General features: G+C 71.5%; 53 protein-coding genes, 1 other RNA gene, 2 pseudogenes and 1 riboswitch (1 of these 57 only partly in view). Of the genes and pseudogenes, 25 read left to right on the plus strand and 31 right to left on the minus strand.

Annotated elements, in window-relative coordinates; genetic code table 11:
* The 3 genes from AB0937_RS19430 to AB0937_RS19440 form a co-directional block, all read right to left on the minus strand.
* On the minus strand, positions 1-315 hold a 315-nt coding region (locus AB0937_RS19430), incomplete at its 3' end, for a hypothetical protein (protein WP_366713187.1).
* Positions 312-953 carry an SCO2322 family protein gene (locus tag AB0937_RS19435; protein ID WP_366713189.1) on the minus strand — a complete coding sequence of 214 codons (642 nt, stop codon included), beginning with the start codon at positions 951-953 and terminating at the stop codon, positions 312-314. The genes AB0937_RS19430 and AB0937_RS19435, both read right to left, overlap by 4 nt.
* On the minus strand, positions 950-2,170 hold the full coding sequence (locus AB0937_RS19440) for a prenyltransferase/squalene oxidase repeat-containing protein (protein ID WP_366713190.1): 1,221 nt from the start codon (positions 2,168-2,170) through the stop codon (positions 950-952). Before AB0937_RS19440 ends, AB0937_RS19435 begins: the two co-directional genes overlap by 4 nt.
* A 109-nt stretch (positions 2,171-2,279) precedes the next feature.
* Positions 2,280-2,418, minus strand: a riboswitch (cobalamin riboswitch).
* Between the two features lie 260 nt (positions 2,419-2,678).
* Between AB0937_RS19440 and AB0937_RS19445 the strand changes: the two genes are divergently transcribed.
* Positions 2,679-3,494, plus strand: coding sequence for an SAM-dependent methyltransferase (locus AB0937_RS19445; protein ID WP_366713192.1), 816 nt, complete (start codon positions 2,679-2,681; stop codon positions 3,492-3,494).
* A gap of 18 nt (positions 3,495-3,512) precedes the next feature.
* Here the strand turns inward: AB0937_RS19445 and AB0937_RS19450 are convergent, their stop codons facing one another.
* From AB0937_RS19450 to AB0937_RS19460, 3 genes are all read right to left on the minus strand, one after another.
* Positions 3,513-4,418: a helix-turn-helix transcriptional regulator gene (locus tag AB0937_RS19450; protein WP_366713193.1), complete on the minus strand. Its 906-nt coding sequence runs from the start codon at positions 4,416-4,418 to the stop codon at positions 3,513-3,515.
* Between the two features lie 175 nt (positions 4,419-4,593).
* On the minus strand, positions 4,594-5,286 hold the full coding sequence (locus tag AB0937_RS19455; RefSeq protein WP_366713195.1) for a hypothetical protein: 693 nt from the start codon (positions 5,284-5,286) through the stop codon (positions 4,594-4,596).
* A 328-nt stretch (positions 5,287-5,614) separates the two neighbouring features.
* A complete protein-coding gene (locus tag AB0937_RS19460) occupies positions 5,615-6,640 on the minus strand; it encodes an MBL fold metallo-hydrolase (RefSeq protein WP_366713196.1) in 1,026 nt (341 codons plus the stop codon).
* A 158-nt stretch (positions 6,641-6,798) separates the two neighbouring features.
* Here AB0937_RS19460 and AB0937_RS19465 point away from each other — a divergent pair, with 158 nt between their 5' ends.
* Both AB0937_RS19465 and AB0937_RS19470 read left to right on the plus strand, forming a co-directional pair.
* A complete protein-coding gene (locus AB0937_RS19465) occupies positions 6,799-8,250 on the plus strand; it encodes an aldehyde dehydrogenase (protein ID WP_366713197.1) in 1,452 nt (483 codons plus the stop codon).
* A gap of 2 nt (positions 8,251-8,252) precedes the next feature.
* Positions 8,253-8,486: a ferredoxin gene (locus AB0937_RS19470; RefSeq protein WP_366713198.1), complete on the plus strand. Its 234-nt coding sequence runs from the start codon at positions 8,253-8,255 to the stop codon at positions 8,484-8,486.
* A gap of 307 nt (positions 8,487-8,793) precedes the next feature.
* Here AB0937_RS19470 and AB0937_RS19475 read toward each other — a convergent pair whose 3' ends face one another.
* Positions 8,794-9,453, minus strand: a complete 660-nt coding sequence (locus tag AB0937_RS19475) for a TetR family transcriptional regulator (protein WP_366713200.1) — start codon at positions 9,451-9,453, stop codon at positions 8,794-8,796.
* A gap of 211 nt (positions 9,454-9,664) precedes the next feature.
* Here AB0937_RS19475 and AB0937_RS19480 point away from each other — a divergent pair, with 211 nt between their 5' ends.
* From AB0937_RS19480 to AB0937_RS19490, 3 genes are read left to right on the plus strand one after another with little or no spacing between them, the layout of a single operon-like run.
* Positions 9,665-11,170 carry a glycosyltransferase family 4 protein gene (locus AB0937_RS19480; protein WP_366713201.1) on the plus strand — a complete coding sequence of 502 codons (1,506 nt, stop codon included), beginning with the start codon at positions 9,665-9,667 and terminating at the stop codon, positions 11,168-11,170.
* Positions 11,164-11,913, plus strand: a complete 750-nt coding sequence (locus AB0937_RS19485) for a class I SAM-dependent methyltransferase (protein ID WP_366713202.1) — start codon at positions 11,164-11,166, stop codon at positions 11,911-11,913. Before AB0937_RS19480 ends, AB0937_RS19485 begins: the two co-directional genes overlap by 7 nt.
* Positions 11,910-12,980 carry a prenyltransferase gene (locus AB0937_RS19490; RefSeq protein ID WP_366713204.1) on the plus strand — a complete coding sequence of 357 codons (1,071 nt, stop codon included), beginning with the start codon at positions 11,910-11,912 and terminating at the stop codon, positions 12,978-12,980. The genes AB0937_RS19485 and AB0937_RS19490 overlap by 4 nt, the downstream gene beginning before the upstream one ends.
* 97 nt (positions 12,981-13,077) lie before the next feature.
* On the opposite strand, the gene AB0937_RS19495 is transcribed toward AB0937_RS19490, so the two are convergent.
* On the minus strand, positions 13,078-13,371 hold the full coding sequence (locus tag AB0937_RS19495; RefSeq protein ID WP_366713206.1) for a hypothetical protein: 294 nt from the start codon (positions 13,369-13,371) through the stop codon (positions 13,078-13,080).
* A gap of 191 nt (positions 13,372-13,562) precedes the next feature.
* Between AB0937_RS19495 and AB0937_RS19500 the strand changes: the two genes are divergently transcribed.
* From AB0937_RS19500 to AB0937_RS19510, 3 genes are read left to right on the plus strand one after another with little or no spacing between them, the layout of a single operon-like run.
* On the plus strand, positions 13,563-14,759 hold the full coding sequence (locus tag AB0937_RS19500) for a hypothetical protein (protein ID WP_366713208.1): 1,197 nt from the start codon (positions 13,563-13,565) through the stop codon (positions 14,757-14,759).
* A gap of 40 nt (positions 14,760-14,799) precedes the next feature.
* Complete coding sequence (locus tag AB0937_RS19505; protein ID WP_366713209.1) at positions 14,800-16,365, plus strand: substrate-binding domain-containing protein; 1,566 nt, start codon at positions 14,800-14,802, stop codon at positions 16,363-16,365.
* Positions 16,352-17,101, plus strand: coding sequence for a hypothetical protein (locus AB0937_RS19510; protein WP_366713211.1), 750 nt, complete (start codon positions 16,352-16,354; stop codon positions 17,099-17,101). Before AB0937_RS19505 ends, AB0937_RS19510 begins: the two co-directional genes overlap by 14 nt.
* Before the next feature lie 12 nt (positions 17,102-17,113).
* On the opposite strand, the gene AB0937_RS19515 is transcribed toward AB0937_RS19510, so the two are convergent.
* The 6 genes from AB0937_RS19515 to AB0937_RS19540 all read right to left on the minus strand — a co-directional run bounded on the left by AB0937_RS19515 (position 17,114) and on the right by AB0937_RS19540 (position 23,203).
* Positions 17,114-18,127, minus strand: a complete 1,014-nt coding sequence (locus AB0937_RS19515; RefSeq protein WP_366713212.1) for an LLM class F420-dependent oxidoreductase — start codon at positions 18,125-18,127, stop codon at positions 17,114-17,116.
* A 100-nt stretch (positions 18,128-18,227) separates the two neighbouring features.
* A complete protein-coding gene (locus tag AB0937_RS19520) occupies positions 18,228-19,058 on the minus strand; it encodes a hypothetical protein (RefSeq protein ID WP_366713214.1) in 831 nt (276 codons plus the stop codon).
* Positions 19,059-19,216: 158 nt separating this feature from the next.
* Positions 19,217-20,164 (minus strand): N-acetylmuramoyl-L-alanine amidase, encoded by a 948-nt coding sequence (locus AB0937_RS19525; protein WP_366713216.1) that lies wholly within the window; start codon positions 20,162-20,164, stop codon positions 19,217-19,219.
* A gap of 63 nt (positions 20,165-20,227) precedes the next feature.
* Positions 20,228-20,515, minus strand: coding sequence for a hypothetical protein (locus AB0937_RS19530; RefSeq protein WP_366713217.1), 288 nt, complete (start codon positions 20,513-20,515; stop codon positions 20,228-20,230).
* 195 nt (positions 20,516-20,710) lie between these two features.
* Entirely contained in the window at positions 20,711-21,361 is a 651-nt protein-coding gene (locus AB0937_RS19535; RefSeq protein WP_366713219.1) for a class I SAM-dependent methyltransferase, read from the minus strand.
* Positions 21,362-21,463: 102 nt separating this feature from the next.
* Complete coding sequence (locus tag AB0937_RS19540; protein WP_366713221.1) at positions 21,464-23,203, minus strand: MFS transporter; 1,740 nt, start codon at positions 23,201-23,203, stop codon at positions 21,464-21,466.
* A 228-nt stretch (positions 23,204-23,431) separates the two neighbouring features.
* On the opposite strand from AB0937_RS19540, the gene AB0937_RS19545 reads away from it, so the two are divergent.
* Together AB0937_RS19545 and AB0937_RS19550 are read left to right on the plus strand one after the other, a co-directional pair.
* Positions 23,432-24,895 carry an MFS transporter gene (locus AB0937_RS19545; protein ID WP_366713223.1) on the plus strand — a complete coding sequence of 488 codons (1,464 nt, stop codon included), beginning with the start codon at positions 23,432-23,434 and terminating at the stop codon, positions 24,893-24,895.
* Positions 24,896-25,114: 219 nt separating this feature from the next.
* Entirely contained in the window at positions 25,115-25,855 is a 741-nt protein-coding gene (locus AB0937_RS19550; RefSeq protein WP_366713225.1) for a class I SAM-dependent methyltransferase, read from the plus strand.
* A 3-nt stretch (positions 25,856-25,858) separates the two neighbouring features.
* Here AB0937_RS19550 and AB0937_RS19555 read toward each other — a convergent pair.
* Positions 25,859-25,999 (minus strand): annotated as a pseudogene (locus AB0937_RS19555) (DNA-binding response regulator); the annotation flags it as partial.
* A 191-nt stretch (positions 26,000-26,190) separates the two neighbouring features.
* On the opposite strand from AB0937_RS19555, the gene AB0937_RS19560 reads away from it, so the two are divergent.
* Genes AB0937_RS19560 through AB0937_RS19570 form a run of 3 tightly spaced genes read left to right on the plus strand, consistent with a single transcriptional unit; the run spans position 26,191 to position 29,109 of the window.
* Positions 26,191-27,048: a MaoC/PaaZ C-terminal domain-containing protein gene (locus tag AB0937_RS19560; RefSeq protein ID WP_366713226.1), complete on the plus strand. Its 858-nt coding sequence runs from the start codon at positions 26,191-26,193 to the stop codon at positions 27,046-27,048.
* A gap of 31 nt (positions 27,049-27,079) precedes the next feature.
* Positions 27,080-28,156 carry a Zn-dependent alcohol dehydrogenase gene (locus AB0937_RS19565; protein ID WP_366713228.1) on the plus strand — a complete coding sequence of 359 codons (1,077 nt, stop codon included), beginning with the start codon at positions 27,080-27,082 and terminating at the stop codon, positions 28,154-28,156.
* Between the two features lie 11 nt (positions 28,157-28,167).
* Positions 28,168-29,109 (plus strand): 3-oxoacyl-ACP reductase, encoded by a 942-nt coding sequence (locus tag AB0937_RS19570; protein WP_366713230.1) that lies wholly within the window; start codon positions 28,168-28,170, stop codon positions 29,107-29,109.
* A gap of 79 nt (positions 29,110-29,188) precedes the next feature.
* On the opposite strand, the gene AB0937_RS19575 is transcribed toward AB0937_RS19570, so the two are convergent.
* Both AB0937_RS19575 and AB0937_RS19580 read right to left on the minus strand, forming a co-directional pair.
* Positions 29,189-29,356, minus strand: a complete 168-nt coding sequence (locus AB0937_RS19575; RefSeq protein WP_366713232.1) for a hypothetical protein — start codon at positions 29,354-29,356, stop codon at positions 29,189-29,191.
* Positions 29,357-29,451: 95 nt separating this feature from the next.
* Positions 29,452-30,762, minus strand: coding sequence for a hypothetical protein (locus AB0937_RS19580; RefSeq protein ID WP_366713233.1), 1,311 nt, complete (start codon positions 30,760-30,762; stop codon positions 29,452-29,454).
* Between the two features lie 199 nt (positions 30,763-30,961).
* Between AB0937_RS19580 and AB0937_RS19585 the strand changes: the two genes are divergently transcribed.
* From AB0937_RS19585 to AB0937_RS19595, 3 genes are read left to right on the plus strand one after another with little or no spacing between them, the layout of a single operon-like run.
* On the plus strand, positions 30,962-31,816 hold the full coding sequence (locus AB0937_RS19585; RefSeq protein WP_366713234.1) for a Nif3-like dinuclear metal center hexameric protein: 855 nt from the start codon (positions 30,962-30,964) through the stop codon (positions 31,814-31,816).
* Positions 31,813-32,556 (plus strand): C4-type zinc ribbon domain-containing protein, encoded by a 744-nt coding sequence (locus AB0937_RS19590; protein ID WP_366713427.1) that lies wholly within the window; start codon positions 31,813-31,815, stop codon positions 32,554-32,556. Before AB0937_RS19585 ends, AB0937_RS19590 begins: the two co-directional genes overlap by 4 nt.
* A 20-nt stretch (positions 32,557-32,576) precedes the next feature.
* Complete coding sequence (locus AB0937_RS19595) at positions 32,577-33,908, plus strand: bifunctional RNase H/acid phosphatase (protein WP_366713235.1); 1,332 nt, start codon at positions 32,577-32,579, stop codon at positions 33,906-33,908.
* On the opposite strand, the gene eda is transcribed toward AB0937_RS19595, so the two are convergent.
* The 4 genes from eda to AB0937_RS19615 all read right to left on the minus strand — a co-directional run bounded on the left by eda (position 33,883) and on the right by AB0937_RS19615 (position 36,753).
* Positions 33,883-34,533 (minus strand): bifunctional 4-hydroxy-2-oxoglutarate aldolase/2-dehydro-3-deoxy-phosphogluconate aldolase, encoded by a 651-nt coding sequence (eda, locus tag AB0937_RS19600; RefSeq protein ID WP_366713237.1) that lies wholly within the window; start codon positions 34,531-34,533, stop codon positions 33,883-33,885. The two genes, AB0937_RS19595 and eda, sit on opposite strands and share 26 nt — an antisense overlap.
* A 62-nt stretch (positions 34,534-34,595) precedes the next feature.
* Complete coding sequence (yaaA, locus tag AB0937_RS19605) at positions 34,596-35,378, minus strand: peroxide stress protein YaaA (protein ID WP_366713239.1); 783 nt, start codon at positions 35,376-35,378, stop codon at positions 34,596-34,598.
* 44 nt (positions 35,379-35,422) lie between these two features.
* Complete coding sequence (locus AB0937_RS19610) at positions 35,423-36,001, minus strand: hypothetical protein (RefSeq protein WP_366713241.1); 579 nt, start codon at positions 35,999-36,001, stop codon at positions 35,423-35,425.
* Positions 35,998-36,753 (minus strand): MerR family transcriptional regulator, encoded by a 756-nt coding sequence (locus AB0937_RS19615; RefSeq protein ID WP_366713242.1) that lies wholly within the window; start codon positions 36,751-36,753, stop codon positions 35,998-36,000. The genes AB0937_RS19610 and AB0937_RS19615 overlap by 4 nt, the downstream gene beginning before the upstream one ends.
* Before the next feature lie 164 nt (positions 36,754-36,917).
* Between AB0937_RS19615 and AB0937_RS19620 the strand changes: the two genes are divergently transcribed.
* From AB0937_RS19620 to AB0937_RS19645, 6 genes and pseudogenes are all read left to right on the plus strand, one after another.
* Entirely contained in the window at positions 36,918-37,496 is a 579-nt protein-coding gene (locus tag AB0937_RS19620) for a Uma2 family endonuclease (protein ID WP_366713243.1), read from the plus strand.
* Between the two features lie 25 nt (positions 37,497-37,521).
* A complete protein-coding gene (locus AB0937_RS19625) occupies positions 37,522-38,352 on the plus strand; it encodes an AraC family transcriptional regulator (protein ID WP_366713244.1) in 831 nt (276 codons plus the stop codon).
* An 82-nt stretch (positions 38,353-38,434) separates the two neighbouring features.
* Positions 38,435-39,151 (plus strand): annotated as a pseudogene (locus AB0937_RS19630) (DMT family transporter); the annotation flags it as partial.
* A gap of 115 nt (positions 39,152-39,266) precedes the next feature.
* An RNA gene (rnpB, locus tag AB0937_RS19635) (RNase P RNA component class A) lies at positions 39,267-39,671 on the plus strand.
* Between the two features lie 262 nt (positions 39,672-39,933).
* Positions 39,934-41,121, plus strand: coding sequence for an amidase domain-containing protein (locus tag AB0937_RS19640; protein ID WP_366713245.1), 1,188 nt, complete (start codon positions 39,934-39,936; stop codon positions 41,119-41,121).
* Positions 41,122-41,187: 66 nt separating this feature from the next.
* Positions 41,188-41,664 carry a hypothetical protein gene (locus tag AB0937_RS19645; RefSeq protein WP_366713248.1) on the plus strand — a complete coding sequence of 159 codons (477 nt, stop codon included), beginning with the start codon at positions 41,188-41,190 and terminating at the stop codon, positions 41,662-41,664.
* Positions 41,665-41,903: 239 nt separating this feature from the next.
* Here the strand turns inward: AB0937_RS19645 and AB0937_RS19650 are convergent, their stop codons facing one another.
* The 10 genes from AB0937_RS19650 to AB0937_RS19695 all read right to left on the minus strand — a co-directional run bounded on the left by AB0937_RS19650 (position 41,904) and on the right by AB0937_RS19695 (position 54,384).
* Positions 41,904-43,301 (minus strand): DUF6177 family protein, encoded by a 1,398-nt coding sequence (locus AB0937_RS19650; protein ID WP_366713249.1) that lies wholly within the window; start codon positions 43,299-43,301, stop codon positions 41,904-41,906.
* Positions 43,298-47,266: a type VII secretion protein EccCa gene (eccCa, locus tag AB0937_RS19655; protein ID WP_366713251.1), complete on the minus strand. Its 3,969-nt coding sequence runs from the start codon at positions 47,264-47,266 to the stop codon at positions 43,298-43,300. The genes AB0937_RS19650 and eccCa overlap by 4 nt, the downstream gene beginning before the upstream one ends.
* On the minus strand, positions 47,263-48,354 hold the full coding sequence (locus AB0937_RS19660; RefSeq protein ID WP_366713253.1) for a hypothetical protein: 1,092 nt from the start codon (positions 48,352-48,354) through the stop codon (positions 47,263-47,265). The genes eccCa and AB0937_RS19660 overlap by 4 nt, the downstream gene beginning before the upstream one ends.
* A 15-nt stretch (positions 48,355-48,369) precedes the next feature.
* Complete coding sequence (gene eccD / locus AB0937_RS19665; protein WP_366713428.1) at positions 48,370-49,752, minus strand: type VII secretion integral membrane protein EccD; 1,383 nt, start codon at positions 49,750-49,752, stop codon at positions 48,370-48,372.
* A gap of 16 nt (positions 49,753-49,768) precedes the next feature.
* The gene (locus tag AB0937_RS19670) at positions 49,769-50,059 is read right to left on the minus strand and encodes a hypothetical protein (RefSeq protein ID WP_366713255.1); all 291 of its coding nucleotides are present in this window, start codon (positions 50,057-50,059) and stop codon (positions 49,769-49,771) included.
* 162 nt (positions 50,060-50,221) lie between these two features.
* Positions 50,222-50,866 carry a hypothetical protein gene (locus AB0937_RS19675; RefSeq protein WP_366713257.1) on the minus strand — a complete coding sequence of 215 codons (645 nt, stop codon included), beginning with the start codon at positions 50,864-50,866 and terminating at the stop codon, positions 50,222-50,224.
* Positions 50,867-50,875: 9 nt separating this feature from the next.
* Positions 50,876-53,224: a hypothetical protein gene (locus AB0937_RS19680; RefSeq protein WP_366713258.1), complete on the minus strand. Its 2,349-nt coding sequence runs from the start codon at positions 53,222-53,224 to the stop codon at positions 50,876-50,878.
* Positions 53,221-53,613, minus strand: coding sequence for a DUF6507 family protein (locus AB0937_RS19685; protein WP_366713259.1), 393 nt, complete (start codon positions 53,611-53,613; stop codon positions 53,221-53,223). Before AB0937_RS19685 ends, AB0937_RS19680 begins: the two co-directional genes overlap by 4 nt.
* 54 nt (positions 53,614-53,667) lie before the next feature.
* Positions 53,668-53,979: a pore-forming ESAT-6 family protein gene (locus AB0937_RS19690; RefSeq protein ID WP_366713261.1), complete on the minus strand. Its 312-nt coding sequence runs from the start codon at positions 53,977-53,979 to the stop codon at positions 53,668-53,670.
* Between the two features lie 72 nt (positions 53,980-54,051).
* The gene (locus AB0937_RS19695; RefSeq protein WP_366713263.1) at positions 54,052-54,384 is read right to left on the minus strand and encodes a hypothetical protein; all 333 of its coding nucleotides are present in this window, start codon (positions 54,382-54,384) and stop codon (positions 54,052-54,054) included.
* Positions 54,385-54,825: 441 nt separating this feature from the next.
* Between AB0937_RS19695 and AB0937_RS19700 the strand changes: the two genes are divergently transcribed.
* On the plus strand, positions 54,826-55,035 hold the full coding sequence (locus AB0937_RS19700) for a hypothetical protein (RefSeq protein ID WP_366713265.1): 210 nt from the start codon (positions 54,826-54,828) through the stop codon (positions 55,033-55,035).
* 268 nt (positions 55,036-55,303) lie between these two features.
* Positions 55,304-56,265, plus strand: the 5' portion of a protein-coding gene (locus AB0937_RS19705) for a DUF2075 domain-containing protein (protein WP_366713266.1). Its footprint extends 925 nt past the window's final position; the window shows 962 of its 1,887 coding nt (coding positions 1-962); the start codon lies at positions 55,304-55,306; its stop codon lies off the right edge, out of view.

Genomic DNA, 56,265 nt, shown 5'->3' on the forward strand with positions numbered 1-56,265 from the left:
GACTGCCCGCAGGCCGGGCGGGACGGTCACCCGCGCCGCCGTACTCCTCAGCGGCACGACTGCCCGCAGGCCGGGCGGGACGGTCACCCGCGCCGTCGTACTCCTCAGCGGCACGACTGCCCGCAGGCCGGGCGGGACGGTCACCCGCGCCGCCGTACTCCTCAGCGGCACGACTGCCCGCAGGCCGGGCGGGACGGTCACCCGCGCCGCCGTACTCCTCAGCGGCACGACTGCCCGCAGACCGGGCGGGACGGTCACCCGCGCCGTCGTACTCCTCAGCGGCACGACTGCCCGCAGGCCGGGCGGGACGGTCACCCACGCCGTCGTACCTGCCAGATCGCCGCGCCGCCCAGGACCGCCACCACGGCGATGCCCGCGACCAGGCCCAGGGACGGGCCGTCGTCCGACGGCGTCCTCCGCTCCGCCGTGGGCTTCCCCTGCCCCGGGGTCCGCTTCCGCGACACCTGTTCGCCGCAGCCCTGCTCCGGATAGCCGGAGATCGCGCACAACAGGGCGTTCGTGTCGTAGCGCAGGGGCTTGGCCACCGCCGCCAGGGCGTCGGCCGTCGTCGCGTCGGGGGAGACCCGGGCGCAGGCCGTGCGCGCGGTCGGCGGGGTCTCGCCGCCGGGGGCGTCCGAGGGTGTGCCGAAGTCGATGACCAGGGCCACCCGCTTGCTGCCGTCCCGCGCGGGCGTCTTCGCGCAGATCGCCGCGAAGCCGGCCTTGCCGCGCGGCTGTGCCGCGTCCGCGGAGTCCTCGCTCACGGCGAAGCGGAACCCCTGGACGTCGCCGTCCGAGGGACGGGCCAGGGACGGGCCCTGTGTGGCGTAGACCCACTGCCCGGCGTCACGCTCCCAGAACGACCAGTACCGGTACCCGGCGGCCTGGGCCTGGCCCGCGCCCGCGCACAGCAGGAGCGGGACCAGGAGCAGGAGAAGGGCGCGGCGGATCACAGGTGCTGCTGCTTCTTGCGGCCGGTGAACAGGAAGCCGATGCCGATGCCGGCGACGAGGCAGACACCGACGTACCACCAGACCCCGAAGAAGTCCGAGCCGGAGTCCTCCTTCGCGGCCGAGGCCTCGGTCTTCCCGGCGGCCTGCGGGGCCGGGCCCGTCGCGTTCAGCTGCTTGACGAGGTCCGCGCCGCCGAAGTCACGCGGGTTCGTGCCCGTCGCGTGGGCGGCGAGGATCAGCTGGGCGTAGGCGGCCGGACCGCTCTGCGCGGCCCAGGCCGCGGAGTTCTTCGCCAGCCACCGCACGGACTTCTCCGCCTGTGCGGTCTCACCCCGCGCGGCGAGCGCGACGACGGCGTCGGCGGTGTTGCCGTGGTCGGGCTGGGGCTCGGCACCGGCCAGGGCGGACATCAGGTGCCCGCCGTCCTTGGCCAGAGCGGCGATGAGGTAGGCGGCTCCGTTGGCCGCGGCCTGCTCCGGGGTCCCGGCCTTCGCGCAGGCGGCACCGGACGGCCCGGCGGGCTTCTCGCCGGGCTCGACGACCATGCCCTTGCCCAGGGCGCCCAGCACACCGGCGGCCGTGGCGTCCGCGTTGGCGGCCAGTTCACCCTTCTTGTCCGGCTGGAAGGCGAAGGCGCCGTCGGCGTCCCCGCCGCAGGGCAGGGCGAGCTTCAGCAGGGCGTCGTAGGGGGACTTGCCGTCCTTCTCGACCCGGCCCGGCTTCTCGCCCGCAGCGGCGAGCGCGCCCGTCACGACCGACGTCGAGTTGGTGTCGCTGGCCCCGCCGGGGGAGTAACCCCAGCCGCCGTCCTCGTTCTGCACGGACTTCAGCCAGCCGACGGCCTTGCCGGTGACGTCGTCGTGCCCGCCGAGCGCGGCCAGGGCCTGGACGGCGGCGGAGGTGGCGTTGGTGTCCCGCATCGTCTTGGCGTCGCACGCGGCGGTGGGGTCGGGGCGGTACGAGGCGAAGGAGCCGTCCGCGCACTGCTGGCGCTCCAGCCACCGCACGGCCTTCGCCGCGGGCTTCACACCCACCGTGTCCTGCGCGAGCAGCGCGAGCGACTGCCGCCACACCCCGTCGTACTTCGGGTCGGTCGAGCCGTACAGGGCGGAGGGGAACGCCTGGGACGACGACGGGGACGGGTCGGCGACTGCCGGGGTGGCGGCGCCGATCACGGCGACGGCGGCCAGGACCGCGGCGCTGCGGCGAACGTTCATGATCGGCGGGTGCCTCTCCCTGTGGGGGAGCCGGACAGCACGGGACACCCCGGCGGCTCGGCTCCGTGTACCTCGACGGTGCCGTGCACCGGCACTCTGCCGGGCACGCGAGCCGTTCACGACCCGTACGAGGCGATCCGGCTCACCGCCCTGGCGGGCGATACACGGTTGCGGGGCCAGCGCCGGAATTGCACCGGCTTCCCCCCGTACGGTGTGATGACGACCCGCTTACTGTACCCGCACGCAGGAATCGGGCCGAGGGGGTCCCGGGCGGGCGGGCGCCGCGGCCCCGTGCCGCCCACGCCACCGGGAGAGCCGCCGGCCGGGGGCGCCGTGCCGACGTGTGGAGAGCGGCGAGCCGTGGGCGCCGCGTCGTGAGTGCGACGCCGAGGCCGGGGGTGTGGTGCGGGATGACGGGGAACTCGTGGGCGCCGCAATGGAGTTGATCCTCTCCAGGGTCCCGACCGGATAACGTGGGGCTTCCTCTACCACACACGCAGGAGCGTCCATGACCGACCACGTGGAGAACTCCGAGCAGGAGCCGTTCCCCAAGATCGACACCTCGGTGCCGCACTCGGCCAGGATCTGGAACTACTGGCTGGGCGGCAAGGACAACTACGAAGTCGACCGGGTGGCCGGTGACGCGTTCCGCGAGGTCTTCCCCGGCATCGAGACCGGGGCCCGCGCCGCCCGCTACTTCCTCGCCCGCGCCGTCCGCCACCTGGCCGCCGAAGAGGGCATCCGCCAGTTCCTGGACATCGGCACCGGCCTGCCCAACGTGGACAACACCCACCAGATCGCCCAGCGGGTGGCGCCGGAGAGCCGGATCGTCTACGTCGACAACGACCCGCTGGTGCTGGCCCACGCCCGCGCCCTGCTCACCAGCACGGCGGAGGGCGTCACCAACTACGTGGACGCCGACCTGCGCGACCCGGACACCATCGTCCGGGAGGCCGGGAAGACACTCGACTTCGACCAGCCCGTCGCCCTCATGCTGATGGGCATCCTGGGCCACATCGAGGACCACGAGGAGGCCCGCTCGATCGTGCGCCGGCTGGTGGCCGCCCTGCCCCCGGGCAGCTACCTCGTGCAGTACGACTCCACCGACACCAGTGAGGACTACGTCCGGGCCATCCAGACGTACAACGACGGCGGCTCGATCCCGTACATCCTGCGCAGCCCCGAGCAGATCGCGCGCTACTTCGACGGTCTCGACCTGCTCGAACCGGGCGTGGCGTCCTGCTCGCGCTGGCGTCCTGACGCGGCGGCCCTGGGCCTCCCGGCCGAGGTGCACCAGTACGGCGGCGTCGCCCGCAAGAACTGAGCCCGCAGGTCTGAGCCCTCAGGTCTCCTGAAGGATGCGGTGCAGGATGGTCGGGGTCTCGTCGGGCGACTCGGCTTCGACCACCAGCCGGTTCATGGCGTCCCAGTAGCGCTCGATCTCGGCCGGCCGGTCGGGATAGAGGGCGCCGGTGAGCTGCTCCAGGTAGACCACGTCGGGCAACTGCCCGCCGGGCAGCCGCAGAATGGTCACCGGCCCGCCCTCCCCGGCGTGGGCGCCGGCGGCGAACGGCAGGATCTGCACCGTGACGTGCGGCAGCGCGCAGCTCTCGATGAGATGCCTGAGCTGGTCCCGCATCACGCGGCTGCCGCCCACCGGGCGCCGCAGCGCCGTCTCGTCGATCACGGCCCACAGCCGGGTCGCCGGTTGCCGGTGCAGGATCCGCCGGCGGGCCATCCGCAGCGCCACCCGGCGGTCGGTCTCCGCCGCCCCGGCTTCCGGGTGCGCGAGCCGTACGGCGGCCCGCGCGTAGTCGGCGGTCTGCAGCAGGCCCGGCACGCGCTGGACCCGATACGAGCGGATGAGGCTCGCCGCCTGTTCGGCACCGAGGTAGGTCTGCATCCAGGCAGGCACGACATCGCTGTAGGGCCGCCACCAGGCGGGGGTGTTGGCCTGCTCGGCCAGCGCCAGCAGGGTGGCCCGCTCGGCCTCGTCGGTGACGCCGTAGAGCGTCAGCAGATCGGCCACGTCACGCAGTTTGAATCCGTGGCGGCCCGCCTCCATGCGGCTGATCTTGGAGGGGGAGGCGCGGATGACGTACCCCGCCTCCGCCCGGCCGACGCCCCGCTCCTGGCGCAGCCCGCGCAGCCGGGCTCCCAGGGCCAGCCGCGGCACCATGGGCCCGGCCGGTCTCTCGTCCAGGACTCCGTCGAAGGGCGAGGTGCCGGCGGCCTCTTCGGTGCCCATGGGCATGTCTCCTTGCGGTGGGACGCAACTCCGCACCCGCTGAAGCGTCGCGGCACGACCATCCTAGGGGCGATGCCCCGGCGCCATCCGACGTATGCAGAAGGCGCTTTCACGCCCGGCTGGATGCGCCCATGGACGGGCGGAGCGCCGAAGGGAGGGCGGCGGTGGCCGGTTGTCAGCCGCCGGCGGCCAGCTTGTGGCGGTAGTAGCTCTCGGCCGCGTCAGCGAATTTCGAGACGAAGAAAGCGTTGATCCCCGCCCCGGCGAGGGCGCCCAGTACCGGAACGAAGCCCGTCACCGCTTTCGATCCCAGGACCGCGGAGAATTTCACCGCGGCCTTCTGCGCGATCTTGTTGATGAACGGCTTGCTGAGTTTCGCGGCGGCCTTTGCGCCCTTTTTCCCGACGATCTTCCCTCCGACCACGGACACGCCGCTGCCTGCGCCCAGTGCGAGCGCCTTGGCCATCACGGCGGTTCCGTACGTCGGATAGGCGACGTTGAACGCGATGAAGCCCGCCGATGCCGCGGCCCCTGCCGAGGTCACGCTCAACGCGTCCGGCTCCAGGGCGTCGGCCCAGAGCGCGAGGATGACCGCGAGATCGTCCTCGCCGTCCACCGTCGCGCCCATCTTGAAGCCGATTCCCCAGGCGCAGAGGGACATCTTGTGCAGCAGGAACGCCACATCGCCGACCATGGCCACGGCGTGCGCCCCCGGCACCGCCATCGCGGCCGCACCCGCTGCGGCCACCTGCCCGGTCTGAGAATTCCGCCAGCTCCGCACCGATGAATACCCTGCGGCTCCCCGCTGCGCCATCGACGTGTCCCAGCCGAGCCGATTGAACGCGGAGACGAATATCTCCGCGGACATGCTTTCCCCCACGGCAAGCCCCCCATTTCGCTTGGTGATTGCGTGATGAGGAACGCCGGCGGTCCCCATGCCGTCCCTTCGGCGCCCTCACCACCCCGCCGGGCACGCTATCCGGACGGTTGGCCGGTGGTCAGGGGCGTGCGAAGGGCGCGTTTTGGTGCTTCAGGGGCGTGCGGCGCCGTGCGCACACCTGCTTGTCACGACGTGCGCGTGCCTCCGCTCTCCGTGCGCCGAACCCGTACGCCGGACCGCCAGGTACGTCAGACCGCCACGCACGCCAGCTCGCCACGTACGCCAGCTCGCCACGTACGTCAGACCGCCACGTACGTCAGCTCGCCACGTACGTCACCGGCTCGCTCCCCGGGACCGCCTCCGCGCGCCCCAGCTTCACCAGGCGCCGCAGATGCGCCTCGGCCTCGGAGACGGCGATGGTGCGGGAGCCGTACGGGATCTGGTCCCAGGGGCGGTTCCACTCCATCCGCTCGGCGAGCTGCCAGGGCGTGAGGGGCCCGGCGAGCAGGGCCAGCAGGTCGTTCAGGCGGGACTCGTGGTGGGTGAGCAGCGCGCCGACACGGGCGGCGGTGTCGGAGAACGGGTGCTGGTGGGCCGGGAGCACCTCGGCCGGGGTCAGGCGGCCGACGCGTTCCAGGGAGTCCAGGTAGTCGCCGAGGGGGTCGGTCACTGTGGCGTCGTCCGGATCCTCGTAGAGGCCGATGTGCGGGGTGATCCCGGGCAGCAGGTGGTCGCCGCTGAACAGACGGCCCTGACCGGGTAGTTGCTCCGGGTGCGTCTCCTCCAGGTGGAGGCAGACGTGGCCCGGTGTGTGTCCCGGCGTCCAGATCGCGCGCAGCCGGCGGCCGGGCAGCTCCAGGAGCTCGCCGGGGACGATGTCGCGGTCGGGCAGGGCCGGGGAGAAGCCGGGCAGGTCGCGGGCCCGGGCCCGGCGCAGCGGCGCGATCTGCTCCTCGGGCGCACCGGCCGCGGTGAGCTTGTCCGCCATGTACGCGTACCAGCGCTCGGGACGGGCCTCGCGGGTCCGTCGTACGACCGCGGTGTCCGCCGCGTGCATCGCGATCCAGGCGCCCGACGCCTCCCGGACCCGGCCGGACAGGCCGTGGTGGTCGGGGTGGTGGTGGGTGATGACCACGCCGTGGATCTCGGCGACCGAGGTGCCGCAGGCCGTGAGGCCCTGCGTGAGGGTGTCCCAGGACTCCGGGTCGTCCCAGCCGGTGTCGATCAGCACCGGGCCCCGGTCGGTGTCGACGACGTACACCAGTGTGTGGCCGAGCGGGTTGTCCGGAATCGGGACCCGGAGCGACCGGACACCTCCGCCGTGGTCGGTCACCTGTGTCATGGGATCCCCTGTCGCCGGCTCATCGTCACTATAACTAGAACGGGTTCCAGCGAGGAGCCTCCCGTGGTGCGCGGTCCGTGGACTCCTCGGGACGGGGCTGGTATCAGTGGGCATATCTGATGAACCGTCAGAGAAAGCTCCCGGGGAGGCAGTCGGCCATGACCGAGCTCGTGGAACACGGACAGCTGTTCATCGGCGGGGAGTTGACCGACCCCCTGGGGCAGGACGTCATCGAGGTGGTCTCACCGCACACCGAGGAAGTCATCGGACGTGTTCCGCATGCCTCGGCGGCGGATGTGGACCGGGCCGTGGCGGCGGCGCGGCGGGCGTTCGACGAGGGGCCCTGGCCGCGCATGAGCCTCGGGGAGCGCATCGAGGTCGTCGGCCGGATCAAGGACGCCATCACCGCCCGGCATGACGAGATCGCCCGCGTGATCTCGGCCCAGAACGGCTCGCCGTACTCCTGGAGCGTCCTCGCCCAGGCCCTCGGCGCGGTCATGGTCTGGGACACGGCGATCACCGTCGCCCGGAACTTCCCCCACGAGGAGCCGCGCGACGGCGTCCTCGGCAGGATCCTCGTACGCCGCGAGCCCGTCGGGGTCGTGGCCGCCGTGGTCCCCTGGAACGTCCCGCAGTTCGTCGCCGCCGCCAAGCTCGCCCCGGCCCTGCTCACCGGCTGCACGGTCGTCCTCAAGCCCTCGCCCGAGTCGCCGCTCGACGCGTACCTGCTCGGCGAGATCGCCCGCGAGGCGGGGCTGCCGGAGGGCGTGCTGTCGATCCTGCCCGCCGACCGGGAGGTCAGTGAGTACCTGGTCGGGCACCCCGGGATCGACAAGGTCTCCTTCACCGGGTCGGTCGCGGCCGGCAAGCGCGTGATGGAGGTGGCCGCCCGCAACCTCACCCGTGTGACGCTCGAACTCGGCGGCAAGTCCGCGGCCGTCGTGCTGCACGACGCGGACCTCGAGACGGCCGTGGCGGGCATCGCCCCCGCGGCCTGGATGAACAACGGACAGGCCTGCGTCGCCCAGACCCGCATCCTCCTGCCGCGCTCGCGCTACGACGAGTTCGCCGGCGCCCTCGCCGCCGCGGCGGGGGCGCTGACGGTCGGTGACCCGCTCGACCCGGCCACCCAGGTGGGCCCGCTGGTGGCCCGGCGCCAGCAGCAGCGCAACCTCGACTACATCCGCATCGGCCAGGAGGAGGGTGCCAAGATCCTCACCGGCGGCGGACGTCCGGCCGGCCTGGACCGGGGCTGGTACGTCGAACCGACCCTCTTCGGCGACGTCGACAACTCCATGCGCATCGCCCGCGAGGAGATCTTCGGCCCGGTGATCTGCCTGCTGCCCTACGACGACGAGTCCGACGCCGTGAGGATCGCGAACGACTCCGACTACGGCCTGAGCGGCAGCGTCTGGACGGCGGACGTCGAGCACGGCATCGACATCGCCCGCCGGGTCCGCACGGGCACGTACTCCGTCAACACCTTCAGCCTGGACATGCTGGGGCCCTTCGGCGGCTACAAGAACTCGGGACTGGGGCGGGAGTTCGGGCCCGAGGGGTACGGCGAGTACCTGGAGCACAAGATGATCCACCTCCCGGCGCAGGCGTAGCGATGGGCGACCGCTGGCACGTCGAGGTCGACCGCTCCCTGTGCATCGGCTCCGCGCAGTGCCTCCACCACGCGCCGGACGGCTTCCGCCTGGACGCCGCCCGCCAGTCCCGTCCGGTGGCCCCGGACATGGACGCCAGCGAACGGGTGCTGGAGGCGGCCGAGTGCTGCCCGGCGGAGGCGATCGTGATCACGCTGAGGGACAGCGGGGAGGCGGTGTTCCCGCCGGAGGAGTAGGGCCCGGACGGAGCCGGGAACGCCTGCAATCGTTCGAAAAATCATGTTTGAGGGGGTTTTATTCCACCCTGGGCGTTCTATTCTGGAAGTCGGCCTACGAGGCGAGTGAGGGAGTCCGACCGGAGTAGCCGACGTCGGCGGGAAGTGAAGTCAGGGCTTCCGCTGGTGCCGACTGCGACGGTAGGGCTGAGAGGCCGGAAGGGCGCAGGGCCGCGAGGCCGGGCGACCGGAAGGCGACCCCCATCACCTGATCCGGACCATGCCGGCGAAGGGAACCCGTCTCGTAGGTCCTCGATGCGTCCGGGGGCTACGGGGCGGCCGGCGCGGTCAGGTCGATCAGGCGGCACACCGTCTCGATGTCGATCTTCACCTGCGCGATCGAGGCCCGGCCCGACAGCCAGGTGATCAGCGCCGAGTGCCAGGTGTGCTCGATGACCCGGACCGCCGAGAGCTGCTCGGGCGTCGGGTTCTCCTGGCCCATCGCGTCCAGGATGATCGCCGTCGTCTGGCGGGAGACCTGGTCGACCTCCGGGCTCACGCTGCGGTCGGCGAACGTCAGGGCGCGGACCATCGCGTCCGCCAGGTGCGGCTCGCGCTGCAGCGCCCGGAAGGCCCGCATCAGCGTCTCGGCGACCCGCTCGGACGCCGTCTCGCCCTGCGGCGGCTTCTTCCGCAGTGTGCCGTGCATGTGCTCCAACTGGTCCTGCATGGTGGCGACCAGCAGGTGGATCTTGGAAGGGAAGTAGCGGTACAGCGTGCCGAGCGCCACCTGGGAGGACTCCGCGACCTCGCGCATCTGCACGGCGTCGAAACCGCCCCGGCTGGCCAACTGCGCACTCGCGTGCAGGATGCGGCGGCGGCGGGCCTCCTGCCGCTCCGTGAGGGGCGGGGAGGCGGGGGCTGCCGCTCTGGCTTCCACCTTGGCCGGCTTGTTCACCTTGGCGCTCACCTTGGCTTCCGCGGGCATGTGTCGGTCCCGTTCCGTGACCGTCCGTGAGGACGAGTGATCACACAGCATGGCACGGCGCCGGTCGTGGCGTGAATCACCTGATCCACTGCTCACAGCGCCCTTACCTGCCGGTAGATTCAGAGCCTCCGAACGATCAAGTCTGAAACTTGTTCTAGATTAGCGTCCCGGCGTAATCTCGCGGGACAGTGCAGGGAGAAGGGGGCCCAGAGTGACCGCAGAGGCCAGGGAGGCCGGGGCTCCTCAGGCCCCCGCCGCCGACGGCTTGCGACCGCTCCGCATCGCGCTCCTCACCTATAAAGGGAACCCGTTCTGCGGCGGGCAGGGCGTCTACGTCCGGCACCTCTCGCGTGAACTGGCCCGCCTGGGCCACCGGGTCGAGGTCATCGGAGCCCAGCCCTACCCCGTCCTCGACGAGGGCCACGAGGGACTGAGCCTCACCGAGCTGCCCAGCCTCGACCTGTACCGCCAGCCGGATCCTTTCCGCACGCCGGGACGCGGCGAGTACCGCGACTGGATCGACGCGCTGGAAGTGGCGACGATGTGGACCGGCGGCTTCCCGGAACCGCTGACCTTCTCGCTGCGCGCCCGCCGCCACCTGCGGGCCCGCCGCGGCGAGTTCGACGTCGTGCACGACAACCAGACCCTCGGCTACGGCCTGCTGGGCGATGTCGGCGCGCCCCTGGTGACCACCATCCACCACCCCATCACCGTCGACCGGCAGCTGGAGCTGGACGCGGCGGACGGCTGGCAGCGGCGCTACTCGGTACGGCGCTGGTACGCCTTCACGCGCATGCAGAAGCGGGTCGCGCGCCGGCTGCCCTCCGTGCTCACCGTGTCGGGCACCTCGCAGCAGGAGATCATCGACCACCTCGGGGTCCGGCGGGACCGCATCCACGTGGTCCACATCGGCGCCGACACCGAGCTGTTCTCGCCGGATCCCTCGGTGCCCGTCGTACCGGGCCGGATCGTGACGACGTCCAGCGCGGACGTGCCGCTGAAGGGCCTGGTGCACCTCGTCGAGGCGCTCGCCAAGGTACGCACCGAGCAGCCCGGCTCCCACCTCGTCGTCGTCGGCAAGCGGCCCACCGAGGGGCCGGTCGCCCAGGCGATGGAACGTTACGGCCTCGAAGGCGCCGTGGAGTTCGTCAAGGGCATCTCCGACGCGGAACTCGTCGACCTCGTGCGTTCGGCGCAGGTCGCCTGCGTGCCGTCGCTCTACGAGGGTTTCTCACTGCCGGCCGCGGAGGCCATGGCGACCGGGACACCGCTGCTCGCCACGACCGGGGGCGCCATCCCCGAGGTCGCCGGGCGGGACGGCGAGACGTGCCTGGCGGTGCCGCCGGGGGACTCCGAGGCCCTGGCCGCGGGCCTGGGCCGTCTGCTGTCCGACCCGGACCTGCGCGCCCGACTCGGCACGGCCGGGCGCGAACGGGTGCTGCGGCACTTCACCTGGGCCAGGGCCGCGGAAGGCACGGTGGCCCGGTACCGCGAGGCGATCGCCCGGTCCGAGGGCGGCACCGGCCGTTCCCCGGCCGCCACGGCGACCCGGCCGGCCGTGGTGCCGGGCGCCGGTTCCGCCGCCGGTCCGGCTCCGGGCACGGAGGCCGGGGTCGCCGCGGCGTCCGGAGCCGGGACCGTGACCCCGGCGGGCACCGTGCCCGCCGTTCCCACAGATGTAGAAGGCGCCAACTCCGAAAGCAGGGCCACGTGCTGACCGTCGACTTCTCCCGGTTCCCGCTCGCCCCGGGAGACCGGGTCCTGGACCTCGGCTGCGGTGCCGGGCGGCACGCGTTCGAGTGTTACCGGCGCGGCGCGCAGGTCGTGGCGCTGGACCAGAACGCCGAGGAGATCCGCGAGGTCGCGAAGTGGTTCGCGGCGATGAAGGAGGCCGGCGAGGCCCCCGAGGGCGCCACCGCCACGGCGATGGAGGGCGACGCCCTCGCGCTGCCCTTCCCCGACGAGTCCTTCGACGTCGTGATCATCTCCGAGGTCATGGAGCACATCCCGGACGACAAGGGCGTCCTCGCGGAGATGGTGCGGGTCCTCAAGCCCGGCGGCCGCATCGCCGTCACCGTCCCGCGCTACGGCCCCGAGAAGGTCTGCTGGAGCCTGTCCGACGCCTACCACGAGGTCGAGGGCGGCCACATCCGCATCTACAAGGCGGACGAACTGCTGCGGAAGATCCGCGAGGCCGGCCTGAAGCCCTACGGCACCCACCACGCCCACGCCCTGCACTCGCCCTACTGGTGGCTCAAGTGCGCGTTCGGCGTCGACAACGACAAGGCGCTGCCGGTGCGGGCGTACCACAAGCTGCTCGTCTGGGACATCATGAAGAAGCCGCTGGCCACCCGGGTCGCCGAGCAGGCACTGAACCCGCTGATCGGCAAGAGCTTCGTGGCGTACGCGACCAAGCCGCACCTCCCGCGGCTCGCCGGCAACGGGGCGGACGCCACGTGACCACTCCCCGGACGGAACACCTGGTCCTGCCCGGGGTCCTCACCGCCGGACAGGCCGCCGCCACCGTCGCCGGCATCCTCGCCGTGCAGCGCGAGGACGGGGCGATCCCGTGGTTCCGGGGTCACCACCTCGACCCCTGGGATCACGTCGAGGCGGCCATGGCCCTCGACACGGCCGGCGAGCACGAGGCCGCCGAGCGGGCCTACCTGTGGCTGGCCCGGCACCAGAACGAGGACGGCTCCTGGTACGCCGCCTACACCGACGGCGCGTTCGACTCGGTCACCGACCGCGGCCGGGAGACCAACTTCGTCGCCTACATAGCCGTCGGCGTCTGGCACCACTACCTCTCCACCGGCGACGACGCGTTCCTGGACCGGATGTGGCCGGCGGTGTACGCGGCGGTGGAGTTCGTGCTCCACCTGCAGCAGCCCGGCGGGCAGATCGGCTGGCGGCGCGACGACGACGGCACGCACACGACGGACGCCCTGCTGACGGGCAGCTCCTCCGTCCACCACGCGCTGCGCTGCGCGCTGGCCATCGCCGAGCAGCGCGAAGAGGCCCAACCGGACTGGGAGTTGGCGGCAGGCGCGCTGCGGCACGCCATACGCCGGCACCCCGAGCGGTTCCTCGACAAGAACCGGTACTCGATGGACTGGTACTACCCGGTGCTCGGCGGTGCGCTGACCGGCGAGGAGGCCAAGGCCCGGATCGAGGAGGGCTGGGACCGGTTCGTCGTCCCGGGACTGGGCGTGCGGTGCGTGGTGCCCAACCCGTGGGTGACGGGAGGTGAGTCCGCCGAGCTCGCCCTCGCGCTGTGGGCGATGGGGGAGTCGGACCGGGCGCTGGAGATCCTGCAGTCGATCCAGCACCTGCGGGATCCGGAGAGCGGGCTGTACTGGACGGGGTACGTCTTCGACGACGAGGCGATCTGGCCGCGGGAGTTGACGACGTGGACCGCGGGGTCGCTGTTGCTGGCGGTGGCCGCGCTGGGTGGGCATGAGGCCACGTGCCAGGTCTTCGGTGGTGCGGAGTTGCCTGCCGGACTCGAGTCGGACTGCTGCGCCTGAGAAATCGGGTGGTGGTGATGGGTGTGCGGGCGCGGGTCGTGCGTGGCTTGTCGCGCAGTTCCCCGCGCCCTCAGGGGGCGAGCCCCCAACCGCGTTCTCAGTGCCGGTGGGCGCGATTGGCGATCGCGTGCCCTATCAACAGGTACACCACCGCTGCCAGGCCGTAGCCGCAGACCACTCGGGCCCATGCCTCGTCGAACGTGAACAGGTCGTGCGACCAGCCGGCGAGCCAGCGGGCCGCGTCGTGGATGAACTGGACGAACGAATTGCCCGGGTTGGCGTCCAGCAGGTACATCAGGATCCACAGGCCCAGGATGAGGGCCATGATGTCGGCCACGACCGCGACGATCGTGCCGGCTGAATTCGCACCGCTGCGATATCGAGGGGACATAGTCTCCGGATTGCCCTTGAACTCTGGATGAAACCTGGCCCGGTGAGCCCCGCCCGCCGGGCTTCCCCGTGCCCTTCCCCGCGCGGGCAACCCACGTTCCTCAAAGGGCTGTTCGGGGTACACCGGCATCACCGACGATCCTGGCCCGGCCACTCGGGGAGAGCGCCGGTGCCACCGGGGGGAGATTGCAGGTGCTCGCGAACAGACCCGCCACCGCAGAGCCGCGGTTGACCGTCACCAGACCCCCGCGCCGACGTCTGCGCAGAGCGCTGGCGTCGGCGCTGCCCGTCCCGGTCATCGGGCTGGCCCTGCTCGTGGCCTCCGGGAACCTGCTGCTGCCGCTGCGGCAGGTGGTCACCATCGAGGCCAAGATGGCCTCGAAGAGGGACTTCTTCCAGGATCCCGTGGTCGAGCGGCTGCTGATGAAGCACGGCTTCCGGGTGCACATCACCAACATGGGCTCGCGTGAGATCGCCAAGCAGGACTACGAGGGATACGACGTCGTCTTCCCCTCCGGCCAGCCCGCCGCCGACCTGATCAGCCGGGAGCGCGCCCGCGCCGACCGTCCGGTGCTGCTCTACCGCCCGTTCGTCAGCCCCATCGTGCTGGCCACCTACCACGACTACGCCGAGGTGCTCACGGCGGAAGGCGTCGCCGAGCGCCAGCCGGGCCCGGGCGGCAGGCCGATGTACTACACCCTCGACATGCGGAAGTTCCTCGACCTGTCCCGCGGCAAGCGCAAGGGCGTCCAGCGCGACCCCGGTGACGGCTACCGCTGGGACGAGATCGACCGCGACGACCGCGTCCGCAACGGCAACAAGATCCTCGCCCAGACCTCGGACATCTGCGAGGCCAACTCCGCCGGCACCTACCTCGGGCTCGTGGCCTTCGTCGAGCACGGCAACGACGCGCCGGACAGCGAGGCCGAGGCGGAGCAGCTCGCCCGCAGGATCAAGCCGCTCCTCGTCGAACAGGGCCTGCCGTCGTCCGAACGGGCCGAGACGTACCTGTCCCCCGACGGACAGAGCATCGCCCCGGTGACGGTGATCTACGAGCACCAGTTCCTCGCCCACCAGATCGGGCAGGAGGCCGCGACGGGTGCCACCGACGACGAGCGCGTCCTGCTCTACCCGTCCACGCGCTTCGTCACCGAACCCCAGCTCGTCGCCCTGACCGGCGAGGGCGCCCGGCTCGGCGAACTGGTCAGCGAGGACCCCGAACTCCAGCGCCGGGCCATGGAGCTGGGCTTCCGCGCCCGCAGTGCCACCGGCGGCGCGACCGGCGACGAACTCGCCCGGTTCCTCACCGAACGGCACATCCGGTGCCCACCACCTCTTCCGGCGACACCCGGGCGGTGCTGCCCAGCCTGCCCCTGCTGGAGAAGATGATCGAGATCGTGGGCGACTGCCCGGACCGGACGGACGGCCGGTGAGGCGCGGCCGGGGCCTGCCGGCGCTCTGCCTGGCGCTCGTCGCCACCCTCCTCACCGCCTGCTCCGGCGACGCCGGTGACGACACGGTCCGGCTGCGCGTGCTCGCCGGGCCCGACCTCGCCGTACTGGCGCCGCTGCTGGGCGAGTTGAAGGACGAGACCGGCGTCGACCTGCGCCTGGACCTCCGGGCCGACGCCGAGACCGAGCCCCCGGACGCCGGCAGGTACGACCTCGCCTGGCTGTCCTCCGACCGCTATCTGCGGCTCACCGACAAGAACGCGACCCGGGGGCTGCAACGCACGCCCACCATGACGTCCCCCGTCGTCGTCGGAATGAAGCCGGACGTGGTGCGGCGGCTTCGCGCCCAAGTGCCCGGCGCCCGGCTCAGCTGGGCCGACATCGCCGACGCCGCCGCCACCGGCACCGTCCGCTTCGGCATGGCCGACCCCCGGCACGCCGGCAGCGGACTCGCCGCCCTCGTCGGCGTCGCCACCGCCGCCGCCGGCACCGGAGCCGCGCTGCGCCCCGAGGACGTCTCCTGCGACCGGCTGCGCGGCTTCCGCTCCGGCCAGACCCTCACCGCCGACACCGGGCCCGCCCTCGTCGACTCCTACGTCGACCATCAGGACGAGGCGAACGCCCTCATCACGTACGAGTCCGACCTGCTCGCCCTCAACGCCACCGGCCGCCTCGGTGAGCGCCTGGAGATCGTCCGCCCCGAGGACGGCACGGTCCTGTCGGACTTCCCTCTGCTCCTGCTGAACCCGGCCCACCGCGCCGCGTACGACAAGGTCACGCAGTGGCTGCGGCGCGACCCGGTGCAGCGGCAGATCATGCGGCAGGCGCTGCGCCGCCCCTTGAACCCGGCGGTCACCCGGGACGCACGACTGCGCGAGCCGGTCGGCAACGCCCTCTTCTACCCCGACCAGCCCGTCGTCGTGAAGACCCTGCTGGTGGACTACGGCGACCCCGGGCGCCGCACGACGAGCCAGGTGGTCTTCCTGCTCGACTTCTCCGGCTCGATGCGCGGCGCCCGGATGGCCGCCCTGCGCGAGGCCTTCGCCGGACTCAGCGGCGCGGACCCCTCCGCCTCCGGCAAGGCCACCCGCTTCCACCGGGGCGAGCGGCTCACCGTCGTCCGGTTCGGCGGCCGGGTGCTGGGGGAGGAGACCGTCACCGTCACCGGCCCGAAGGACCTGACGGCCCTCGCCTCCACCGTCGCCCGGGGCGGCTACGGCGACGCCACCGCCGTGTGGTCCGCCCTCGACCACGGCTACCGCACCGCCGCCCGCGAACTGGCCGCCGACCCCGGCCGCTTGGTCTCGCTGGTCCTGATGACCGACGGCGAGAACAACGCGGGTCTGTCCTATGCCCGGTTCCTGCGCCGCCACCGGGCACTGCCCGCCGCCGTGCGCGCCGCCGTCCACACCTACCCCGTCCACTTCGGTGAGGCCGACGCGGGCGAGCTGCGGCGCGCGGCGGCGCGCACGGGCGGCCGGATGGTGGAGGCCGGCGGCTCGTCCCTTTCCGAGGCCTTCAAGGAGATCCGTGGCTGTCACTGACGCACTCTGGTGGAGCCTGTGGTGGCCGTGGATGGCGGTCTGGCTGGTGACGGCCGCCGGCGCGGTGGCGCTCGCGGTGGTCCTGGTGCGCCACGCCCGGGAGCGGCGCAGGCATCTGCGGCGCTGGCAGTCGGCGTACAGCATCTGCCTCTACCTGGACGAGCAGGCGGTGATGGACCTCTACGAGCTGGGCAACTACCGGTCGGCGCTGGAGGAGGCCGTCGAGCTGCGGACGAAGGTCGACACGAGTGTCGGCTTCTGGAGCCGGCTGCTGACGTGGCTGTTCCGGTTCCGGCTGAAGCGGGACGTCAGCCAGGAGACGTTCCGCAAGTTCGTGCGCAAGGACAAGCCGATCAACGTGATCGGCGTGGTCATGGAGGCCTTCGACCGGGCCGACGCCATCGTCCACGCCGACCTGACCACGCTGACGGTCGTGCCGAACCGGAACCTCGCCGACAGCCTGGCGGACGGCCGCGCGGTGACCCTGAGCCGCATCGGCGCGTTCGTCTCGGTCAAGGGGGTGTTCACGCGCCTGCCGGACGTGGCGGAGGGCTTCGTCCTGCGGGCCGAGTACGGTGCCGAGCGGCCCCCCGTGTACATGCGCGTCGTGGCCCCGGGGGACGCGCGCCGCTCCATCCCCGTCGGCACGTTCACGGCCCGCTGCCTCGGCAAGATGACCGGCTGGCGCGAGGACACCCGCGAGGTGACGCTGGAGGCGATCGCGATCTTCTGGTGAGTCCGCCGACGCTCAGCGGGAGCCCAGTTCGGCGAGCACGCGCAGGGTGTGCGGGTCGGGCGCGAGGGCCAGGAGGTCGGTCACCGGGCCCTCGCGCCACGACTCCAGCCGTTCGGCGATCCGTTCGCGCGGGCCGACCAGGGAGATCTCGTCGGCGAAGGCGTCGGGGACCGCCAGGACGGCCTCCTCCCGGCGGCCGGACAGGAACAGCTCCTGGATGCGGCGGGCCTCGGCCTCGTAGCCCATGCGCGCCATCAGATCGGCGTGGAAGTTGCGGGCCGCGTGGCCCATGCCGCCGATGTAGAAGCCGAGCATCGCCTTGACGGGCAGCAGGCCCTCGGCGACGTCGTCGCAGACCCGGACCTGTGCCATCGGCGCCACCATGAATCCCTCGGGCAGCTCCGCGAGGGCCGGGCCGTAGACGTCCGGCCGGGTCGGCGACCAGTACAGCGGCAGCCAGCCGTCGGCGATCCGGGTCGTCTGGGCGACGTTCTTCGGGCCCTCCGCGCCCAGCAGGATGGGCAGGTCCGGGCGCAGCGGATGGGTGATCGGCTTGAGGGGCTTGCCGAGGCCCGTGGCGCCGGGCCCCCGGTAGGGGTGGGAGTGGAAGCGGCCGGCCAGCTCGACGGGGGCCTCGCGGCGCAGCACCTGTCGCAGCACGTCGACGTACTCGCGGGTGGCCGTCAGCGGCGAGGCGGGGAACGGGCGGCCGTACCAGCCCTCGACGACCTGCGGACCGGAGAGTCCGAGGCCCAGCAGCACACGGCCGCCGGAGAGATGGTCCAGGGTGAGGGCGTGCATCGCGGTCGTGGCCGGAGACCGGGCCGCCATCTGTGCCACCGCCGTGCCCAGCCGGATGCGGGACGTGTGAGCCGCGATCCAGGTGAGCGGGGTGAACGCGTCCGAGCCCCAGGACTCCGCCGTCCAGACCGAGTCGTAGCCGAGCCGCTCGGCCTCCTGCGCCAGGGGCACGTGGCCGGGAGAGGGGCCGCGACCCCAGTAGCCGAGCGCGAGACCGAGCCGCATGCCTGCCTCCTGACGGTATGTCAGCTGACCGGGGCCGACGACTGTACGGCAACGGCCCCCCACCCGGAAGGGCGGGGGGCCGTGCGAGAAGGGTGCGGGCTCAGCCGCGCTGGATGCCCGACGTGTCCTGGAGGACACCGCGGCGGCCGTCCTGCGTCTGGGCGACCAGGGCCGCTCCGCGCTGCTCGACGGCCAGGTACCAGGTGCCCGGGGCGAGTTCGGCGATCGGCGTGGGCGAGCCGTCCTCCGCGAACAGCGGCCGCGGCACCGGCACCGCGAACCAGAACGGGGAGAAGTCACCGGCCGGCGGCTGCGGGGCCTGCGCCTGCTGCGGCTGCGGCTGCGGCTGACCGCCGTACGGCTGCCCCGGCTGCGGCTGGCCGTAGCCGCCGGGCTGCTGGGCGCCCGGGTAGCCGTAACCGCCGGGCGGCTGGGCGCCGTAGGGCTGCGGGGCGGCCGGGCGGGGCGCCGGGAGGAGGGCGCCCTTGAGGGCCGGGACGAGAGGGGTGGCCAGGGCGGCGGCGGCCATCAGCAGGGTGGCGACGAGAGCGAGGATCATGCCGATGCCCGGGCTCGGGGCGCCCTCGCTGCCGTTCTCACCGATGTTGTCGAAGCCACCGGGCACGTCGAAGATGTTGCCGAGCGCGCTCCACGCGGCGAACACCGTGAACGCGACGCCGAACGGGACGAGTTCCAGCCCCGCGATCTTCGGGGCCTGCGGCAGGCCCCGGCCGACGACGACGAGTGCGGCGCCGATGATCCCGGCCAGCACGACGCTGAACACGACCGGGCCGCTGCCCCACAGGCTGGGGAGGTCGACGCTGTCGGGGACATTGTCGAACGAGTAGAGGTCGAGGAACGACGCGATCAACAGCAATACCGCTGCTCCGATCACCACGCCGTCGCCCCGAGTGAGGGAGCGGATATTCACTTCAGGTCCTTCGTAGGTCGTCTCATCGTCGGTAGAGGCGTCGCTGTCACCATGCCGCCGTCCGGACTCGGTGCGAAGCGCGGGGGTGGCCCCTCATCGTAAGGAGGACCCTATCGTCCGCCCGGTCAGGGTGTCCGCCGGGATCTGCCGGTCCGGGACTACCCGCGCAGAAAACTCACGATTCCCTCGGAGATCCCTTGCGCAGCCTTCTGTCGCCACGCGCCGCTGGTGAGCAACGCCGCGTCCTTGCTATCGCGCATGTTGCCGCACTCGATGAACACCTTGGGAACCGTTGACAGATTGAGACCGCCCAGGTCCTTACGCGTGACGAGTCCGCCGCCGTCGCCGACGTAGTTGGAGGGCGCGCTGCCGGTGACGGCCACGAAGCGGCCCGCGACGCGCTCGCCGAGATCGCGGGAGTGGCCGACGATCCCCCGGGTGTCCGCGCCGCCCGCGTGCACCGCGCCGGGCAGGATCACGTGGAAGCCGCGGTTGCCGGCGCCCGAGCCGTCCGCGTGGATCGAGACCACGGCGTCGGCCTTCGCCCGGTTGCCGATCCGGGCCCGCTCGTCCACGCACGGCCCGAACGGCCGGTCGCCGTCCTGCGTCAGCCTCACCGTGGCGCCCTGCTTCTCCAGCAGCGTGCGCATCCGGTGCGCCACGTCCAGCGTGAACTTCGCCTCGGTGTAACCGTCGTTGGTGGACGTGCCCGTGGTGTCGCACTCCTTGGCGTTCGTCCCGATGTCCACCTTGCGGTTGATCTCGGACGCGTGCCGGGAGTTGCCCGGGTTGTGCCCCGGGTCGATGACGACGACCTTCCCCTTGAGCGGGCCGGAGGCCGCGGGCGCGGAGGCCGAGGGCGTGTCCGTGGGCTCGGGGGAGGCGCTCGGCTCCTTGGCGTCGTCGGAGGGCGCGCTCGACGCGGCGGGCGAGGAGGACCGTACGGTCGCCTGCCCCGAACCCCCCTCGTCTCCCGAGCCGCCGACCGTCTCGTACACCAGCCAGCCGAGCAGCGCCCCCGGCACCAGCGCGGCGAGCGCGACGGTCAGGGGGCCGCGACGGCGGCGGGGCTGGGGAGGTTCGAAGTCCGGGCCTACGTACGACACGCCAGCCACCCTAGCGGCCGTGACCGGGGGCAGCGGCCCGAGGACGGCCCGAGGGGTGGCGGGCTACGCCCCGTTCCCCCCGTCGTCCCCGTGCCGTACCGCCTCCTTCACACGGGCCTCCACCTCCTGGCGCGGGGTGCCCTCCTGCTTCGCGTACCCGGTCACCGCTGCCTGGACGTCCCGGGCGAGATCGCGCCAGGCACGCCAGGCCGTCTCCCAGGTGCTGGTCTGCTGGTCGCTCCACTTGGTCTGGGTGGGCGGCCCGTAGGCGTCCTGCAGATGACGCACGCGGGCGTACGCCTCGTCCGCCGCGCGCTGCTTCTCCACGAGCTCTTCGAAGGTGTGTGCCACGCGCCCGGATCCTTGGGCAGGGGCGGCCGGGCGCCGACGCGCCACGCCGCCCGTGGGCCGACCGGGCGCGGGCGACGGGGCGCAGTTCACCCGCCCAGCCGTTCCCGCGGAGACCCGCGCCCGTACGGGCGGGACAGGGGCCCGGGTTCGTCGGCGAGACGTCGGCGGAGGCCGCCGGGCGGGAGGTCCGGTGCGTCAGATGCCCGGGCCCGTGCGGCGCAGGACCCGCAGCGAGTCCGTCGCCGAGACCTCCGTGAACGCGCCGGAGGAGAGGGCCCGGAGGTAGACGCGGTACGGGGCCTGGCCGGTGAACTCGTCCTCCGGCTCGGGGAAGACGTCGTGGATGAGGAGCAGACCGCCCTCCGCCACGTGCGGCGCCCAGCCCTCGTAGTCGGCGGTGGCGTGCTCGTCGGTGTGACCGCCGTCGATGAAGACGAACCCCAGCGGCGTCCGCCAGAACGCGGCGATCTGCGGGGAACGCCCGACCAGCGCCACCACGTGCTCCTCCAGGCCCGCCCGGTGGAGCGTGCGGCGGAACGTGGGCAGCGTGTCCATCAGGCCGATCTCGGGGTCGACCGTCTCCGGGTCGTGGTAGTCCCAGCCCGGCTGCTGCTCCTCGCTGCCGCGGTGGTGGTCGACGGTGAGCGCGCTGACCCCGGCCTCGCGGGCCGCGTCGGCGAGCAGGATCGTCGACCGGCCGCAGTACGTGCCGACCTCCAGCAGCGGCAGCCCGAGCCGCCCGGCCTCCACGGCCGCCGCGTACAGCGCCAGGCCCTCACCGGCGGGCATGAACCCCTTCGCCGCCTCGAACGCGGCCAGGATCTCGGGCTTCGGCGCCGCGGGCATGGGGTTCCTCTCGGTCGTACGACGGTCAGGGCGCCATCGTGCCGCACCCCCTGCCGCGGGGCGACAGGGGGTACCCGTGAGCAGGGGGGAGCGGGCCGCGCATCAGGCGGGGACCGTCTCGCCCGGCAGCGACAGGTCCAGGTCGACCGGGCGCTCGTCGCCCGTGTGCGTCGCGGACGAGGCGAGCGGGCCGTGCCCCGTGGCCCGGGCGGCCACGACGTAGGAGCCCCGGTCGGGGACGGTGAGCGCGTAGCTGCCGTCCTCGGCGGAGAGCGTCGCGCCGGCCTGGCGGCCACGGCGGTCGATCAGCGTGACCTTGGCCCGGGCGACCGGGGAGCCGTCGGCGCCCAGCACCCGGCCGCGGAAGCCGCGCAGCACCTGCTCGGCACGCTCCAGCGCCGCGTCCTCCTCGCTGCTGGCCCTCAGCTGTGGTTTGTTCGAGGGCTGTCGGCCCGGCAGGAACAGCGCCAGGAGCAGGCCCACGGCCACCGCGCCCGTCGCGATCAGGAACGAGACCCGGAAGCCGTGCATGGTCGGGATCTCGACGCCGCCGACGTTGTTCGCGGTGTTCGCCAGCACCATGCCGATCACGGCGCTCGACACCGACGTGCCGATGGAGCGCATCAGGGTGTTGAGGCCGTTGGCCGCGCCCGTCTCCGACGCCGGGACCGCGCCCACGATCAGGGCGGGCAGCGAGGAGTAGGCCAGGCCGATGCCCGCGCCCAGCAGGACCGAGATGACCAGGCTCTGCCAGGCGGCGCTCATCAGGCCGAGGCCGGCGCCGTAGCCGATCGCGATGATCAGCAGGCCGATGATCAGGGTGACCTTGGGGCCGTACTTCGCGGACAGCCGGGCGTAGACGGGCGCCGTGAACATCATCGTCAGGCCGAGCGGCGCGACGAGCAGACCCGCCACGACCATCGACTGGCCGAGGCCGTAGCCGGTGGACGTCGGCAGCTGGAGCAGCTGCGGCAGGACCAGGGAGACGACGTAGAAGGAGACGCCGACCATGATCGAGGCGAGGTTGGTGAAGAGGACGGCCGGGCGGGCCGTGGTGCGCAGGTCGACCAGCGGGGCCTTCACACGCAGCTCCATCACGCCCCACAGCACGAGCACGACCGCCGAGGCGGCGAACAGGCCGAGGGTGGTGCCGGAGGCCCAGCCCCAGTCGCTGCCCTTGGTGATCGGCAGCAGGAACAGCACGAGCCCGGCGGACAGGCCGAGCGCACCCGGCAGGTCGAAGGTGCCCTCGGCGCGCATCGGGGACTCCGGCACGACGAGGAGGGTGAGGGCGATCGCGAGCAGGCCGAGGCCGGCGGCGCCGTAGTAGAGGGTGTGCCAGTCGCTGTGCTGGGCGACCAGGGCGGCGGCGGGCAGGGCGAGGCCGCCGCCGACGCCTATGGAGGAGCTCATCAGGGCCATCGCCGAGCCGAGCTTCTCGCGGGGCAGCATGTCGCGCATCAGGCCGATGCCGAGCGGGATCGCGCCCATCGCGAAGCCCTGGAGCGTACGGCCGGCGATCATGAGCAGCAGATCGCTGGTGAGCGCGCTGACCAGGGCACCGACGACCATCACGGCCAGGCTCAGGATCAGCATGCGGCGCTTGCCGTAGAGGTCGCCGAGGCGGCCCATGATCGGGGTGGCCACCGCGCCCGAGAGGAGGGTCGAGGTGAGGACCCAGGTGGCGTTGCTGGGGGCGGTGTCCAGCAGCTGCGGCAGATCCTTGATCACCGGGACGAGCAGGGTCTGCATCACCGCGACAACGATGCCCGCGAAGGCGAGCACCGGGACCACGGCCCCGCTCGCCCTGCCGACGGGGCGTTCTGTCGTCGTCTGCGTCATTGAGGAGGGCCTCCAGGCCGGGGAGCGTCGGGTTACGTGGAAGCTGAACCTCGTACGTCCAGGCAACTATTCCGTTGCTTCGGCACCCTAATGAAAACTTGACCTTCCCTTGGTCTGGGCGGGGGCTTCTGTGGGGATTCAGGATGATTCGCTCCCAGGCCTAGGTCTCCGGACCGAGAACCGGGCCCGGCGAAATCCCGATGCAAGGGGCGCAAGGCGGTTGAGAGCATGACACCCATGCTCGAATCCGCCGACACCGCCACCGCCCGTACGTCGCGACTCTCCCGCCTGCGGGCCCGCGGGGCGCCGCCCATGTGGCTCGTGGTGGCGCTCACGTGCGCCGGGCAGTTCCTCGTCGTCCTGGACGTGTCCGTCGTCAACGTGGCACTGCCGTCGATGCGGACCGGACTGGGGCTCAGCGAGCAGGGCCTGCAGTGGGTGGTGAACGCCTACGCCATCGCCTTCGCCGGATTCATGCTGCTCGGCGGGCGCGCCGGGGACCTCTACGGCCGCAAGCGGATGTTCCTCGTCGGGCTCGGCCTGTTCACCCTGGCCTCCGCCGCCGGCGGGCTGGCGCAGGACGACTGGCAGCTGCTGGTGGCGCGGGCCGTGCAGGGTCTCGGCGCGGCGGTGCTCGCGCCCTCGACGCTGACGATCCTCACGGCGTCGGTGCCTCAGGGCGCCGCGCGGGCCCGGGCGATCGGGACCTGGACGGCTGTCGGGGCCGGCGGCGGCGCGGCGGGCGGCCTGGTCGGCGGGCTGCTGGTGGAGAATCTCTCCTGGCGCTGGGTGCTGCTGATCAACGTGCCCGTCGGGGCCGTGGTGCTGTGCGCCGCCGCCTGGTTCCTCACCGAGGGCCGGGCCGGGGACGGCCGACGCCTCGACCTGCCCGGCGCGCTGCTCGTCACGGCCGGTCTGGGCACGCTGGCCTACGGCATCTCCCAGACGGAGGCGGCGGGCTGGACGGCACCGGCCACCCTGCTGCCGCTGCTCGCCGGTCTTGCCCTGCTCGGGGCGTTCCTGGCGGTCGAGGCCCGCACCGCGAGCCCCTTGATGCCGCTCGGCCTGCTGCGCGTCCGCTCGGTCTCCTCGGCGAACGTCTCGATGTTCCTGTGCGGGTCGGCGATGTTCTGCATGTGGTTCTTCATGACCCTCTACGCGCAGAACGTCCTCGGCTACACCCCGATCGAGGCCGGCCTCGCCCTGGTCCCGAGCTCCCTCGCCGTCATCCTCGGCTCCAAGCTCGCACCCCGCCTGATGCGGCCGGTCGGCCCGCGCAACGTCGCCGCGCTGGGCACCCTGATCGCCGTCGCCGGGTTCGCCTGGCAGTCCACGATGACACCCGACGGCTCCTACGCGACGGCGATCCTCGTCCCCGGGGTCCTCATGATGCTCGGCGCGGGCCTGGCGGCGACCCCCTTGGCATCCCTGGCCACGTCCGGCGCCGCCCCCGAAGAGGCGGGCCTGGTCTCCGGCCTCGTCAACACGTCCCGCACGATGGGCGGTTCCCTGGGCCTGGCGATCCTGTCCACCCTGGCGGCAGCCGAGTCGGCGGGCAGCACGACCCCCGACTCCCTGACAGCGGGCTACGCCCTCGCGTTCCGGGTGGGGGCTGCGGTACTGACGGCCGGGGCCGCACTGATGTGGGTGTGGCTGCCGCGGTCGGCGGGAGAGCGGGAGGCCGCCGTCTGAAAAGGTGCGGCAGGCATGTCCCGGAACAGGGGCGTGACGACCCGCCACGGGTGCGCCGCCGCTCTTTCGGCCCGGGGTGGGGCGGGCCCGTCCCCGGGGCGCCTTCCCGCCCCGCAGCGTCCCGCGCACCCCCTCTCGCCGACGGCGCATAACCCGCCCTGACCTGGCCTTTCAGCGAATTTGGGCCTACCGTCTGCAGGCGCGGAAAGGGGGGACCGGATGGACCGGAACATACGCACCGTCGACGACGTACTCGTCCTGCTCGACGACCTGTTCGCGCCCGAGGCCGATCGGTGGTCCGGGCGCGGTGCCGACTGGTGGGACGCCTTCTACGCCGACCGCTCCCGGCCGGTGCCGTTCTTCGTGGCGCGGCCGGACGAGAGCCTGGTGGCCGCCGTGGAGCGGGGGTCGCTGAGCGGGGGCCGGGTGCTCGATCTGGGGTCCGGGCCGGGGCGCAACGCCTTGTACCTGGCGGCGCGGGGCTTCGACGTCGACGCGGTCGACCTGTCCTCGACGGCCGTCGAATGGGCCAGGGGGCGGGCCCGCGAGACAGGGGCCGAGAACGTGCGGTTCCACTGCGGGGACGCGTTCGCGCTCGCCGGCCGGGACCTCACCGGCCCCTACGACCTCGTCTACGACTCCGGCTGCTTCCATCATCTGCCGCCGCACCGCCGGGTCAGCTACCTCGCCTTCCTGGAGCAACTCCTGGCACCCGGAGGCCTCTTCGGCCTCACGTGCTTCGCCGCCGGGGCCGGCGGGATGGGATCGGAGCTGTCCGACATCGACTTCTACCGCGAGGGGGCCGGGCTGCGGGGCGGCCTCGCGTACACGCCCGAGGCGCTGCGGGAGATCTTCTCCGGCCTTACCGAACTCGAACTGCGACGGATGCGCGACGAGCCGGAGGAGTCCGAACGCTTCGGGAAGTCCTTCCTTTGGACGGCGTTGTTCCGACGGGTGTAACGCTCACAGCCGGCCCTGGCGGCGGGCCTCACGGAGGGCTTCCATGCGGTTTCGGGTGGCAGTCCTGCCGACCGTGGAGGAGAGGTAGTGGCGGGCGGTGGACTCCGACAGGTGGAGTCCGGCGGCGATGCCGGCCACCGTCGCGCGCATGTCATCGCCACACCGATCTGACACAGCGTCAGTAGTCTTCACAACTGCCGGGGCCTCGGCTATACAGAGGGCGCAGGACTGGAACGCGTTTCAGTTCGTGTCCCGGTCCGCTCGCAGACGGCCTCGGTGCGGCCGACGGTGCGGACGGCCGTACCGAGGTCCTTCCTCCGGCGATCAGGAGCCCCATGCCCATCGACGCAGCCAAGGCGCTCGCCGCCCCGCCCCGGACCGGCGAGATCTCCTGGGACCACAAGGACGTGCAGCTCTACCACCTGGGCGTCGGCGCGGGCAGCCCCGCCACCGATCCCGACGAACTGCGCTACACCCTGGAGACCCGGCTGCACGTCCTGCCGAGCTTCGCCACCGTCGCGGGCGGCGGAAAGCCCGGCGTGACCAGCGGGCTGTCCATGCCCGGCGTCGAGGTCGACCTGGCCCGCGTCCTGCACGGCGGCCAGAGTCTCGTCCTCCACCGGCCCCTCCCGGCCGCGGGCACCGCCACCGCGACCAACCGGATCGCCGCGGTGTACGACAAGGGCACCGCCGCCGTCCTGGTGCTGCGCACCGAAGTCGCCGACCCCGAGGGCCCGTTGTGGACCAACGACGCCCAGATCTTCATCCGCGGGGAAGGCGGCTGGGGCGGCGACCGCGGCCCCTCGGCCCGTCTCGAACCCCCCGCTGGCGCACCCGACCGGACCGTCGAACGGCCGGTCCGCGAGGACCAGGCCCTGCTCTACCGCCTCTGCGGCGACTGGAACCCGCTGCACGCCGACCCCGAGTTCGCCAAGGTCGCCGGGTTCGAGAGGCCCATCCTGCACGGCCTGTGCACCTACGGCATCACGCTCAAAGCGGTCGTCGACACCCTGCTCGGCGGGGACGTGACCCGGGTGCGGTCCTACGCCACCCGGTTCGCCGGGGTCGTGTTCCCGGGCGAGACTCTGCGGATCCGCATGTGGCACACCCCCGGGTCCACCCGGGTCGCCGTCAGCGCCGTCGAGCGTGAGGACGCGCCCGTCCTCGCCGGCACGGTCGTCGAACACACCTGACCCAGCACGCCGTACGAGGGGAGCCCGCACCATGCGCGCAGCCGTACTGCACGAGATCGGCCAGGACAAGCTGGAGGTCCTCGACGACGTCGAGGCGGTGGGGTTCGGGCCCGGCAAGGTCAGGATCCGGGTGCGCGCCACGGGGCTGTGCCACTCGGACCTGTCCGCGATGAGCGGGGTGCTCCCGCAGCCCGCGCCCTTCGTACCCGGGCACGAGGGGGCGGGCGAGATCGTCGAGGTCGGCGAGGGCGTCACACACCTGAAGACCGGCGACCGGGTCGTCGTGTGCTGGCTGCCCGCCTGCGGCGCCTGCCCGGCCTGCAAGCGCGGGCAGACCGAGCTGTGCCTGGCCGGGTTCATGAACGCGGGCACCCCCAACTTCAAGCGCCCCGGCGGTGACCTCTTCGGCTTCGCCGGCACCGGCACCTTCACCGAGGAGGTCGTCGTCGACGCCGGATGCGCGGTGCCGATACCCGACGACGTGCCCTTCGACATCGCCGCCCTCATCGGCTGCGGGGTGACCACCGGCCTGGGCGCCGCGCTCAACACGGCCGGCCTGGAGGCCGGTTCGTCGGTGGCGGTCATCGGCTGCGGCGGCGTCGGCATCTCGGTGATCCAGGGCGCCCGGCTGACGGGAGCCGCCGAGATCGTCGCCGTCGACCCGGTGGCCTCGCGCCGCGAGTCGGCCCTGAAGTTCGGCGCGTCGCGGGCCGTCTCCCCGGAGGAACTGCCCGACGCCAAGCAGCAGGTGACCGGCGGCGAGGGCTTCGACCACGTCTTCGAGGTCGTCGGCAGGTCCGCCACCGCCCGTACCGCCTACGACCACACCCGGCGCGGCGGCACCCTCGTCGTGGTCGGCGCCGGAGCCATGGACGACTTCCTCCAGCTCAACATGTTCGAGCTGTTCTTCGACGAGAAGCGCATCCTGCCGTCCATGTACGGCGGCGGCGACGTGCTGCGCTCCTACGAACGCACCATCGCCCTGTGGCGCGCGGGCCGGATCGACCTGGCCGGCCTGATCACCCACCGGGTCCCGCTCGCCGACATCAACGAGGCCCTGGACCAGATGCGGACCGGGACCGCCCTGCGCACCTGCATCGAGATGTGAGGACCCACGCCATGCCGCTGCCGCTCCAGGGACTGTCCGCGATCGTCACGGGCGCGGGCCGCGGGCTCGGCCGGGCCGAGGCGCTGGAACTCGCCCGGCTCGGCGCCGCCGTCGTCGTCAACGACTACGGGCAGCCCGGCCGCGACGGCACCGGCGAGGCCTCGGCCGGGCCCGCCGAGGAGGTCGCCGCCGAGATCCGCGCGGCGGGCGGCAGCGCCCTCGCGCACACCGGTGACGTGTCCGACTTCGCGCAGGCCCGCGCCCTCGTCGAGTCGGCCGTCACCGAGTTCGGCAAGCTCGACATCCTCGTCAACAACGCGGGCATTCTGCGCGACCGCATGGTGTTCTCGATGGCCGAGGAGGAGTGGGACTCCGTCCTGCGGGTCCACCTCAAGGGCCACTTCAACACCACGCGGTTCGCCGCCGCCCACTGGCGGGAGCGGTCGAAGAGGGCCGGGCAGCCGGTGTTCGGGCGGATCGTGAACACCTCCTCGGAGGCGTTTCTCGCGGGCTCGGCCGGCCAGCCCAACTACGCCGCTGCGAAGGGCGGGATCGTCGGCCTCACCACCTCCACCGCCCTCGCCCTCGGCCGGTACGGCGTCACGGCCAACGCCATCTGCCCGCGCGCCCGCACCCGCATGACCGAGGACGTCTTCGCAGGGGTCGCCCGGCCCCCGGGCACCGGCCTCGACCCGCTCGCCCCCGAGCACGTCGCCCCGCTCGTCGGCTATCTGGCCTCGCCCGCGGCCGCCCACGTCAACGGGCAGCTCCTCGTGGTGCACGGCGGAATGGTCGCCGTCGTGGAACGGCCGCGGGTCGCCGCCAAGTTCGACAGCAAGCAGGACACCTTCACCTACGACGAACTGGAGGCCGTCCTCGGCCCGTACTACGCGGACCGGCCGGCGGGGGAGACGTTCGCGGCGGCCGAGGTGCTGGGTCTGAGACGCGGGTGAAACGCGGACGAGAGACATGGAACGGCCCTTCCCGCTTGCGGCGGGAAGGGCCGTTCGCCGTCTGGTGACTGACGTGCCGTCAGACCGCAGTCACAGCCTGCTCGGTCTCCGCCACCGGCTTGCGGTGACGTCCGCGCGGAGCCGTCTCGCCGTCCTGCGTGGAGACCTCACCACGGTGCCGGCCGGGGCCGGTGGAGGGCTGCTGGACGTCGGCATTGCGCGGCTGGTTCGTGCTGGCGTCGCTCATCGGATGGAATTCACCCCGTCAACATGATCTTTTTTAGCCGGGTGAGTCTAACCGGCACCCCTGACCGCGGATCCAGGCGGCCACGCCAACCGGCACTAGTTCGTTACAAGGCGTCCCAACGGCGCTTCCTGAAGGGGCACAGGGCGGGGGGCGGAGGGCGCCGGAGGCCCGGTCGGCCGAGCCGGCGGGGCGGGCTCTTCCGGTTCCGCGGGCAGGCCGGAGTGGGGCGCCGCCGGAGCCGCCGCCTCCGGCTCCGGAAGCGGCGCGGACACGGCCCCCGGCGTCGGCGCGACCCCTGGCCTCGGCGCGACCCCCGGCGTCGGCGCGACCCCTGGCCTCGGCGCGGCCCCCGGCTCCGTTCCGGTGGCCGGTGGCGGGCTCACCTGCGCCACCCCGCACGGCACGGCCTCCGTCGCGTACGGCAGCCGCAGCACACCCTCGGGCGTCCACAGCCCCGCGCCCGTCAACCACCCCTCGGGCGCCGGGAGGTGGTGCATCCGCCGCTCGGCGGGACGCCAGACACCGACCCAGCTGCCCGTCGGCCCGTCCACCCGCAGCGCCACCGCACAGCTCTCCGGCGTCAGCATCTGCCCCGGCTGGATCGCGAACGGCGTGACGGAGCAGTCCGGCACCCGCAGGCACTCCGGGAAGCGCACCGGCAGCGTGCTGCCGAGGACGCCCCAGCCCAGCCGGTCCTGCCCCGGCGAGGGCGCGTCCGAGCGGACGATCAGCAGCCCGCTGTCGTGGTCCGCGAGCAGCAGCCGGTCGTCGCTGTCGGCGGCGATCTGCAGCAGCGGCGACACCTCACCGCCGCACTCCAGGTCCACCACGACGGACTTGGTGCGCCCGCCGGTCTCCCGGTCCAGCGCCAACAGCCGCCCCGACCGGTCCAGCCAGACACCGCCCGAGCAACGGCCGGGCAGCTCCGCCAGCCGCTCGGGCCGCCCGAAGGCACCCCCCGCCACCAGCCACACCGACGTCGTACGCGGCCCGACGGCCAGGGCGTAAGCCCGTTCACCGTCCGGGGCGGGCGGCAGCAGCCGCAGCCGGGCGCTCCCGTCCGGGCATCCCACCGCGCCCAGGGGCAGCTCGCCGGTGCCCGGCCCGGTCGGGTACAGCAGCGAGAAGGCGTGCCGCCCGGCCACCACCCGGTGGATCAGCACCCGCCCGTCACTCATCGGCTGCACCTCGGTGCCGGGCTCCTCGGGCTGGTTGCGGGGGAGGGGCACCGCGTACGGCTCCGGGCCGTCCAGGGTCCAGCGCTCCGGGAACCAGGAGCCGCCGGCCGAGGCCAGACGCGCGCCGTAGGCGCCGTCCGCGGTGAGTGTGCAGCCGGCCGGCACGGACCCGTCCCCCTCCTCGTCACCGTCCCGTCCCGCCGAAAGCTCGATCGCACAGGCAGTCATCGTTCGGTCACCTCCAGTGACGAAGGTAGTTTTCGCCCGCCCGAACGTGGAATTCCGTGGCCGCAGGCTTCACACATAAAGGTGTTCCAGGAACGATTCGCCTGAGGAGAAGGGGGTGATTGTGCTGAGCGGGGCGATGAGGGCCCGGAGCGGGCGGTGGCGGTGCAACGCCACAGATCAGGCGGGTAGCCTTGCTCCCGTGCCCCGTCTGTCTGAAGTCATCGCCGCGCTGGAGACCCTGTGGCCCGCCGAGCGGGCCGAGTCATGGGACGCGGTCGGCACCGTCGCGGGCGACCCGGACCAGGAGGTCACCCGGGTGCTGTTCGCCGTCGACCCGGTCCAGGAGATCGTCGACGAGGCGGTGAAGCTGGGCGCCGGTCTGCTCGTCACCCACCACCCGCTGTATCTGCGCGGCACGACGACGGTCGCGGCGACGCACTTCAAGGGCCGTGTCGTGCACACCCTCATCAAGAACGACATCGCACTGCACGTCGCCCACACCAACGCCGACACCGCCGACCCGGGCGTCTCCGACGCCCTCGCGGGCGCGCTGGACCTGCGGGTCACCGGACCGCTCGTGCCGGACCCCACCGACCCCGAGGGCCGCCGCGGCCTCGGCCGCCTCTGCGCCCTCGACCACCCGGTGACCGTCCGGGAGTTCGCCGCCCGCGCCGCCGAGCGGCTGCCCGCCACCGCGCAGGGCATCCGCGTCGCCGGCGACCCCGAGGCGCTCGTGCGCACCGTCGCCGTCAGCGGCGGCTCCGGCGACAGCCTCTTCGACCACGTACGGGCGGCCGGCGTCGACGCCTTCCTCACCGCGGACCTGCGCCACCACCCCGTCTCCGAGGCCCGCGCCCACAGCCCCCTCGCGCTGCTCGACGCGGCGCACTGGGCCACCGAGTGGCCCTGGTGCGAGCTGGCCGCGAGCCAGCTCGACGAGATCTCCGACCGGCACGGATGGGACCTGCGCGTCCACGTCTCGAAGACGGTCACCGACCCCTGGACCGCGCACGCGGCCTCACCCCCTTCTGATCCCCTTGGAGCCCCGAACTGAACGCCGCGCCCGCCGACCAGATCCGTCTCCTCGACGTCCAGGACCTCGACGTCCGCCTCCAGCAGCTCGCGCACAAGCGCAAGTCGCTGCCCGAGCACGCCGAGATCGAGTCGCTGACCAAGGACCACACCCAGCTGCGCGACCTGCTCGTGGCCGCGCAGACCGAGGAGAGCGACACCGCCCGCGAGCAGACCAAGGCCGAGCAGGACGTGGACCAGGTGCGCCAGCGCGCCACCCGCGACCAGCAGCGCCTCGACTCCGGCGCCGTCACCTCCCCCAAGGACCTGGAGAACCTCCAGCGTGAGATCGCCTCCCTCGCCAAGCGGCAGGGCGATCTGGAGGACGTCGTGCTGGAGGTCATGGAGCGCCGGGAGTCCGCGCAGGAGCGGGTCGCCGAGCTGACCGAGCGCGTCTCCTCCGTCCAGTCGAAGATCGACGACGCGACCGCGCGCCGCGACGCCGCGTTCGAGCAGATCGACGGCGAGGTCGCCACGGCCACCAAGGAGCGCGAGGTCGTCGCCGGCTCCATCCCGGCCGATCTGCTGAAGCTCTACGACAAGCTGCGCGAGCAGCAGGGCGGCATCGGCGCGGCGAAGCTGTACGCGCGCAGCTGCCAGGGCTGCCGGCAGGAGCTCGCCATCACCGAACTGGCGGAGATCCGCAAGGCGGCGCCCGACACGGTGGTGCGCTGTGAGAACTGCCGCCGCATCCTGGTGCGCACGTCCGAGTCCGGTCTCTAGGCCTTCAGGGAGCCCATCCGGTGCGGGAGTTCATCGTCGAGGCCGACGGCGGCTCGCGGGGCAACCCCGGGTCCGCCGGATACGGGGCCGTGGTCAGCGACGCGGAGACGGGGGAGACCCTGCGGGAGACCGCCGAGTACATCGGCGTCGCCACGAACAACGTCGCCGAGTACCGCGGCCTGCTCGCCGGCCTGCGCGCCGCCCACGAACTGGACCCGGACGCGACGGTCCACGTCCGGATGGACTCCAAGCTCGTCATCGAGCAGATGTCGGGCCGCTGGAAGATCAAGCACCCAGACATGAAGCCCCTGGCCGCACAGGCGGCCCGGGTCTTCCCGCCGGGGCGGGTCACGTACGAGTGGATGCCCAGGGCGCAGAACAAGCACGCCGACCGGCTGGCGAACGAGGCGATGGACGCGGGGGCCAGGGGCGAGCAGTGGTCGGAGTCCGAGTCGACGGCGGAGCTGGACACGGTAGGCACGGCTCCCGCCGGGGTTTCGGACGGATACGGGGCCGCCGCTGAGGTCGCGGAGGGGTCCGGGGCTGCCGCCGGAGGTTCGGAAGCCCCCGCTGCTGCTGAGGATGCTGTGCGTGCCGGCACCCGTGCCGGTGGTGCTGAGGATGCTGTGCGTGCCGGCACCCGTGCTGGTGCTGCTGAGGATGCCGGACGTGCCGACACCCGTGCCGCCAAGGCCGTTGCCGCTCCCGGCTGGGCCCCCGCCGACATGGGTGCCCCCGCCACCTTCGTCCTGCTGCGGCACGGCGAGACGCCGCTCACCCCGCAGAAGCGGTTCTCGGGGAGCGGCGGCACCGACCCGTCCCTGTCCGACACGGGCCGTGAGCAGGCCGAGCGGGCCGCGGCGCTGCTGGCCCGGCGGGGCACCATCCAGGCCGTCGTGTCGTCGCCGCTGGCCCGTACGCGGGAGACCGCCGGGATCGTCGCCGCCCGGCTCGGACTCGACGTGGGCATCGACGACGGGCTGCGCGAGACCGACTTCGGCGCCTGGGAGGGACTCACCTTCGCCGAGGTGCGTGAGCGTCACCCCGAGGACCTGAACGCCTGGCTGGCCTCACCGGACGCCGAACCCACCGGCGGCGGCGAGAGCTTCGCCGCGACGGCCGGCCGGCTCGCCGCGACCCGCGACAGGCTGGTCGCGGCGTACGCGGGCCGCACGGTCCTGCTCGTCACGCACGTGACCCCGATCAAGACGCTCGTCCGGCTCGCCCTGGGCGCCCCGCCGGAATCCCTGTTCCGCATGGAACTGTCCGCCGCGTCCCTGTCGGTGGTCGCCTACTACGCGGACGGCAACGCCAGCGTCCGCCTCCTCAACGACACGTCCCACCTGCGCTGAGTGCCGCCGCCGCACGGGCCAGCGCCTCGACGCGGCCCCAGTCGCGCGCCGCGACGGCCTCCTCCGGCAGCATCCAGCTCCCGCCCACGCAGCCCACGTTGGGCAGCGCCAGATAGTCCGGCGCAGAGTCCGGGCCGATGCCGCCCGTCGGGCAGAACCGCGCCTGCGGCAACGGCCCCGACAGCGACTTCAGATACGCCGTACCGCCCGCGGCCTGCGCCGGGAAGAACTTCATCTCCCGCACCCCGCGCTCCAGCAGCGCCACGACCTCGGACGCCGTGGACACCCCCGGCAGGAAGGGCACCCCGGACGCCCGCATCGCGTCCAGCAGCGCGTCCGTCCAGCCCGGACTGACCAGGAACCGGGAGCCCGCCGCCACCGCCTCCGCGACCTGCCCGGGCCGGACCACCGTCCCGGCCCCGACGACGGCCCCGGGCACCTCCCGGGCGATCTCCCGGATCGCCTCCAGGGCCGCGGGTGTCCTCAACGTCACCTCGATCGCGGACAGCCCGCCCGCGACCAGCGCCCGCGCCAGCGGTACGGCGTCGCCGACGTCCGAGATGACGACGACGGGCACGACGGGCGCGAGGTCCAGCACGGAAGAGGGCAGGGGAGAGGAGGCCATGGCGTCATCCTGCCGTCGGGGTGCAGGGTGCGCAAAGGGTGTTGCGTACCCTGCAACGCTCGCTAGTGAACCTCGTCCACCAGCACATCGAGCGACCAGCTCTGCCCCGACTTCGCCGGAGCCTGCGCCTCCACGACGTACCCGAGATCCCGGAGCGCCTCCACCAGCTCGGCCGGGTCCTTCGGGTCGGTTCCGGAGGTCAGCAGGCTGCGCACGATCCGCCCCTTGGTCGCCTTGTTGAAGTGGCTGACCACCTTCCGGGTGGGAGCGTGCAGCACCCGCACGGACGCCGTCCGCCCGGCGACCTCGCCCTTCGGCTTCCAGGCGGCGGCGTACGCGGCGGACCGCAGATCCAGCACCAGCCCGCTCCCGGCCGCCTCGGGCAGCACCGACGCCATCGGCGTACGCCAGTGCGCGCCCAGCGCCCCTAGCCCCGGCAGCTTCACCCCCATCGAACACCGGTAGGACGGGATCCGATCCGTCACCCGCACCGCGCCCCACAGCCCGGAGAACACGAGCAGCGACCGCGCGGCACGCCTCTTGGCCGCCGGGTCGAGGGACGCGAGCCCGAGGGCGTCGTACAGCACGCCGGTGTAGATCTCCCCGGCCGGCCGGGCCCCCGCCGTGCGCAGCTCCGCGTTCTTCGCGACCTCGCCCCGCAGCCCCTCACTCAGCCCCAGCACCTCGCGCGCCTTGTCCTCGTCCCCCGAGCACAGCTCGACCAGCTCGGTGAGCACGGCCTCCCGGGCGCCGGCCAGCCCCGGCAGCGACAGCGCCTCCGGCTTCAGCGGGGCACCGCGGCCGGAAGAGGCCTTTCCTTCGGACGGCGGCAGCAGGACAAGCACGCGTACTCCTTCGATCGAACTCCGCCCGACAGCGTACGGGGAGCTCAGAGACGGGCCCGGCCGAGGGCGCGCACGAGCCCTTCGGCGTCGTCGGCGTGAAAGCGGACGACCCGCACCTCCCGGCGCCGCCCGAGGAAGGTGACGTGCGTGACCGGCTCCGTCAGTTCGAGCGTGACGGTGGTCTGCGACCCGACCTCCACGTCCAGCTCGCCCTCGGCCCGCTCGTGGGTCATCCGCAGCTCACGCCGCACGGAGCGGATCCGCTCCAACGGCACGCACAGATCGACGTGGACGTACCGCCGTATCCGCAGCGAGCCGTGCTCGGCGTCCAGCACGTGTGGACGGACGACGGACGAGGCGTGCAGGGCGACGACGAACACGATCGTGTACACGTCCAGGAAGAGGAACGCCGCGTGCACGGCGGGCCAGTCCCGCAGCAGCACGGACAGCGCGACCGTCTCGACGACGCACACGAACGCGAACCCGAACATCATCGCGCCCTGCCCGCGCGCGTACCCGAAGGCCGAGCCGCCGCCCGTCCCGTGCGTACGCCGCGCCACCCACAGGGCGAGACTCGCGAGCAACCGCAGCTCGTGCCGGACCAGCAGCCACCCGGTCCTCATCGCCGCTCCTCGGCGAGGATCCGCAGCGCACGGCGGACGGCCTCCGCCTGGGCGGGAGAAAGGTCGTCGTAGAACGCGCGCAGCACCTCGTCCTCGTGGTCCAGCTCACCGGTCTCCGGGAACAGCGTCGACGGAATGCACTCGGCGAGCGCCCGGGCCGCCCCCTCCACCCGCGGATCGCCGGAGTCGGCACCGGCGAGCGCGTCGAGCAGCGCGTAGACCTCACCGGCCCGCGCCACGGCCTCCGGAGTCCCCAGCGTCTCACTCACCGAGGCCAGCAGCCGCTCCCGTTCCCCGGCCGGTACGGCCGTCTCCAGGAACGCGAAGATCTCGCGGTCCTTGACCGCCATGGGTGAATCCGACAGGTGCGCGGTCCCGGCGAACAGCGCGGCCAGCTCCGGCGACACCGGCCCCTCGGGCGGAATCCCACCCTCTGCATCCAGCAGGGTCCGCAACCGAGCCCGCCGCTCCCTCAGGGCCTTCTCCTGCCGCGCCAGATCCTCGTCCAACTCGGTCAGCACCTCGACCAGATCCTTGCCGGCGTCGTCCGCGAGGACGTCCCGCACCTCCGCGAGCCCCAGCCCCAGCTCGGTCAGCCGCCGGATCCGCGCCAGCACGACGGCGTGCCGCAACCCGTACTCCCGGTACCCGTTGGCCCGCCGCTCCGGCTCGGGCAGCAGCCCCAGATGGTGGTAGTGCCGCACGGCCCGCGTGGTGACGCCGACGACCGCGGCAAGTTCTCCGATCCGCATGCCACCAGTGAAGACGTTGACGTAGCGGCAGGGTCAAGCGAGCCGTCCGGCCTTCTGACGGGGGCCGTGACCGTGTGCCACGATCGAGGGAACGGTTCCCGATCTCACGGACGGGTGGTTCGGCGATGTCCCAGTCTGGCGAGCGACCGAAGGAGGGGCGCGACATGACTGCCACGGCCCACGAGCCGCTCTCGCAGGAAGACGTCCTGCTGGAGGGCTTTCTCGCCCTGGACACCCCGGAGGGATTCCGGGCCGAGCTGATCGAGGGGGAGATCGTTGTGACGCCGCCGCCGGACGGGGATCACGAGAAGTACGTCAGCCGGATCGTGAGGCAAGTGATCAGGCGCTCCCGGATCGACATGGACTTCTCGGGGAACAAAGGGCTGAAGCTGAGGAGCGGGGGCGCCTGCCCCAAGAACCACCTCGTTCCGGACGTCACCTTCGGCCCCATCGAGCGCGACTTGTTCGGCGGAGCCGACTCCTGGATGCCCTGCGAAGGCGTCGCCCTGGTGATGGAGGTGACCTCCACCAAGCCACAGGCCGACCGCGAGGCCAAGCGCCGCTGCTACGCCCGCGCCGGCATCCCGCTCTACCTGCTGGTCGACCGGGACACGGCCCAAGTCACCGTGTTCAGTGAGCCGAAGGAAGACGACTACCGCGAGCACTGCGCCCGCCCCTTCGGCAAGCCCATCGCTCTTCCGGAACCGTTCGCCTTCGATCTGGACACGGCCGACCTCCTCTGATCCCCTGTGGGCGGGGGTGGGCGACATGGGGATACGGGAACAGGCGCGATGGACACGGGCACGACTCGGCCGGTCCGGTCCACCCCTGGACCTCCTCACCGCCCACTTCGACAGCCACGTCTACGCGCCCCACGCCCATGACGAGTTCACCGTCGGCGTCACCGTCGGCGGCTCGGAGGTCATCGCGTACCGGGGCGGGCACATCCACTCCTACCCCGGCTCGATCGTCGTCCTGGACCCGGGCGAGATGCACACCGGAGGCCCGGCCGCCTGCGACGGCTACGCCTACCAGGCCCTTTACGCCGATCCGTCCCTCCTCACGGACGGCATCCTCGGCGGAGGCCTCCCGCACTTCCGTGACCCCGTCCTGCACGACCCGGAACTCGCAGCAGCCCTGCGCGCCGCCCACACCGACATCAGCGCCTGCCCCGACCCGCTGGAGACCGAGTCCCGGCTGCCCTGGCTGCTCACGGCCCTGGCACGCCGCCACTCCACGGCCCGCGCGACCGGCGACACCGTGCCCGGGGCCGCCGGCATCGCCAGGACCGTGCGCGACCGCCTCGCCGACGAACTGCTGGACCCCCCGTCCCTGGCCGCCCTCGCCGCCGACCTGGGCCTGTCCCGCTACCAGCTCCTGCGCGCCTTCCGCACGACGGTGGGCATACCGCCGTACGCCTGGCTCGCCCAGCACCGGGTCGCCAGGGCCCGCGGCCTCCTGGAAGCCGGACTGCGCCCCGCAGAAGTCGCGGCCCTCGTCGGCTTCGCCGACCAGGCGCACCTCACCCGCTGGTTCCGCCGGGTGCTGGGGGTGACCCCGGCGGCGTACCGCAACAGCGTTCAAGACACCGGGGGGTGAGCGGGCCGAAACTCGTCGCATGACTGCACGCGGCTGGTTCCTGTTCTCCCTGATGGGAGTGGTCTGGGGCGTCCCCTACCTGATGATCAAAGTGGCGGTGGACGATCTGTCCCCGTCCGTGGTGGTGTTCGCACGCTGCGCCCTCGGCGCCGCGCTGCTGCTCCCGTTCGCCCTGCGCCAAGGCGGCTTCGGCCGCACCGTCCGGACCCACTGGAAGCCGATGCTGGCCTTCGCCGTCATCGAGATCGTGGGCCCCTGGTGGACCCTGACCGACGCCGAACGTCATCTGTCCAGCTCCACCGCCGGACTCCTGATCGCGGGCGTGCCCATCGTCGCCGTACTGCTGGCCCGCTTCTTCGGCGCGGCGGAACGCGTGGGCGCCCGCCGTGCCACGGGGCTCGCCCTCGGTCTCGCGGGCGTCACGGTCCTCACCCTGCCGCACCTCACGGGCGGCGACGCCCGGTCCCTGGCCGAGGTGCTGGTGACGGTCGTCGGCTACGCGACCGCCCCGCTGATCGCCGCCCGGCACCTCAAGAACGTCCCGACGCTCCAGCTGATCACCCCCTGCCTCACCCTGGCCGCCGCGGTCTACGCCCCCGCGGCCTTCCTCACCCGGCCGGCGACGATGCCCTCGGGCGAGGTCCTGGCCGTGCTCGCCGGCCTGGGCGTGGTCTGCACGGCGATCGCGTTCGTGGCCTTCCTGGAGCTGATCAAGGAGGTCGGCCCGACCCGGGCGGGCGTGATCACATACGTCAACCCGGCGGTCGCGGTCGCCGCGGGCGCGATCTTCCTGGACGAGAAGCTGACGCTGGGCATCGGCGTGGCCTTCACCCTGATCCTGGCCGGCTCGGTCCTGGCGACGGCCGCGGCGCCGAAGCGCGACGTCCGGCGGGTACCATGGTCGACACGGCAGACGAGCCGGGCGGACGGCCGCGTGGAGTCCCCCTGACGGGGAGCTCCCCGAGGAACGTCCGGGCTCCACAGGGCAGGGTGGTGGCTAACGGCCACCCGGGGTGACCCGCGGGACAGTGCCACAGAAAGCAGACCGCCGGGGACCTCGGTCCTCGGTAAGGGTGAAACGGTGGTGTAAGAGACCACCAGTGCCCAGGGTGACCTGGGCAGCTAGGTAAACCCCACCCGGAGCAAGGTCAAGAGGAGACACCTCGGTGTCTCTGCGCGGACGATCGAGGGCTGCCCGCCCGAGTCCGCGGGTAGACCGCACGAGGCCGGTGGCAACACCGGCCCTAGATGGATGGCCGTCACCCCGACGACCGCGAGGTCCCGGGGAACAGAACCCGGCGTACAGCCCGACTCGTCTGCTTCCATGGCCCTGACCCGGGAGTCCACCCGGGTCAGCGCCATTGTGCCGCGCACTCCTTACGCTCGCACAGCGCAGAAATCGGGGGACCTGACCAGTCCCTCTGTCCGCTCGGACTCACGCAGCCCAGCCCCGCCCGTGATCAGGAATCGGACATTCCTGGATCCGGAATGCGCCGCACAGGAACGCGATGTCCGAACGGGACCTCTTGATCCGCAGGCTGACCCGACCAGTCAGCCGAGATCAAGGGGGGTTTCATGCGCATGGCGCATCTCAGACGTGTCCTCGCCGGAGCCGCCGCCTCAGCCACAGCGGCGATGCTTGTGCTCTCCGGTACCCCGGCAGACGCCCAGCCTGCCTCTCCGGCGGCGGCCTCGTCGGCGAGCGCCGACACCACCGCTCTCACCCAGCTCGCCGAAGGCTATCTGCAGCAGCGGGCCGACATGCTGACGACGACTCGTCCGACGGCCAGAGCCGCGACCGCCCGCGTCGAGGCCACGCGATCCATGACCGCACAGGTGCAGGATGATCTCGCCGCACTGGTGGAGAAGGGCAAGCGCTACAAGGAAGTCGACGGAGGCTACACGAAGGCCCAGGTCGACGTGGAGGTGACCGAAACCTCCGTCACCGGCCAGTCGGCAACGCTCCGGCTCATCGAGCAGACCCGCCTCTACCTCCCGTTCACGCCGCAGGAGATCGCGGACGGCGCCCCGGAGTACGAGGAACTGTCCGTGCCACACACCGTGAAGTTCACCCAGGGCTCCGACGGCGCCTGGCTGCTGTCGTCCGACAAGGCCGATACGGGGGGCGGTCCGACGCCGACCACGCAGGTGTCCGACGCGGACGCCGTCGGCGGCACCGATGACGGGGGCGGTAAGGCGGACGAGGACGAGGGAAGCAAGGACGCCGCTTCCGGCACTGCTCCAATTCCCGGCGACAGCGAGGACTCCGGCGACAAGCCGATGGCATGGAGCCGCTACAGCTACGGCAAGATGGTCGCCTACGCGGACAGGTACTGGAAGCACCACAACAGCGCCTGGCGCACGTACGGCACCGACTGCACCAACTTCGTCTCCCAGGCGATGCACGCCGGCGGCTGGGGCCCCAAGGGCGGCGCGATCATCCAGCGGTCCAGCAACAAGTACTGGTTCTACGGGCCGACGAAGTGGACCACCAGCTACACATGGGCGGCCGCGGAGAACTGGTACTGGTTCGCGAAGAAGCATTCGAAGCGGACCAAGATCCTCGACAACGTGTGGAAGATGGCCAAGGCGGACGTTCTCCAGGCCGACTGGGGCCGCGACAAGAACATCGACCACACGATGATCGTCACGAAGAAGTACCGGGGTACGCCGTATTTGACGTACCACACCAGCGACACCCACAACAAAAGCCTGAAGAAGCTCCTGTCCGACCATCCGCGTGCCTGGTGGTACGCGCACCGCACCTGACAGGCTGCTGACCCCCTCACAGGAACCACATAGGAGTGCGCTGTGGAGCGTCGACATCTTCTGGCTGTGCCGGCCGCTCTGGCCGCTCTGGCCGCCCTGGCCTTCGCGGCCGGCTGCTCGTCCGGTGATGACGAGGCCAAGTCCTCGAGCCCTTCGGCCTCTTCGGCCCCTTCGGCTTCGCAAACGTCCGTGGGGGCCCGCGAGGCCGTCGTGGCGTACGTGGACGCCCTGAACTCCCGCAGCGTCGCCGGGCTGCTCGAAGTCGGGGGCGTGAAGGACGAGAAGTGGTCCCGGCAGGAGGCTGAGCAGATCCTCGCGGACAGGGGCGGGCGGGGGTGGGAGATCAAGAACGTGCAGGTAGAGCACGACATGGGCCCGGACACCGGCTCGGCCCGCCTGATCGCCGAGGACACGGCAGGAAAGACCTTGCGGGACACCTTCACCGTGACGCGGGAGGAAGGCACCTGGCACCTCGTGGTCTTCACACAGCAGCCCGCGGAGCCCGGCAAGGACCCCGCCTCCACCGACAAGCCGACTTCCTGACAAGGCCGTTGGGGCGGCTCGCACCCGTGACCTGGGTGCGAGCCGCCCCGGCCGTTCCGCTCCGACGGTGACGACATCGAACCGATTCCAGATGCTTATCGACGGCCGGGGCCGCAGCGTCGTGGTGGACGTCCGGCTGCGACCGGAAGCGCCGCCACTGTCGATGTGCGCGCTGAACCGTACGGGAAGCAGAATCGAGCGGGCCGTCCAACCCCTGACATACGCGTCGATGCCCGACCTCATCCGCGTTTCAGATGTTCGATGAGACGCTGGAATACGCTCAAGTGGGGGCCGGATCCGTCGCCCAGGACGTAATGGAGTGCGGGTTTACCCTCCGGGCCGAGCCGAGTCGGCATAGGGCCGAGAGGCGGATGACCGGCACGCGCCAGACCGATGGTCCCCGCCTCTTCACTGCCGAGGGTGAACGTGACCGGTACGAGCGGGGCTTCCAAGCGCGGCGGAACCGTGAGGTCCCGGCGGGCTGGGCGCAGCGACGTGAGCAGCGTGACGAGGCCGTGCTCGGCGTCGAGTGCGGTCGCGAGTTCCTCGACCGCGTGCAGGGGCGGTGTCTCGTCACCGCCGTAGCCGAGCGCGAGCGTGATGTCCTCCTCGACCCCCGCCGGTGTGCGGAGAACGCGAACGGTGGCAAGGGCCGGCCGGTCGGGGTGGCCGACGGCGACGAGCCAGGTGGGCCGGGGAGCCCGGGCACGTGCCAGGTCGGTCAACTGGCCTGTGGACCACGGGAGGTTGACGGGCTCGGCGGTGCTCCACCCGGCCGGTGGTGCGCCGGTCAGGTGCCGGAGGGCGGCTTCGAGGGCGTGGCCGAGGACGAGGTGCTCGTCGGCGGGGTGGCGGGTGCGCAGGGTGAGGATCAGCTGGCGGTCGCCGACGTCGGGCGCGGGGGCGAAGGCCTCGGCGACCACGGTGGCGCCTTGCTCGTCCTGTGCGGGGGTGAAGGTGCCTTTCTTCCAGTGGAGTACAGCGCCGGACAGGCCGTCGTAGTAGCCGTGCTCGGGGTCCTGGACGACCCAGCGGTTGGGCAGGCCGCGCAGGGCCGTGCGGGTGGGCAGGGTGAGGCGTGCCGTCGGTGGGGTGACGATCTGGAGGGCGCGGTCGGTGGCGGTCGTGGTGCGCAGGGCGTCGGAGAGCCAGCTGGTCATGGCGATCAGCGGGCGGTCCTGGATGACCACGGCGGTGGTGTCGGTGAGGACGTCCACGGCAGGGGCGCCCGCGGCGGGGGCCGGGATCGCGGAGGCGTCGGCGGTGAGGGGAACGACCTCGGTGGAGGCGGCCTCCGGCGGCCATACCGTTCCGCCCAGCACGGTGGCCAGCCGTCCGGCGAAGGATCCCGCGAGCCGTCCGGCTTCGGCGACGGCGGTCGATGCACGCGCCTCGGTCCACCACACCGGCCCGTCCTCGACCGGGTGGTCCAGCAGGCGAGTGGTCTCGCCGGGGACCTGGATGAGGATGGGCGTCTCCACCGAGACGAGAGGGCGGCCGTCGGGGGCGCAGAGCTGGACGACTGCGCCGTCGGCCGTGGTGTTCAGGCCGAGGTCGGGGCCGCCGGCGTAGAGGCCCGCGAGCAGGGTGGGCAGGTCCGGCATCTTGGGGGTGAGGGCGATGACGTCCTTGGTCACGGGCCTTCTTCGTCTGCGAGGGCGGTCTGGATGAGCTGGTGGGGGCGTCCGCGGCGGACGAGCGTGCCCCGGCCGGGCGGCTGTTGGGACGCGTACAGGCCGGGGAAGAGCTGGCCTTCTGCGCGATCGCCGGTCATGACGAGGGCGGTGGTGCCGGTTTCGCGAAGGGTGGTCAGAAGGGGTTCATAGAGCGCGCGGGAGGAGCCGGCGCTGCGTCGGGCGATGACGAAGTGCAGGCCGATGTCCTGCGCGGAGGAGACGTAGGGCAGGAAGGGCGCCAGAGGCTGTTGGCCCGCTGTGGTGAGTATGTCGTAGTCGTCGACCAGGATGACGATGCGAGGCCCGGTGAAGGAGGGCTCGCCGTTCTCAGGAGCGTCGGGGTCCGCCGTCTCCGGCAGGCGTTTCTCCAGCTCTGCGGAGATGCCCGTGGACAGCGCGTTCGCAAGCTTGGCGTTGTGGGCGTAGCCGCCGCGGTAGGGCTCGGGGACCACGCCGCGCAGGCCGCGCCGGGGGTCGTAGACGCCGAAGACGAGTTCCTTGTCGCCGTACCGTTCGACGAGTTGCATGGTGATGAGCTTGAGCAGGTTGGTCTTGCCGCACTCGTTGTCGCCGAGGATCAACAGGTGCTGGTCCGTGCCGAACAGGTCGAGCAGGACCGGTGCGAGGGATTCCTGGTCGACGCCCACGGGGATCGCCGCCGGTTCGGTGGCTGATGACGGCAGCCTGGCCGCGCGTAGGCGAGTGGGGAGCACCCGCACGGGCGGGGCGAGTTCGCCGTGCCAGGAAGCGCGGATCGTGCGGGCGGCGCGTTCGAGGGCCGGTCCCAGGTCACCGGTCTCCGGCCGGCTGTCGATGCGGGGCAGGGCGACCTGCGCGAAGAGCTTGCCGTCGGTCAGGACGCGGCCGGGGGTGTCCGGGGCGAGGGTCTCGGACAGCTTGCGGTCGATGGAGGAGTCGGCCGGGTCGTTCAGGCGCAGTTCGACACGGGTGCCGAACATCGACTGGGTGGCGATGCGGACGTCGTTCCAGCGCAGCATCCCGGCCACGACGTGGATGCCGTAGCCGCCGCCGCGCTTGAGCAGGTCGGCCACAGCGTCGTCGAGGTCGGCGAACTCGTCACGCAAGGCTCCGAAGCCGTCGATGACGAGCGCGATGTCCGTGGCGGCCAGTTCGGGCAGCCGTCCCTGGGACCGCAGGTGGCGCAGCTGGTCGACGGAGTCGATGCCGTGCTCGCGGAAAAGCTCTTCCCGCATCGCCAGCATGCCGCGCACCTCGGCCACCGTGCGGGCGGCTCGTTCGCGGTCGGCGCGGGAGGCGATGCCGCCGACGTGCGGCAGTGCGGCGAGGGCGGACAGGCCGCCGCCCGCCAGGTCGAGGCCGTACACGGCGACGTCGTACGGCGTGTGGGTGAGGGCGAGGGACAGGACGAGGGTGCGCAGGAGCGTGGTCTTGCCGGACTGAGGGCCTCCGATGACGGCTGCGTGCCCGCCGGCGAGCGTCAGGTTCAGCTGCCACGGCTGCTGCCACTGCCGGGCCGGGTCGTCCAGGACGCCGAGCGGGACCCGCATCGGGCCGCCTGTGTGGGTGAGTCGAACACCGTCTGTGTCGGCTTGGAGGGGGCCTGCGGCCGTGTCGAGGGTGGTCGCGTCGGGCAGTGGGGGCAGCCAGATGCGCCGTACCGACGGTGCTGCCGTGGCGAGTTGGCCGACCATGACGGACAGGACGGTCGGGCCGGTCTCCCGCTGGGTGACGACGGGCTCCTCCACCGTCTCGGTCTCATGAGGGGTGTTGTACGCGGGGTACGGGCGGGCGAGTGGCCCGTCGTCGTGTGAGTCACGCCGGGCCGGTCCGCGGTAGGTGCCGGAGACGTATCCGGCCTTGAAACGCTCGTAAGTGGAGGTGTCGACCTTGAGGTAGCCGAAGCCGGGCAGTGGCGGGAGGTGGAAGGCGTCGGTGGTGTCGAGGACGGTACGGGACTCGTCCGCGGAGAACGTACGCAGACCGAGCCGGTAGGAGAGGTAGGTGTCCAGGCCCTTGAGTTTGCCGCCCTCGATGCGCTGGCTGGACAGCAGCAGATGCACTCCGATGGAGCGGCCGATACGGCCGATGGACAAGAACAGGTCGATGAAGTCCGGTTTGGCGGTGATGAGTTCGCCGAACTCGTCAATGACGACGAACAAGTGGGGGAGGGGGTCCAGGCCGGGGCGGGTGGTGGCCCGCGTGGTGGCGTACTCGCCGATGTCGGCGATGTTCCCGGCGTCCTTGAGGACCTGCTGGCGGCGCTTGACCTCGCCGGCCAGGCTGGAGTGGACGCGCTCGACGAGCCCTGCCTGGTTCTCCAGGTTGGTGATCACGCCGGCCACATGAGGAAGTTCGGCGAAGGGGGCGAAGGTGGCTCCCCCCTTGTAGTCGACCAGGACCAGGGCCAGGTCTTCTGGCGAGTGGGTGGCGGCGAGCGCGAGGACGAGGGTGCGCAGCAGTTCGCTCTTGCCGGAGCCGGTGGCGCCGACACACAGTCCGTGCGGGCCCATGCCGAGCTGGGAAGACTCCTTCAGATCCAGGAGTACCGGCTCGTGACGGTCGGAGAGGCCGATGGGGACGCGCAGGAAGTCCCGCTCGCTGCGTCGTGCCCACAGGCGGCGCAGGTCGAGGTCGGCCGGATCATGGATGCCCAGCAGCGCGGGGAAGTCGACCGGGCCGGAGACGGGCGTGTCCTCGGCCGCCGACTCGGCCGACAGCCGCAGGGGAGCAAGCATGCGGGCGATTCCCTCCGCGCCCGCGGTGCTCACCGCGTCGACCGTTCCCTGGCCGATGTTGCCGCGCAGGTCGTCCACGGTGATCCGGTCGTCGTCGACGGTGATGCGCACGCTGACCTGATCGGGCTCGTGCACCTGCTGCTGGAGCAGATGCAGCACGGTGACACCCATCTCCGGCAGTCCGATCGCTGAATCGGGGCGGGGGAGTTCGGCCGCGGTGTCACCGTAGGAGTCGCTGATCACGAGCATGCGGGAGGTCAGGCGCAGCGCGTCCTTGGTCCTGCCCGACAGCCCGCGGCGCACCTCGGCGGCGTACGCGGCACGCTGCCGCAGGTCGGGGGCGCACAACCGGGCCAGTTCGGCCAGGTGGGGGGCTATGCGGCGGGCGGCGACCGGGCCCTCGGACGTCTGTGGATCGAGGATGTGGGGCAGCCACTTCGCCCAGGCCCACGCCGGCTCGTCACCGGTGCCGAGCGCTACGGCGACGTCGTCCGGCGCGTGCGTCACAACGGTCTGCAGCAGGAGCGCGCGGGCGACCCGGAGGACGCCGTCCCGGTCGCCGATGACACTGATGTTCCCTGCCCGGTCCAGCGGCACGGTGAGGGGAAAGTCTGTTGCCGTACCGAAGCGGCCCTGCAGGGCGCGGGCCTCGTTCAGCATGAACGGGTCAGGTGGGGTGAGGACGCCGGTGCTGTTCTGCTCTATGGCCAGCTCATGCGCCGGTACGTCACCGGTTCCGGCCCTGACCGAGAGGAAGTCGGCGTCCGGGCGGCGCCGCTCCCACAGCCTGGCCGGGTCCCGGACGAGGTCGTACAGGGCCTCGGGCGGCGGGTTCAGCTCGCGTGCCGCCTGCCGCCGTTCCCGCTCGGCGGCGCCCAGTTCCTCGCGCAGTTCCTCCAGGTACTCCAAGTAGCGTTCACGCTGCACGCGCCGGGTGCGCTGCGCCTTGCCGCGCTGGGACAGGAACAGCGCCACCGCTCCGAGCAGGGCGACGACCAGCACAAGTGCACCGATCGCCGCGAACTGGCTGTTGCGGATGACCGTCATCAGTACGACCGAGCTGACGACCCCGGCCATGGGCAGCAGGGCGGTGGCGGCGTTGCCGACCTTGCCCTCCGGGAGGTTCGGGGGCGCCTCGATGGTGCGGGGTGCGGCTGGAACGAGGGGGCGGGTACTACGGGCGGGCCGATGGACCAACTGCTGGGTCATCGCACCCGCACCGCTCGCTGCATCGCCTCGGCCGCCAGGCGGACGGCCGCGTCCCGGGTGCTCCGGCCCAGCATGGCGGTGTGGATGGGGCCTCCTTGGGCGAGATGGCGGTCGTAGGGAAGCAGGACGACGGGCACGCCGGGTTCGCGCAGGTGCGCGGCGGCCGTCTTCGGGTCGATGGTGGTGTCGGGGGAGTTCGCGCTGAGGGCCACCACGGTGGTGGCGAGCGCGGAGTGCGGCAATTGGCCCAGCCAGTCGAGGACCTGACGGGTGCCGTGAATGCCCTCGGCGGTCATCGGGGCGACGACCACTCGTGCGTGGGCGGTGTCCATCGCCGTGCGCGCCACCTCGCCGGGCAGTGTCTCGCAGTCCACCACCGTCACCGAGAAGTACCGGCGCAGGGCCAGCGTCACCGTCCGGTAGGTGCGCATGTCCATGGGGGCACCGACCCGCCCCTGGCTCGCGGGCAGCAGCCAGCCGCCATCGGCCACGGGCACCAGGTAGCCCGTGATGTCGGTGAGCTGCATCGCCGGCGTCAGGATCCGGGCGAGGTCGGCGCAGCACCAGCGCACCGTGTCCGCGCCCATCCGTACCGGGAGGGTGCCCAGGGCGGCGTCTGCCTCAAGGGTGAGCACCGGATCGTGCCGGTAGTGGTTGAAGGTACGTCCGAGCAGCGCGGAGACCGTGGACTTGCCGACGCCGCCGCGGATCGAGGTGACCGCGATGACCCGCCCCGTGGTGACGGGCTGCTGCAACTCCTGGGCGAGACGAGTCTGTTCGGCGACCTCCTGAGTGGCGGAGGCGGTGATGCGGCGCAGGGAGGCTCCGGCGCGGCGTGCGGCCGAGTCACCGTGCTGCGGGTTGCCGAGCGCGATGGCGAGGCGGGGGTCGACGGTGGGGTGGGATTCGGGGGCTGGAACCGGGACTTCGGGGGCGTGCGTTGGGCGGCGGGCCGGTGCCGGGGGAGGTGTGGAGTCAGGTGTGTCGGAGACGGCAGCCTGGACCGCCGGGCGCTCGGGCACGGCAACCGTCTCCGGTTCGGTGAGTTCGCGCAGCACGTCCCGCTGCCAGTCCCCGCCTCCTGTCATGCCGGTCACCCTGTCCTACGCGAAGGTGCCGAGCAGTCGCCCGTAGACCCCGAACACACCGATCACCAACGGGAACAGGGCGATCACGGCCACGGACTCCAGGAGGTCACCGGCGCGCCGCAGCCGCACCCGCACATGCTCGGCCGGCTCCACGGCCAGCACCACCAGAGGTACGACGGCGAGGAATCCGAGCACGGCGACAGGGCCCACGGCGGCCGAGGCGTGGTGACTCCACACCACGGCAAGACGTACTGCGATGAAGGCCGCCGCCACGAGCAGCATCACGACCTCGGCGGTGAGCGGAAAGGCACGCGCCCGCAGGGCGAGCACCACCATGACGGTGATGCCGAGCGGCACGCTCCAGACCGACACGGTGCCCAGGACGAGCACGCCGGCCGCACCCGCGGACGCGGCCAGAACGACGGTGGCCAGTGCCAGCCCACGGTGGGTTGCCGCGAGCGCCGTACCCACCTGGTACCGGCTCACCGACACCCCGCCTGTACGACGGTCATCCAGTCCGGTCAGCCCCGACGCCATCAGCGCGAGCCGAGGCAGCATCCCGAGGACTACGACGGAGACGACGGCGAGCAACGCACCCACCCGGGTCTGCTGTGCGGCGCTTTCAGTCCCACCCTGCATTGCGAGGGCCGCTTCCCACACCACAAGGCAACCGGCGACAGCTCCGGCGCCGATCAGCGCCCCGCGTCCGAAGGGCGTGAACCAGCCGGCGAGCAGCAGCGCGAGCGTCACGGCCCCCGCGACGCCCGCCAGCCGCACCGCACCGCCCCAGCCATGGGCGTCGGCACAGGTCCAAGCGCCCAGTACGGCAAGGGCCGCGGCCGTGACGATGAGTGTGGCAGCGAGCGCGTGCCGCCGGGCCCGCCCGAGGAGGGCACCGGCCAGGGCACATGCCACGGCAACTGCGAGAAGCCCGGCGCCGACTGAGGACAGGGCGAAGTGGCCCCGGGCCAGGAGCCCGGCGGCGACGGCCCAGAGAACGGTTGCGCACCCGGCGAGGACACGCCGCACCGCGGGCCGCCACCGCCAGAGGCGCAAGTCGAGATCGTCGGCGACCTCGTCGGTGACGTCATGGACGACGGGCGCGGACGGGGCATCCTCCACCCGCACGAGCCGCAGCACGGCTCCGTCGGCGACTCCGGCCGACTCAAGAGAGCCGTCGAGCGCGAGCGCCGACCCGTCCGAGGTGATCAGATGGCGCAACTCGGGCCGGTCCCCGACGCGGTCGTCCAGAAGGCGCATGACCTCCGGCAGCAGGACTCCGACGGGCTCCCGCGAAGGCAGTACGAGGTCGACCCGACGCCGTTCCCCGACCAGGGTGACCCGGCTCAGCGCCGTACGGCTGTTGGTCGCCGAACGACTCAAGGACCCCGTGGACATCACGCGTTCGAACCTATCATCGAGAAGAAGTGTCTGAAGGGGCGGCAGTGCCTGGGGAGTTCTGCCCTGAGGACGGCACAGACGCGCCGTACGGGCTCTTCCCGATGACCCGGTGCGACACGAACGACCAGCCCACACACCCGGCGCACATCACCGCCGCGATGACGATTCCGGCGAACATCTTCCCCATCCGCTCATCGAGCGACCGGCGCTGCCGCTGCGCGCCGAAGAGGAGCGCGTCACGGAGGCGACGGCGGCGGACGGAGACCGATTCGAGGAGCTGACTGTCGTAGTCCTGGGCTGTCACAGTCTTCGGTCACCTGTTCTTCAACGGGAATTCGGCATTCGACAGGGCGCACCCCTTACCCCGGGAACTCGCCCACCCAAGTCCGCCGCAGCAGGTGATGAGGCAGGTAGTCGGACTCGACCTCGATGACTCGACCTTCCCCCTCTGCGACCTGATTCCCCTTCAGAGCTTGTCCGTCACATCAGGGCCCGAGCCGTCATCGAGCGCGTCGGGGGTTCCGATACCGAGTTCTGTGGCGAAGCCGAAGTACGTGACCTCACCTGGCTCTCCCTTGGTGCCCAGCATGGAATTAAGGTCCTGTAGCGCCGCCGCAAGGCGCGGAGCGTTGAGTTGGTGCACGTCGGGGTGGGGCCGACCTGCAAAGTCGAACCATCCCCAGATGTCGTGGTGGACAGCAAGCTCTGCTGAAAGACCAATAGGGGCGGGGGATACGGACAGATCGACCAGTCGAGGCTCGCGGCGGAGCTCACCAGACGGATGGATCCACGTCCCCGACCCCACTACGTGAATGTCATCGACTTCGGCGTTCGGGAAACCTGAAGGCCGACTGCCGAGCACTCGTTCCGGAAGGTGAGGGTCTGCAAGGGGAACCGTCAACGCCAAGCTGGTCGTGATTCCGATACCACCGGAGTCGAGCACGTACCAGTCATATTCGAGTTTGTGCGGCGTGAGGAGTTGATGACGTCCGAGGATCTCTGTCATCCTCGATGCCACAAGTAGCGCAGACTCCAATCCTGAGTCAGCTACTTCGTCGAGGTCCCAAAACCAAGAGCCGCATTCACGCGGTGCACGCATCAGAGTAGACATGGAAATTCCTTACGGGAAAACGGGGCCGTTCGGCGGGACTGTGATGGACCCGTCCTCGAAGCGCAGGTGAAATGTAGCCCCTGCCCTCCTGGCGTGAAATTCTGCTTCCTTGAACATCTTAGCGTTGAGGTCGGCGATCGATTGATGGACGTCCAGGATAGCGACCTTCGCGTCGGCTGTGCCGCCCTTGAGCTGGTTGGCGGCCTTCTTGGCGGCGCTCTTGATGCCTTCGACGGTGTCCACGTCTTTGAGCTGGTAACCGTAATGCGGTGTGCCGTCGGTGTGAAGCGTAGCGACGTCTAGGTCGAGGTCGGTGGCGTCGTCCTTCAGCTCGAATGCAAGACGGGAGAAGCCGCGGTTCTGCAATTCTGTAGCGTGAGTCAATGCCATGTACGCCGCAGGCACCATGCTCTTGTTGGACTTGCTGGCGCCCTGCTTGCACATTTTGAGGATTTCATCGTAATTCTCGATCCCGCGCAGATGTCCTCGCGTAATCAGGTCCGCGACTTGGGCGCCATATGGTTCCTTACTCAAGGTGCGAATTGCGCGAGCTTGGTCATGGGCCGGCATCTTCGCCCTGGTGAGTTCCTCGACAAGTCCCGCCTCCTGGCCAGGACGCATCGGCTCAGAGGGCGCCCCGGCAGACGCTGCGCCCCTGCTGTAGCGATCCGGGGCGATCTCGTCGACAGGGTTGAAGGACGCACCGGGTGCCCCAGCGGCACCTGAGTGCTCCGACGCGTGATCGCCGTGACCAGTCCGTCCGAGGTCGCCCGTGCCAACGGTTCCACTGTTGCCCGAGCCACTGCTGGCACGGCTGTCTCCGACATCTCCGGCGCGTGACCCGGTAGCCCCGGTTTCACCGACATGTGTGACTCCGCTGCCTGTACCGACCGCTTCTGTTGTCCTGCGTGGAGAATCTCCTCCGACGTTTCCGGAGGACCCCTCATGGTTTCCCCGGGGTGGGAGGGCGTCTCCAGCGTGAGTAGCGGTCTCTGAAGTTCTCGGTGCAGCGCTGACCCCGGCGAGATCACGTTCCGGTGCCGACGCCGTCCCGGGTGCGCCCTGTGCCACGACGGAATGCTCCCGTCGCGGAGCGCTGGAGATCATGCGACCGTCCTTGAGAACCACGAACCTGCCGTCCTCGACGACGAGCACCGAGCGCCCCGAGGCGTCCGAGAACTCCAGGACGCTGTGCGGGCTCCGCAGTGCGGGCACATTGTTGACACCCCGCAGGCTCTCCGTCACCTGGGCGATCCGCGGAATGGCATGCCCCGTCACCTTGACCGCGGCGCCGAGCGGGTCGATGACCTCTCCGACCCTTGCAACCGTGGCAGCGGTCTTGGCCGCCGCGCCGGCCTTGCCCGCCGAGGCGGCTTTGAGCGGGCCGACCCCGAGGGTGAGGCCGTTGAAGACGACGGTGGCTGCCGCGCGGGACGGGTTCTCCTCCCACATGTCCCAGGCGACGAAGCCCTTGGCGAACTCCTTGGCGTATCCCTTGCTCTCCTGCGCGAAGTCGGACGCGAAGATCCCGGTCGGCTTCTGGCCACCGGACTCCATGAGATAGGTCTCTGCTCCGACGACGGCCCGGACCAGGCCTTCCCAGGCCTGGCCCGCGCTGTCCGAGCCGTGGAATCCGGTCAACGTCGCGAGGCCGTCGATGGTGCCCCAGACGTTGTCGACGACGATGCCGTCCCAGAAGAAGCTCTTGGCGTAGTAGCCGAGGTCGTCCGGGTCCCACCAGTCGTGGGACTGGGTGACCGGTGTGCCCCAGGGGAGTTCCTTGGCCTGGTCCAGCACGTCGGCGCTGTAGCCGTAGAGCTCCGCGCCGCGCGGCACGAACTGCTTCGCGCCGGTGTTCATCACGTACTGAGTGCCGCCGACCAGTGCCGTGATCTTGTTGTTGCAGGCGATCTCGGCAGCGGCGAACGCCGCCTGTGCGACGTTCACGTCATGCATCAGGGCCTGGTGCTCCGAGACTTTGTCCGCGTCATCGGTCCAGTTCTCGTCGAACGCCCCGCTGTCGGTCTTCAGCCCTGCGACGAACGTGGTCGCCTGGCTCTGCAGCTGCTCCAACCGCTTCGCGATCGGGGCGACTTCGGCCGCGTACGTCCGCAGCGCGTCCGCCACCGTGGCGACCTTGTCCCCGAACCTGTCGGCGGCATCGCTCACCGGCTTGGTGGATGCGAAGAGGTCCTCCGCTTCCGGCGCCTGGTAGAAGGCCGACAGTCCCTGGAACTGCCGATGGGCCTCCCCGCCGGCCTGGCGGATGCCGTCCGCCTCCTTGCGCAGGGCGTCTGTGTGCTGTTCCAACTGGCCGAGATCACCGGTGAACAGCGGAATGGACTCCGGCTTGATCACAGGCGGCCGGCCTTCCAGCCCTCCGGCATGTCGGGTCTGATCAGTCCGGCCGCCCGACGCTGCACCTCGGCAGCCATCTCCAGGTCACCGTCCCGGTACGCCACCGTGGCCTCCACCGCGCCGTTCACCGACTTGCCGACACGCTCGCCGATGAACTTCAACTCGTCGGCGGTGCCTTCCATGAACTCGGCGAGCGCTGCGGCGACCAGTCCGGTCTGCCCCTTGTGCTCACCGCCCGCCCCACCCGGAGCGAGGGTCCCGGCCGAGGTGGCCGCTCCCTCGACATCTCCCGAGTACGCCTGGACGATCTCGTCCAGGACCTTCATGACGTCGCCCACGTTCGAGACCACACCTTGGACCCCGGACGGAGAGATGTCCCACGCCGGCATGCGTCAGCCCCCGTTTCCCTGCTCCTGCTAGCGCTCCGTGTCCAGCGTTCCTCGTCAGCCGATGTTGTCGACGGCCGCCCGAGCTTTGGCCAAGGTCGTCTGCGCAGTCCCGTCGTTCTGCTCCATCGTCGTGCGGACCAGGCGGATGATCTCGCGTACCTCACCGGCGGCGCGGTGCCAGCGCGCCTCCTTGCCGTGGTACTCGTCGGCGACGCCGTCCGCGGTGAAGTCGGCCATCGCTGCCTTCACCGCGCGGTCGCGGTCGCTCAGTACCCGCTCCAACTGCCCGATGACGGTGTGCAGACTGATCTGCACCTCACCGGAAGCACCGGTGTCGTACGAACGGCGGTCCTGGTTCTGCCCCATGGCCGGATTCCCCCTTGAAAACGGTGACGATGAAGGTGGTTTCGGTGGGCGGGCGCACGCACGCCGCCGTGGCTACCGTGCGCCGAAGCGAGCCGCGTCGAAGTTGGCGGCACCCATGTTCTGATGGGCGTTGTCCTCCAGCTCCACGTCACCGGTGCCGAACGCGGTGTCCATGCCCGACTGACCGCCGAGGATCGCGCCGAGCGAACCGTTCAGAGCAGCCGTGATCTCATCGGCGTTGAGCTTGAAGGTGTCGAACGCCGCCTTGCCCGCCCCGTTGAACTTCCCCTCCAGCGGCTCCGCCGCCTGGATCAGCCAGGTGATCAGCGTGCCCAGGTCCTCACTCGAGCCGACGGTGCTCTTCCCGAGTTCCGACAGGGTCGTCGACCCCATGTCGAACTTCATCAACCCACCCCCGTAAGCGTGTTGCGCAGTGGCGTTGCGCGATCACTGCAGCGTACTCACACGTCACGTGTGACTCACAGTCGTCGAGCATCCTTCCGTATCTTGCGTTGCAGGCGCAACGCAGAAGAGGTCGAAGTGGCTTGATCCAGTGGCTAGCCGTGAAACGCGGCGAAAAGTGAATCGGAGTCGCGCCCCATGCTGTCGGTGGTGTCCGCCGTGCTCCAAATGCGGTGGGAGCGATGACCGTGACCGCCTCGACCGCGGACGGTGGTGACGCCAACCGGCCCTACGGACGCGATGGAGTGTTCCGGTACTTCCTCGGATCGCGCCGGCTGCCGTATGCGGTCATCGGCCAGGCCGTCTGCTGGAAGACCGTGCCAGGCCTCAGCCGCCCGCACGCCGACGGACCGGTGCGCCCGGAGAGTGGCGGAGGTTCCCGCGGTGGAGCGGCAGCTCGTGCTCCGCAACGTGATTGACGAAGGCCCGGGCGTGCACCGCGAGGACCTGCTGCGGGAGGCCGCCCGCTTCTTCGGGTGGGCACGGCTTGGAGCCGATATCCGGGACGCGCTGTCCGGTGACATCGACGCGTTGATCGCCGCCGGGGAAGTGGCCGAGTCGGAGGGCGGACTGATGCCTGCGGAGGGTTCATGATCCGCCGCGGTGGGCTCACCTCTGCCGCGGAGGGTTCCTGACCACCGCGGTGGGCTCACCTCGTATCGCCCGGAGAGCCTGCTGAGCCGGCTGCGGAGCCACGGCGAACGCTACCGCCACCCATGACCCCGGTACGGCTGTCAGTACCACCAGGTACCCTCGAACACATCGTCATCGCGGCCCGACGGGCTTCCGCTCCACCCCGGTGGAGTCTCGAAGGACATGCCCCCACCCGCACGAGTCTCTTCGTGCTGCCTGGGGGAAGTCCTTGCTGTTCCGCGCGTCCGCGAAAACGGTCGCCGTCATGGCACTAGACGGTTCGCTGTTCCTGCACCTCACCGACAAGTTCGTCCACATGCACGGCTATCGGCCCGGAGCCTCGGAGGCGCGTTCCTGGGAGCGCAGCATCCCCGTCCTGGCCGCCGCACTCAACGACGCGGGCCTGGGCGACGTGGAGGTCATGCTGGAGTACTCGCTCCCGTTGAACAGCAAGCGCGCCGACGTCGTCCTCGCCGGAGTCCACCCGGTCACGGGGGAACCGTCCTACGTCGTGGTGGAGCTGAAGCAGTGGAGCCAGGCCCTGCCTCACGAGGACGACCCCACGCTGTGCCACGTCGACGCCTATGCCCACCCGGTCCTCAACCCCATCGAGCAGGTGCGCCGCTACTGCGAGTACCTCGTCAACTTCAACGGTGCGGTGGCCGAACACGGGCATCGGGTGGCCGGAGCGGCATATTTGCACAACGCCACCGAGTTCGGCGTGACCGGGCTGCGCGAGATCGAGCGCGATGGCCATGGACTGCTCTTCACCGAGGAACGCCGCGGCGCCTTCCTCGACCACCTTCGTACGAGGCTGAGTGCTCAGCACCCGGGGGCCCAGGCCGCGGACGAACTCCGTGCGGGCGCCACGGTGCCGTCGAAGCAGCTGATGTCCGTGGCCGCTGAGGAGGTGCGCGACCGCACACAGTTCGTCCTGCTCGACGAGCAGCAGGTCGCCTACCGGATGGTGCTCAACGCGGTCGAGAAGGCGAAGCACGCCGATCGCAAGGAGGTCGTCATCGTCACGGGCGGCCCCGGCACCGGCAAGAGCGTGATCGCCCTCCAACTGCTCGGCGAGCTCTACCGGCGCGGGGTGCCGGCACTGCACGCCACCGGCTCGCAGTCGTTCACAAAGACGATGAGGAAGGTCGCCGGAGCCCGCAAGCGGGAAGTCCAGGACCTGTTCAAGTA

Source organism: Streptomyces sp. NPDC047880, assembly GCF_040706515.1.
Taxonomy (GTDB): Bacteria; Actinomycetota; Actinomycetes; order Streptomycetales; family Streptomycetaceae; genus Streptomyces.

What these genes read in the sequence shown, in the direction of transcription:
- AB0937_RS19450 (WP_366713193.1), bottom strand. Translation starts at nt 4,418, where the DNA reads ATGGGCACCGAAGAGGCCGCCGGCACCTCGCCCTTCGACGGAGTCCTG.
- AB0937_RS19685 (WP_366713259.1), bottom strand. Translation starts at nt 53,613, where the DNA reads ATGCCGGCGTGGGACATCTCTCCGTCCGGGGTCCAAGGTGTGGTCTCG.
- AB0937_RS19675 (WP_366713257.1), bottom strand. Translation starts at nt 50,866, where the DNA reads ATGTCTACTCTGATGCGTGCACCGCGTGAATGCGGCTCTTGGTTTTGG.
- AB0937_RS19465 (WP_366713197.1), top strand. Translation starts at nt 6,799, where the DNA reads ATGACCGAGCTCGTGGAACACGGACAGCTGTTCATCGGCGGGGAGTTG.
- AB0937_RS19570 (WP_366713230.1), top strand. Translation starts at nt 28,168, where the DNA reads ATGCCGCTGCCGCTCCAGGGACTGTCCGCGATCGTCACGGGCGCGGGC.
- eccD (WP_366713428.1), bottom strand. Translation starts at nt 49,752, where the DNA reads ATGTCCACGGGGTCCTTGAGTCGTTCGGCGACCAACAGCCGTACGGCG.
- AB0937_RS19495 (WP_366713206.1), bottom strand. Translation starts at nt 13,371, where the DNA reads ATGTCCCCTCGATATCGCAGCGGTGCGAATTCAGCCGGCACGATCGTC.
- AB0937_RS19470 (WP_366713198.1), top strand. Translation starts at nt 8,253, where the DNA reads ATGGGCGACCGCTGGCACGTCGAGGTCGACCGCTCCCTGTGCATCGGC.
- AB0937_RS19540 (WP_366713221.1), bottom strand. Translation starts at nt 23,203, where the DNA reads ATGACGCAGACGACGACAGAACGCCCCGTCGGCAGGGCGAGCGGGGCC.
- AB0937_RS19625 (WP_366713244.1), top strand. Translation starts at nt 37,522, where the DNA reads ATGGGGATACGGGAACAGGCGCGATGGACACGGGCACGACTCGGCCGG.
- AB0937_RS19535 (WP_366713219.1), bottom strand. Translation starts at nt 21,361, where the DNA reads ATGCCCGCGGCGCCGAAGCCCGAGATCCTGGCCGCGTTCGAGGCGGCG.
- AB0937_RS19640 (WP_366713245.1), top strand. Translation starts at nt 39,934, where the DNA reads ATGGCGCATCTCAGACGTGTCCTCGCCGGAGCCGCCGCCTCAGCCACA.
- AB0937_RS19475 (WP_366713200.1), bottom strand. Translation starts at nt 9,453, where the DNA reads ATGCCCGCGGAAGCCAAGGTGAGCGCCAAGGTGAACAAGCCGGCCAAG.
- AB0937_RS19620 (WP_366713243.1), top strand. Translation starts at nt 36,918, where the DNA reads ATGACTGCCACGGCCCACGAGCCGCTCTCGCAGGAAGACGTCCTGCTG.
- AB0937_RS19550 (WP_366713225.1), top strand. Translation starts at nt 25,115, where the DNA reads ATGGACCGGAACATACGCACCGTCGACGACGTACTCGTCCTGCTCGAC.
- AB0937_RS19565 (WP_366713228.1), top strand. Translation starts at nt 27,080, where the DNA reads ATGCGCGCAGCCGTACTGCACGAGATCGGCCAGGACAAGCTGGAGGTC.
- AB0937_RS19615 (WP_366713242.1), bottom strand. Translation starts at nt 36,753, where the DNA reads ATGCGGATCGGAGAACTTGCCGCGGTCGTCGGCGTCACCACGCGGGCC.
- AB0937_RS19610 (WP_366713241.1), bottom strand. Translation starts at nt 36,001, where the DNA reads ATGAGGACCGGGTGGCTGCTGGTCCGGCACGAGCTGCGGTTGCTCGCG.
- AB0937_RS19455 (WP_366713195.1), bottom strand. Translation starts at nt 5,286, where the DNA reads ATGTCCGCGGAGATATTCGTCTCCGCGTTCAATCGGCTCGGCTGGGAC.
- AB0937_RS19560 (WP_366713226.1), top strand. Translation starts at nt 26,191, where the DNA reads ATGCCCATCGACGCAGCCAAGGCGCTCGCCGCCCCGCCCCGGACCGGC.
- AB0937_RS19580 (WP_366713233.1), bottom strand. Translation starts at nt 30,762, where the DNA reads ATGACTGCCTGTGCGATCGAGCTTTCGGCGGGACGGGACGGTGACGAG.
- AB0937_RS19545 (WP_366713223.1), top strand. Translation starts at nt 23,432, where the DNA reads ATGACACCCATGCTCGAATCCGCCGACACCGCCACCGCCCGTACGTCG.
- AB0937_RS19695 (WP_366713263.1), bottom strand. Translation starts at nt 54,384, where the DNA reads ATGAAGTTCGACATGGGGTCGACGACCCTGTCGGAACTCGGGAAGAGC.
- AB0937_RS19460 (WP_366713196.1), bottom strand. Translation starts at nt 6,640, where the DNA reads ATGACACAGGTGACCGACCACGGCGGAGGTGTCCGGTCGCTCCGGGTC.
- AB0937_RS19660 (WP_366713253.1), bottom strand. Translation starts at nt 48,354, where the DNA reads ATGACAGGAGGCGGGGACTGGCAGCGGGACGTGCTGCGCGAACTCACC.
- eda (WP_366713237.1), bottom strand. Translation starts at nt 34,533, where the DNA reads ATGGCCTCCTCTCCCCTGCCCTCTTCCGTGCTGGACCTCGCGCCCGTC.
- AB0937_RS19575 (WP_366713232.1), bottom strand. Translation starts at nt 29,356, where the DNA reads ATGAGCGACGCCAGCACGAACCAGCCGCGCAATGCCGACGTCCAGCAG.
- AB0937_RS19690 (WP_366713261.1), bottom strand. Translation starts at nt 53,979, where the DNA reads ATGGGGCAGAACCAGGACCGCCGTTCGTACGACACCGGTGCTTCCGGT.
- eccCa (WP_366713251.1), bottom strand. Translation starts at nt 47,266, where the DNA reads ATGACCCAGCAGTTGGTCCATCGGCCCGCCCGTAGTACCCGCCCCCTC.
- AB0937_RS19445 (WP_366713192.1), top strand. Translation starts at nt 2,679, where the DNA reads ATGACCGACCACGTGGAGAACTCCGAGCAGGAGCCGTTCCCCAAGATC.
- AB0937_RS19515 (WP_366713212.1), bottom strand. Translation starts at nt 18,127, where the DNA reads ATGCGGCTCGGTCTCGCGCTCGGCTACTGGGGTCGCGGCCCCTCTCCC.
- AB0937_RS19440 (WP_366713190.1), bottom strand. Translation starts at nt 2,170, where the DNA reads ATGAACGTTCGCCGCAGCGCCGCGGTCCTGGCCGCCGTCGCCGTGATC.